The 57,671-nt window shown below is 65.5% G+C and carries 45 protein-coding genes and 4 pseudogenes (2 of these 49 only partly in view); 18 read left to right on the top strand and 31 right to left on the bottom strand.

Annotated elements, in window-relative coordinates; translation table 11 throughout:
- The 17 genes from AL755_RS10060 to AL755_RS09980 form a co-directional block, all read right to left on the bottom strand.
- Positions 1-1,595 carry the 5' portion of an outer membrane protein assembly factor BamB family protein gene (locus tag AL755_RS10060; protein WP_054010886.1) on the bottom strand. The gene continues 436 nt to the left of window position 1, outside the view, so 1,595 of the gene's 2,031 nt are visible here — the first part of the coding sequence; its start codon is at positions 1,593-1,595; its stop codon lies beyond the left edge, outside the window.
- Positions 1,596-1,641: 46 nt separating this feature from the next.
- The gene (locus AL755_RS10055; RefSeq protein WP_054010885.1) at positions 1,642-2,661 is read right to left on the bottom strand and encodes a hydroxyacid dehydrogenase; all 1,020 of its coding nucleotides are present in this window, start codon (positions 2,659-2,661) and stop codon (positions 1,642-1,644) included.
- Positions 2,658-3,584 (bottom strand): carbohydrate ABC transporter permease, encoded by a 927-nt coding sequence (locus tag AL755_RS10050; RefSeq protein WP_054010884.1) that lies wholly within the window; start codon positions 3,582-3,584, stop codon positions 2,658-2,660. Before AL755_RS10050 ends, AL755_RS10055 begins: the two co-directional genes overlap by 4 nt.
- On the bottom strand, positions 3,581-4,510 hold the full coding sequence (locus AL755_RS10045) for a carbohydrate ABC transporter permease (RefSeq protein ID WP_054010883.1): 930 nt from the start codon (positions 4,508-4,510) through the stop codon (positions 3,581-3,583). The genes AL755_RS10050 and AL755_RS10045 overlap by 4 nt, the downstream gene beginning before the upstream one ends.
- 52 nt (positions 4,511-4,562) lie before the next feature.
- Entirely contained in the window at positions 4,563-5,867 is a 1,305-nt protein-coding gene (locus AL755_RS10040) for an ABC transporter substrate-binding protein (protein WP_054010882.1), read from the bottom strand.
- A 139-nt stretch (positions 5,868-6,006) separates the two neighbouring features.
- Positions 6,007-7,098, bottom strand: coding sequence for a substrate-binding domain-containing protein (locus AL755_RS10035; RefSeq protein ID WP_054010881.1), 1,092 nt, complete (start codon positions 7,096-7,098; stop codon positions 6,007-6,009).
- 156 nt (positions 7,099-7,254) lie between these two features.
- Positions 7,255-7,851, bottom strand: coding sequence for a hypothetical protein (locus AL755_RS23490; protein ID WP_054010880.1), 597 nt, complete (start codon positions 7,849-7,851; stop codon positions 7,255-7,257).
- Between the two features lie 36 nt (positions 7,852-7,887).
- Positions 7,888-8,334 carry a hypothetical protein gene (locus tag AL755_RS23710; protein WP_202813553.1) on the bottom strand — a complete coding sequence of 149 codons (447 nt, stop codon included), beginning with the start codon at positions 8,332-8,334 and terminating at the stop codon, positions 7,888-7,890.
- Between the two features lie 51 nt (positions 8,335-8,385).
- Positions 8,386-9,102 carry a class F sortase gene (locus AL755_RS10020; protein WP_054010879.1) on the bottom strand — a complete coding sequence of 239 codons (717 nt, stop codon included), beginning with the start codon at positions 9,100-9,102 and terminating at the stop codon, positions 8,386-8,388.
- Between the two features lie 17 nt (positions 9,103-9,119).
- On the bottom strand, positions 9,120-9,911 hold the full coding sequence (locus AL755_RS10015) for an LPXTG cell wall anchor domain-containing protein (protein WP_054010878.1): 792 nt from the start codon (positions 9,909-9,911) through the stop codon (positions 9,120-9,122).
- Between the two features lie 157 nt (positions 9,912-10,068).
- A complete protein-coding gene (locus tag AL755_RS10010; RefSeq protein WP_082369068.1) occupies positions 10,069-10,647 on the bottom strand; it encodes a dihydrofolate reductase family protein in 579 nt (192 codons plus the stop codon).
- A gap of 207 nt (positions 10,648-10,854) precedes the next feature.
- Positions 10,855-11,352 (bottom strand): SRPBCC family protein, encoded by a 498-nt coding sequence (locus AL755_RS10005; protein WP_054010876.1) that lies wholly within the window; start codon positions 11,350-11,352, stop codon positions 10,855-10,857.
- A complete protein-coding gene (locus AL755_RS10000) occupies positions 11,339-11,683 on the bottom strand; it encodes an ArsR/SmtB family transcription factor (RefSeq protein WP_202813552.1) in 345 nt (114 codons plus the stop codon). Before AL755_RS10000 ends, AL755_RS10005 begins: the two co-directional genes overlap by 14 nt.
- A 76-nt stretch (positions 11,684-11,759) precedes the next feature.
- On the bottom strand, positions 11,760-12,035 hold the full coding sequence (locus tag AL755_RS09995) for a hypothetical protein (RefSeq protein WP_054010875.1): 276 nt from the start codon (positions 12,033-12,035) through the stop codon (positions 11,760-11,762).
- Positions 12,019-12,384 carry a YciI family protein gene (locus AL755_RS09990; RefSeq protein WP_160318884.1) on the bottom strand — a complete coding sequence of 122 codons (366 nt, stop codon included), beginning with the start codon at positions 12,382-12,384 and terminating at the stop codon, positions 12,019-12,021. Before AL755_RS09990 ends, AL755_RS09995 begins: the two co-directional genes overlap by 17 nt.
- 29 nt (positions 12,385-12,413) lie before the next feature.
- Complete coding sequence (locus tag AL755_RS09985; RefSeq protein ID WP_237762654.1) at positions 12,414-13,745, bottom strand: RNA polymerase sigma factor; 1,332 nt, start codon at positions 13,743-13,745, stop codon at positions 12,414-12,416.
- A gap of 12 nt (positions 13,746-13,757) precedes the next feature.
- The gene (locus tag AL755_RS09980) at positions 13,758-14,093 is read right to left on the bottom strand and encodes a YciI family protein (RefSeq protein WP_054010873.1); all 336 of its coding nucleotides are present in this window, start codon (positions 14,091-14,093) and stop codon (positions 13,758-13,760) included.
- A gap of 262 nt (positions 14,094-14,355) precedes the next feature.
- Between AL755_RS09980 and AL755_RS09975 the strand changes: the two genes are divergently transcribed.
- Positions 14,356-17,700, top strand: a complete 3,345-nt coding sequence (locus AL755_RS09975; RefSeq protein WP_054010872.1) for a choice-of-anchor D domain-containing protein — start codon at positions 14,356-14,358, stop codon at positions 17,698-17,700.
- 72 nt (positions 17,701-17,772) lie between these two features.
- Here AL755_RS09975 and AL755_RS09970 read toward each other — a convergent pair whose 3' ends face one another.
- The 4 genes from AL755_RS09970 to AL755_RS09955 form a co-directional block, all read right to left on the bottom strand.
- Positions 17,773-18,255 (bottom strand): nuclear transport factor 2 family protein, encoded by a 483-nt coding sequence (locus AL755_RS09970; protein WP_054010871.1) that lies wholly within the window; start codon positions 18,253-18,255, stop codon positions 17,773-17,775.
- A gap of 179 nt (positions 18,256-18,434) precedes the next feature.
- Positions 18,435-20,828: a phosphoenolpyruvate synthase gene (ppsA, locus tag AL755_RS09965; protein ID WP_054010870.1), complete on the bottom strand. Its 2,394-nt coding sequence runs from the start codon at positions 20,826-20,828 to the stop codon at positions 18,435-18,437.
- 125 nt (positions 20,829-20,953) lie between these two features.
- Positions 20,954-21,769, bottom strand: a complete 816-nt coding sequence (locus AL755_RS09960) for a pyruvate, water dikinase regulatory protein (protein ID WP_054010869.1) — start codon at positions 21,767-21,769, stop codon at positions 20,954-20,956.
- Positions 21,770-21,836: 67 nt separating this feature from the next.
- The gene (locus tag AL755_RS09955) at positions 21,837-22,940 is read right to left on the bottom strand and encodes a LacI family DNA-binding transcriptional regulator (protein WP_237762653.1); all 1,104 of its coding nucleotides are present in this window, start codon (positions 22,938-22,940) and stop codon (positions 21,837-21,839) included.
- A gap of 214 nt (positions 22,941-23,154) precedes the next feature.
- Between AL755_RS09955 and AL755_RS09950 the strand changes: the two genes are divergently transcribed.
- From AL755_RS09950 to AL755_RS09925, 6 genes are all read left to right on the top strand, one after another.
- Positions 23,155-24,507: an extracellular solute-binding protein gene (locus AL755_RS09950; protein WP_054010867.1), complete on the top strand. Its 1,353-nt coding sequence runs from the start codon at positions 23,155-23,157 to the stop codon at positions 24,505-24,507.
- 142 nt (positions 24,508-24,649) lie between these two features.
- Positions 24,650-25,519 (top strand): carbohydrate ABC transporter permease, encoded by an 870-nt coding sequence (locus AL755_RS09945; protein WP_082369065.1) that lies wholly within the window; start codon positions 24,650-24,652, stop codon positions 25,517-25,519.
- The gene (locus AL755_RS09940) at positions 25,516-26,376 is read left to right on the top strand and encodes a carbohydrate ABC transporter permease (RefSeq protein ID WP_054010866.1); all 861 of its coding nucleotides are present in this window, start codon (positions 25,516-25,518) and stop codon (positions 26,374-26,376) included. The genes AL755_RS09945 and AL755_RS09940 overlap by 4 nt, the downstream gene beginning before the upstream one ends.
- An 18-nt stretch (positions 26,377-26,394) precedes the next feature.
- Positions 26,395-27,579 carry a serine hydrolase domain-containing protein gene (locus AL755_RS09935; protein ID WP_054010865.1) on the top strand — a complete coding sequence of 395 codons (1,185 nt, stop codon included), beginning with the start codon at positions 26,395-26,397 and terminating at the stop codon, positions 27,577-27,579.
- Positions 27,576-28,550 carry a glycosyl hydrolase family 32 gene (locus AL755_RS09930; protein ID WP_054010864.1) on the top strand — a complete coding sequence of 325 codons (975 nt, stop codon included), beginning with the start codon at positions 27,576-27,578 and terminating at the stop codon, positions 28,548-28,550. Before AL755_RS09935 ends, AL755_RS09930 begins: the two co-directional genes overlap by 4 nt.
- 147 nt (positions 28,551-28,697) lie before the next feature.
- Entirely contained in the window at positions 28,698-29,345 is a 648-nt protein-coding gene (locus AL755_RS09925; RefSeq protein ID WP_054010863.1) for a LysE family translocator, read from the top strand.
- Here the strand turns inward: AL755_RS09925 and AL755_RS09920 are convergent.
- On the bottom strand, positions 29,342-30,160 hold the full coding sequence (locus AL755_RS09920) for an SDR family NAD(P)-dependent oxidoreductase (protein ID WP_054010862.1): 819 nt from the start codon (positions 30,158-30,160) through the stop codon (positions 29,342-29,344). The two genes, AL755_RS09925 and AL755_RS09920, sit on opposite strands and share 4 nt — an antisense overlap.
- A gap of 99 nt (positions 30,161-30,259) precedes the next feature.
- Between AL755_RS09920 and AL755_RS09915 the strand changes: the two genes are divergently transcribed.
- Positions 30,260-30,895, top strand: a complete 636-nt coding sequence (locus AL755_RS09915) for a TetR/AcrR family transcriptional regulator (RefSeq protein WP_202813551.1) — start codon at positions 30,260-30,262, stop codon at positions 30,893-30,895.
- Between the two features lie 181 nt (positions 30,896-31,076).
- Here AL755_RS09915 and AL755_RS24395 read toward each other — a convergent pair whose 3' ends face one another.
- The 7 genes and pseudogenes from AL755_RS24395 to AL755_RS24560 all read right to left on the bottom strand — a co-directional run bounded on the left by AL755_RS24395 (position 31,077) and on the right by AL755_RS24560 (position 37,539).
- Positions 31,077-31,496: an aldose epimerase family protein gene (locus AL755_RS24395; protein WP_337589584.1), complete on the bottom strand. Its 420-nt coding sequence runs from the start codon at positions 31,494-31,496 to the stop codon at positions 31,077-31,079.
- An 89-nt stretch (positions 31,497-31,585) separates the two neighbouring features.
- Positions 31,586-31,987, bottom strand: a pseudogene (locus tag AL755_RS24390) (aldose epimerase family protein); the annotation flags it as partial.
- Positions 31,988-31,992: 5 nt separating this feature from the next.
- Positions 31,993-32,316: pseudogene (locus tag AL755_RS09905) on the bottom strand (L-arabinose isomerase); the annotation flags it as partial.
- Positions 32,317-32,474: 158 nt separating this feature from the next.
- Positions 32,475-33,278: pseudogene (locus tag AL755_RS09900) on the bottom strand (LacI family DNA-binding transcriptional regulator); the annotation flags it as partial.
- A 655-nt stretch (positions 33,279-33,933) separates the two neighbouring features.
- Entirely contained in the window at positions 33,934-34,962 is a 1,029-nt protein-coding gene (locus AL755_RS09895; protein ID WP_054010860.1) for an NAD-dependent epimerase/dehydratase family protein, read from the bottom strand.
- A 69-nt stretch (positions 34,963-35,031) separates the two neighbouring features.
- The gene (locus AL755_RS09890; protein WP_054010859.1) at positions 35,032-36,237 is read right to left on the bottom strand and encodes an ROK family transcriptional regulator; all 1,206 of its coding nucleotides are present in this window, start codon (positions 36,235-36,237) and stop codon (positions 35,032-35,034) included.
- 27 nt (positions 36,238-36,264) lie between these two features.
- Positions 36,265-37,539 (bottom strand): annotated as a pseudogene (locus AL755_RS24560) (FAD-binding protein).
- 167 nt (positions 37,540-37,706) lie between these two features.
- Between AL755_RS24560 and xylA the strand changes: the two are divergent.
- The 9 genes from xylA (at position 37,707) to AL755_RS09840 (ending at position 54,429) form a co-directional block, all read left to right on the top strand.
- Positions 37,707-38,897 carry a xylose isomerase gene (gene xylA / locus AL755_RS09880; protein ID WP_054010858.1) on the top strand — a complete coding sequence of 397 codons (1,191 nt, stop codon included), beginning with the start codon at positions 37,707-37,709 and terminating at the stop codon, positions 38,895-38,897.
- Between the two features lie 203 nt (positions 38,898-39,100).
- The gene (locus tag AL755_RS09875) at positions 39,101-39,355 is read left to right on the top strand and encodes a hypothetical protein (RefSeq protein WP_150117087.1); all 255 of its coding nucleotides are present in this window, start codon (positions 39,101-39,103) and stop codon (positions 39,353-39,355) included.
- Positions 39,356-39,416: 61 nt separating this feature from the next.
- Entirely contained in the window at positions 39,417-43,781 is a 4,365-nt protein-coding gene (locus AL755_RS24010; protein WP_054010856.1) for a non-ribosomal peptide synthetase, read from the top strand.
- Positions 43,706-49,834 carry an amino acid adenylation domain-containing protein gene (locus tag AL755_RS24005; protein WP_054010855.1) on the top strand — a complete coding sequence of 2,043 codons (6,129 nt, stop codon included), beginning with the start codon at positions 43,706-43,708 and terminating at the stop codon, positions 49,832-49,834. Before AL755_RS24010 ends, AL755_RS24005 begins: the two co-directional genes overlap by 76 nt.
- Positions 49,835-49,929: 95 nt before the next feature.
- Complete coding sequence (locus tag AL755_RS09860; RefSeq protein ID WP_082369063.1) at positions 49,930-50,139, top strand: MbtH family protein; 210 nt, start codon at positions 49,930-49,932, stop codon at positions 50,137-50,139.
- A 136-nt stretch (positions 50,140-50,275) separates the two neighbouring features.
- The gene (locus AL755_RS09855; protein WP_237762652.1) at positions 50,276-51,142 is read left to right on the top strand and encodes an ATP-binding cassette domain-containing protein; all 867 of its coding nucleotides are present in this window, start codon (positions 50,276-50,278) and stop codon (positions 51,140-51,142) included.
- Positions 51,139-51,939, top strand: a complete 801-nt coding sequence (locus tag AL755_RS09850) for an ABC transporter permease (protein ID WP_054010854.1) — start codon at positions 51,139-51,141, stop codon at positions 51,937-51,939. The genes AL755_RS09855 and AL755_RS09850 overlap by 4 nt, the downstream gene beginning before the upstream one ends.
- Positions 51,936-52,679, top strand: coding sequence for a 4'-phosphopantetheinyl transferase family protein (locus AL755_RS09845; RefSeq protein ID WP_054010853.1), 744 nt, complete (start codon positions 51,936-51,938; stop codon positions 52,677-52,679). Before AL755_RS09850 ends, AL755_RS09845 begins: the two co-directional genes overlap by 4 nt.
- Before the next feature lie 223 nt (positions 52,680-52,902).
- A complete protein-coding gene (locus tag AL755_RS09840) occupies positions 52,903-54,429 on the top strand; it encodes a stealth family protein (protein WP_237762709.1) in 1,527 nt (508 codons plus the stop codon).
- Between the two features lie 33 nt (positions 54,430-54,462).
- On the opposite strand, the gene AL755_RS09835 is transcribed toward AL755_RS09840, so the two are convergent.
- Positions 54,463-55,404, bottom strand: a complete 942-nt coding sequence (locus tag AL755_RS09835; RefSeq protein WP_054010852.1) for a phosphodiesterase — start codon at positions 55,402-55,404, stop codon at positions 54,463-54,465.
- A 185-nt stretch (positions 55,405-55,589) separates the two neighbouring features.
- Complete coding sequence (locus AL755_RS09830; RefSeq protein ID WP_054010851.1) at positions 55,590-57,086, bottom strand: MFS transporter; 1,497 nt, start codon at positions 57,084-57,086, stop codon at positions 55,590-55,592.
- 116 nt (positions 57,087-57,202) lie between these two features.
- Between AL755_RS09830 and AL755_RS09825 the strand changes: the two genes are divergently transcribed.
- A protein-coding gene (locus AL755_RS09825) for a TetR/AcrR family transcriptional regulator (RefSeq protein ID WP_054010850.1) crosses the window boundary here: on the top strand, positions 57,203-57,671 show its 5' portion. The gene runs 188 nt beyond the window's last position; 469 of the gene's 657 nt are visible here — the first part of the coding sequence; it begins with the start codon at positions 57,203-57,205; its stop codon lies beyond the right edge, outside the window.

The raw sequence follows: 57,671 nt of genomic DNA, 5'->3' as shown, positions 1-57,671 counted from the left end.
GTGCTCCGGGGTCCCGTGGCGTAGATGTTGTCGCCGCCGAGGTACGCCACACCGTCCCGGCTTGCAACGGCGCGCACCATCTGGACCGAGTCGATCGGGTTGACTGCCGTGGAGGCCTTGCCCGTGGCGGGGTCGTAGAAGGTGATGGATCCACCGCCGGCCGTGTCGTTTTGGGCGGCGACCAGCACCAGCCGGTTCACGGGGTCCCAGCACACGTCGAGCGGACGGTTTTGCCCCGTGGGCAGGGGCGCCAGCTGGTGCGGCGGCTGGCCCGTGGCGGGGTCGTAACCCCAAATGCCGAGGGAGTTGTACTGGCCCGTGTAGAGGACCCCGTCAACGACGACGGCGTCCTTCTGTTCACCCGAGGCGGGCAGGTTGGTCACGGCTCCCGTGGACAGCTGGTGCCGTGCGATGGTCGCCGTGCCGCCGGCATAGACCACGCCGCCGCCGACCGCGATGCCCATGCCCAGCTGGGGTCCGGCCGGTGCCCCGGCCGCGGTCAGGTCGAACATGGTCGATACGTGCGCCACCGGATCGACCTCGGCGACCAGGCCGTTTGCCGAGACCGCCTCCAGCTTGCCGTTGTAGATGTCCAGGCCCCAGATCGATCCCAGGTCCTCGGTCTGCACCTGGGCGATCTTCTTCGTCGTCGTGTTGAACGAGAACACGTTGGGGTCCTTCGTGAAGTAGATCAAATTGCCGCTCTGCCGGAACGAGACGCCGGTCTTGGGGATGAGCGTGTATTTCGAGGGGTCGGCCAGGTTTACCAGGGCGGACTTCCCTGGCCCCTTGACGCCAACGCCGAGCTGGCCGTCAAGGACGGAGAGTGCGGTCACGGACACTGCCGCGGCCAACTCGGTGGGCAGGATCTTTGTCGACGTCTTGGTGGTCCGGTCAAACGCGAACAGCTGTGCCGGGCTTGCCCCGTTGCCGCCGCCGAGCACGCTGCCGGTGCCGAAATAGACGGTGCTGTCGGTGGCGGCCACGGCTTGGGCGATCGTGGCGCCGGGGTCCGGGACGCCCCAGTTGTTGACGGCGCCGGTTGCGGGGTCGTATTCCCAGAGCGACGGCGGGATTGCGGTGTCCCCGCCGCCGGCCACGTACACCCTGCCGTCGGGGGCCACGGCCAGGGCGCGGATGTCCCGGTCCCCCGTTACCGCGACTCCGATGGCGGGCTGGCCGGGGGTGCTCAGGTCCCAGCGGAACAGGTTCGGCTTCCCGTCGATGGTGTCGCGCAGGACGCCGGCATACAGGTACCGACCCGTGGAGTCGGCGGCGAGGGCCTGGATGCTGTAGCCGGAACCAAGGTCGGTGCGTGAGCTGACGGTGCGGGTTGGCAGGTGGAAGCCGATCACGCGCGGCGGGTTCAGGTTGCGGGAGCCGATGTAGACGGTGTCGCCCACCAGCAGTCCGCTCATGAGCGAAAACTGCACGACGGCGGGTCCCAGGTCAACGATCTGCGGCCCGGCGGAATGGTGTGCGTGGGGCGTTGCGGCGTCGGCCTGCGTTGCCGAAAAGGCGGCCAGGGCGAGGGCAAGCCCGCCCGCGCCTCCGGTCTGGAGCAGCTGGCGGCGGTTCATCACAAAGTTGGACATGAAATTCTCCTCATTGAGTATTTGTCTCGATTGTTGCGGTTGGGAACTAGGCGGTGATTTGCAGTTCGTTGGCCCGGAGGGGGAACCGCAACGGCTCCCCGCGGGCCAGCCGGTGGGCCTCCTGGACGGTGCTGGCGGCCATGCGCTCCAGCTCGGTGCCCAGTGAGCCGGCCATGTGTGGGGTCAGCAGCACGTTGGGGTTCGTGTAGAACCCGGATTCCGGGGGCAGCACCCAGGGCGTGGTGACGTCGAGGACAGCGAACAGGTCCCCCTGGTCCAGGCGGCGCAACAGTGCTTCCTGGTCCACGAGTTCGCCCCGGGAGGTGTTGATGAACGTGGCGCCGGGCCGGAAACGGGAAATCAGCCCGGCGTCGATGAGGTTCCTGGTGGATGGCAGCGAGGGGGCGTTCAGCGACACCACGTCGCTGCTTCCCACGAGTTCCTCGAGGGGCACCACGGTGACCCCGAGCTCCGCGGCGTCCGCCGCGTTGAGGTAGGGATCGGATACCACCACCTCGACGTCGTAGGACCGCAGCAAACGGATCACGTGCCGGCCGATCCTGGATGCCCCGACGATGCCCACACGCTTGCGATAATTGCCCATGTCCGGGAAGGCGTCCTCCGCTTCGATGGCTGACCTCGAGGTGTGCAGCATGCGTGCCACCTGCAGGATGCGTTTGTTGGCCAACAAGATCATGGCGACGGTGTATTCGGCCACGGGGATGGCGTTGGCGTCTGCGGCGGTGCTGACCTGGATGCCACGGTCCCAGCAAGCCTCCCCCACGTGGTTTTTCACGCTGCCCGCCGAGTGCAGGATGTACCGCAGCCGGGGTGCGGATGCCAGGACGTCCGCGCCGATCCGTGCGCAGCCCCACCCGGTGATGAGGACGTCCGCCTGCCCAAGTACGGCATGCGCCCGCGTGCTGCCGAATTCGTCAAGCGGTTCGCGGCTGAGCAGCCGGACCTTGGACTCCAGGGTGTCCAGCAGCCGGGGCGGGAACAGCCTGTTTGCCGTTGCCGCGGGCATCGCCAGGGCCACGTTCAGCGCCGATGCGTTCCCGGTCATTTCACGCTCCCCGCCGTCAGCCCGGATTTCCAGAAGCGTTGCAGCATGATGAACGCCGCCAGCAGGGGAAGGATGGAAAGCAGGGAGCCGGTGATGACCATGGGGGCAAAGTCCGGTTGCGGAACGGCGTAGCCCTGCCAGATGGAGATTCCCACGCTGACCGGAAGCAGCTGCTGGTTTTGGAGCATCACCAGAGGCAGCATGAAGTTGTTCCACACCCCGATGAATTGGAACAGCGCGATCGTGACGTAGCCGGGGAGCATCATGGGCAGGCCCAGCGAGAAGAAGGACCTGATGGGTCCGGCACCGTCCATCCGCGCCGCCTCCAGGGTCTCGTTGGGCACATAGGATGCGGCGTAGACGCGTGCAAGGTAGACGCCGAAGGGATTGCACAGGACCGGGATCAGGATGGCCCAGATGGTGTTTGTCATGCCCACCAGCGAGGCCAGCAGGTACATCGGGAGCACGGTTGCGGTGTTGGGGATCAGGACCCCCACCAGCACGAATCCGAAGAGGGAGTCCTTGCCGCGAAACTCGAATTTGTCGAAGGCGTACCCGGCCATCACCGAGATCAGGCCGCCGAGGACCGCCCCGACGCCGGCGTAAAGGACAGAGTTGCCCATCCAGCGGAAGAACACTCCGCCGTCCTGGCCGGCCACGGCCGCAATGTTCTCAAAGAGGGCAAAGTGGCCCAGCGAGTAGGCGCTGGTGCCGTAGAGGTCAGCAGTGTTCTTGGTGGAGGCGAAGAGCAGCCACACCACGGGCACCACCATGTAGGCGGAGCCGATGATCAGCAGCCCGTTGACGGTGAACTTGCCGGCAAGGCTGCCCTGGCGTGCAGTGCGATTTCCGCGCGGCGCGCGCTTCGCCGTCGTTCCTTCATCCGCATGGCTGCGCGGGCGGGTCAGGGTTTGTGTGCTCATGCTTTGTTCATCCTCGAGCTGAATCGGGTGACGACGAGGGACAGGACCGCCGCCAGGGCGGCAATGATGATCGATGCCGCCGCGGCCTGGTTGAGGTTGTGCCTGACGAAGGCGGCGTCATAGGCCCACATGTTGGGCACCCAGGTGCTGGTGATGGATGCGGTGGCCTTGCCGATGATGGAGGGTTCCGTGAAGAGTTGCAGGGTGCCGATGATGGTGAACAGCATGATCACGCTGAGCGCCGGCAGTACCAACGGGAACTTGATGTTCAGCGCCATCCTGATTTCCCCTGCCCCGTCCACGCGGGCCGCCTCCAGGACTTCCCGTGGAACTGCCTGCAACGCCGTGAACAAGATGATGACGTTGTAGCCCGTCCATTCCCAGATGCCGATGTTGACGATCGAGGGCAGCACCATGTGGGCGTCCAGGAAATTGATTTGGATGCCGCCTCCGGCCAGTGCCTGCACCAGCGGGCTGATCCCGGGGGTGTAAAGGTAGGCCCAGATCAGGGCGGCGATGACGCCGGGCACCGCATGGGGCAGGAAAAGGAGCAATTGGAAGAGTTTACGCATCCGGGCGGCGGTGGCATCCAGAAGCAGCGCAAGGACCACGGCTCCACCCACCATGCCGGGAATGTAGATCAGGCAGTACAGGGCGAGCCGGGCGAGTCCGCTGACGAATGACTCGGAGGCAAGGACCTGCAGGTAGTTGTCCAGTCCAACAAAGGCGTTCCTGGCTTCACCGAAACCTAGGCCGGACTTTTGCTGTGCGAAAAGGCTGAGGCCGATCGAGTAGATCACCGGAGCCACCATGGCTACGGCAAAGACTGCAAAGAAGGGGACCAGGAAGAGTGCTGCGCTCTTGCCGCCCGTACCGGAGGCAACGCGCCGGCGGCGGGGAGTTCTTGTGTGGGCCGAGGTGGCCATGGGTGTTCTCCTAACTGTCCCGGCCTGCCCAAGGGCAGGCCGGGACTCCTTGCTACTTGACGGACAAGCCGGTCTGCTTGAGTCCGGACACCGTGGCGCTCTGGGCCGAGTCGACGGCGGCCTGGACGGTGCCGCCGGTGCCGAGGTTGCCGTAGCCGTCCATGAGGGCCGTGTTGCTCAGGCCCCAGTTGGGGCCCCACTGCCAGCCCGGCGTGACGGTTGCGTAGGCCTGGTTGAATACCGCGTAAATGTCGTTTCCGAAGTAGCTGGCGTCGAAGGCCTTCTGCGCCACGGCGGTCAGTCCCGGATAGGCGAGGAATGCGGATCCGGTGTTTCCACGGGCCGTGACGGCTTCCGGGTTGGTGGTGAGGTATTCGATGAACTTGGCTGCGGCGGCAGGGTTTTTGCTGCTCTTGGTGACGTTGAAGCTGGATCCGCCGTAGAAGGCGCCTGCCGGGGTGCCCCAGTTGGGCAGTTGGGCGGCAATCCACTTACCCTTTTGCCCGCTTGCCTCGGTGCGCTTTTGAATTCCGGTGGCGCTCCAGTTGGCGCCAATGACGCCGGCCACGGTGCCCTTGGCCAGGTCGATGCTCCACTCGTCGCTGAAGGCCTGCTGGACCTTGACGATCTTCTCGTCGATCAGCTTTTGCCAATATTGGGCCACCTTCTTGGTGGCGGCGTCGTTGATTCCCACCTGCCAGCTGTCCCCGGAGGTGCCAAACCATTTGGCGCCTGCCTGCCAGGCCAGACCGGCCGTGGCCGTCGCCTGGTTGGGGTTGAAGCTGGCCAGGTACGCGCCCGGATCCACGGCCTTGAGCTTGCGCCCGGCCGCTTCAAAGTCCTGCCAGGTCTTCGGAACCCCGACGCCGGCCTTGGCCAGCAGGTCCTTGCGGTAGTACATGACCATGGGAGCAGCATCGTAGGGCAGGCCGTAGGTCTTGCCGTTGAACTGGACCATGCCCTTGATTTCGGCGGCGAGCTTGTCCACAGTGGTGGCCGGTTCGATCAACCCGTCCAACGGTTGCACCTGGCCGTTGCTGACGAACTGCGGCAGCTGCGGGTATTCGATCGTGGAGACGTCGGGGCCGTTCCCGGCCGTAATTGCGGTGGACAACTTGGCGTAGCCGCCGTTGTCGCCATTGGGAATCGTCTCGAAGTTGACCTTGATCTTGGTCTGGCTGGCGTTGAAAGCCTCGGCCACCTTGTCCATTCCGGCCAGGGACGACCAGAAGGTGATGGTGCCCGCGGGCTCCCCCGTGGGGGCTGCGGCCGGCGTGGCGCCGGTTCCGCAAGCTGCCAGCAGCAGGGCGCCGGCAGCCAGTCCGGCTGTTCCGATGAGTAGTTTGCGACGCTTCATGGTTCTCCCTTGAAATCCACGGTGGTGACGGTGGGATGTGGCCGGTGCCACATGATGTATTTCAAGGAAACACGCTAACTTGAACAAGAACAACGAAATGAACAGAGTTGAACATTCGCGGTGGCCGGCTGTCCGGCGATTAACTGGCGGACGACTCCCGGACCACGAGCGAGGGTGCCAGGCTGACCCGCTGCAAGGCCGTGGGAACGCCCCGGCGGGAACCGATCCGGTCCAGGCACATGCGCAGCGCCTGGTTCCCCACGTCAAATTTCGGCGGGGCCACGGCACTTAGGGGCACCGACCCCAGGGAGGCAATTTCGTCGTCGTACGCCACGATCGCAAGGTCCCCCGGCACGTTCAGTTTCCGCGCCAGGCACGAGTCGGCGAACATGAGGGCGTCCTCGTCGTTGTGGATGATCAGGGCGGTCACATCTGTTCCCGCCAGCCAGTCCAGGATCGTCTCGAGCTGCGCCCGCAGCACCTCCGGATCATTGGGCGCCGACATGATGGCCCGCACCAGGGACGGATCGTGGCCAATGCCTGCCTTGTGCAGGGCGATCCTGTAACCCTCGGCCAAGGGTGTCGCGGTGGGGCTGCTGTCCCGGGCAAACAGCGCGATCCGTTGATGACCCAGGGCGAGCAGGTGGTTGACCGCGATTTCTGCGCCGCGCACGTGGTCGCTGCGCACCGATTCCAAGGCGCCGGGGTCAAGGACGTCCTCGATGGATCGTTCGACGACGACGATCGGCACCTGCGCGGCCGCGAGCAGGTCGAGCGTGGGCGTGCCGGCCAGGGATTCCCGGCTTGGCGTGACCAGGAGTCCGTCGATGCCGCTGGCCAGCAGTCGCCGGATCTGGAGGCCCTCCTCCGGCGCGGAGTATTTCGAGACACCAAGCACAAGCCGAACCCCGAGGTCCTGTGCCGCGGCTTCGGCGCCGCGGATGATGCCGGGGAAATAGTAGGAGGCCGACGGTACCACCATGCCGATCGTGGCCAGCGCGGCACGGCTCGTCCGACCGGAGCGGCCACCGCGTCCCCCACCGGGTTGCGGGCCCACCGGGACGGCGCCGCCGTGGACGCGGTTGAGCAAGCCTTCGTTTTCAAGCGTCGCCAGGTCCCGCCGCACGGTCATGCCGGAGATGCCAAACCTGGCGGCAAACTCCGTGACGGTCAGGGAGTCCTTCAACGCCAGTTCCTTCAGGATCAGGCCGTGTCTTTCCTTGGACAACATGCGTGCAACGCCCCCAGTTATGTTCAATATTGTTCATACGTCTCAACTTGAACTACAACGCACTTGGCTCGGGAAGTCAAGGGGCATCGGCTTTCATGGCGCACATCCCAGGGAGCGACGTGCGTCGCGTTCGGTCCTGAATCCGAAGGTCGGAGGCTAGTGTTCGGACCAGCAGGCCAGGATGGTGGTGGCCATCTGGTAGGCGAAGTCCGCTCTTGACACCTTGTTCTTGCCCACGGTGGGCGTCATCGTGGTGGCGTCCACGTGCAGGGTCATGTTGTCCTTGGCGAAGACAACGGAACCGTCGGCCGACTGGTAGCCGGGAAGTCCAAGGTTGGAGAGTCCCTTGATCGGCGCTGCGTTCAACGATCCGGCGAGCGTTTTGGCTGCTGCCGTAGCCGCGGCGTCACCCGTCGCGACCTTCACCGACATCGTGAAGGGGCCGTCGGCGAGTTTGTAACTGCAAGAGTAGGTGGTGCCATCCCATGACGGTGTTGTTGCCGGGGATGCTGCCAGGCCGAGGATCTTCGTGACGCTGTCCTTGGCCTCGTCGGAACACACCATGGCGGCGGCAGCGGGCGCAACCCCCACGGTCGGGTTGGCGGCGGCCGGCGCGGTCGCCGCACTTGAGGGCGCAGCGGCCTGGCTCGCCGCCGGCTGTGCGGGGATGGGTGTTGCGGCCTCGGCCGAACAGCCGGCCAGCAATACAAGGCCCAGGGCCAGACCCGCGAGGGTCGAGTGTTGCGTTTTCATTGCTTCAACTTCCTGTCCATGACGGTGCGTGTTTCCCTAGCGAACCGTCAACGTGCCATGCATGCCGGCTTTGCCGTCGCTGTGGAACGGATAGTTGCCGGCTGTTCCGGGGGCCTTGAAGGTGACCATCGCCCCGGCCGGCACCTTGACGGCGAAACTGCCGTCGTCGGCCGTGACCGTATAGGCGGCGTCGTCCATGTTCATGACGGTCACCATTGACCCCGCTGCCACGGGGGCGGCGTCCCGGTAGGCGCCGGATTCAATGTGAATCATCCCGGCCATGCCGTCCGCCGCCATCGTCATGGCCGGCATGGGTGTGGCGGCGGCGGGTGTGGAGGCAACCGGCTTGGAGCCCGATGTCGTGGAGGCCCCGCAGCCGGCCAGGCACAGCACGGCTGAGAGTGCGGCGGCCGCAATGAGCGTCCCCAATTTGTTCGTGCCGAACTTGTTGGTGCCAAATTTGGTCGTGCCGGGCTTGTTCATGATGCTTCACTCCAATACATGGGCGTCCGGACGGTCCGGCGGCGCCGGGTCCTAGGACTTGTGGCTGGAGACCAGGTGGCCGTAGACAACCGTATTCTCGGTGTACTCGCCGGAGGCGGGGTCGAAGCCCCCGCAGGTGATGAGCCGGATTTCGGCCCTGTCGGTATTCCCATAGACGGCCAGCGTGGGAAACGTTGCCTTTTTGACCAGTGCCAGTTTGTCGACCACGAAGACGGCAACCGTGCCGTCGGCCCTACCGACCGAGAACTGCTGGCCCGGCTTCATCTCGTGGAGCCGGAAGAACAGCCCCTCGGGTGAGGCGAGGTTGTTGACGTGACCGAGGATCACGGCGGGGCCGAGCTGGCCCGGCGTCGGCGAGTATTTGTACCAGCCACCCGGGTCCCCCGGCTCGCCACCAGGCACATCCATGGTGCCGTCCGCCGCCTGGCCCAACGGAACGAGCGAGGTGTCGATGCCCACCTGGGGGACTTTCAGGCTGACCGGCACGGAGGCGGACAAAATGGGTCCCACCGTGGCAGCCTTGGCGGGCTTGGCCGGTGTGGCGGGTGGTTTGGCCGGAGTCGGGGTTGCCGACGGCGTTGGCGTGGGTGCCGCCGTCGTCGTAAAAGTGGATGCCGATGGCGGTGCCGCCACGGCGGGGACATTGTTCGGGGCGCAGGCCGTGACGCCCAGGGAAAGGCTTGCAAGCAGGACGCCGGCCGCCGCGGAAGCGGCTAGGCGCCCGCGGCGGCTGGTGTACTTTTTCATGTTTACTTAGGCCGCTTTCAGTTCGAGGCGGTCTTCTTGCGGCGCATGACCACCACGGCACCGGCGGCGATCACCAGTGCTCCACCGCCCGCAATGAGTGCCATCTCAGGGGTGGTGCCGGTGGACTGGGCCACCGGCTGGGTCAGGCCCGTGCCGGGGGCTCCGCCGGGCATCGCCGCCATCTGGGAGACGGCGAGGGTGCCACACAGGGCCGGCGACGTGGCGGCAAGCGGCAGGCTGGGAACCAGGTCGCTCTTTTCCTTTTGCGCCGCGGCCGGCAAGGTTGCCGGATCCAGGCCGTGAACGACCACGACGCCGGTGCCGGCCTTGATGGATGCGATGGTTTCAGCGTTCATCGTGAAGGTGCGCTGATAGGTGTAGGAGGCCCCCATGCCGGCTACTTTCAGGTCCAGGGCGGCCTTGTCACTGGTGTCGCCACTGGTTGAAAGGGTGGTGCCGATCTTGCCGTACGACGGTCCACCCTCGGTGGTGCTGATGACTCCGTCCTTGTTGGTGTCGGCGGCGATCGTGGGACACACGCCCTTCGCGTCGATGTGAATGTGCTGCACGTGCGGGTAGGCGGCACCGTTGAAGGTGGCTGCCAGCCCGCTGACGTTTTCGGTGACCGTTGCCTGGTCCCCGGTCAGGGAGATCATGACGGTTCCGGTGGCGTTGCTGCCGTTGAGGGCACCAAGGTTCGCCTGGTAGCTCGTGGTTCCGTTGTCGGCGGCCATGGCTCCCGCTCCGGAAAACGACAGTGCGGCCAACGCCAATGCGGGCGCAATCAGGAAAGCAGATTTCTTATACATAAGAGATTTCTCCTCATCTAGGTGACACCTCTTCTTCGAGGGCGTCAGCTGTGATTCGGAGCACGGATGGCCATGGATTGGAAAGAAGTTAAACTTTCGAAATATTCTTCACCGGATGAAGGCCGGGTCTGCCTTTCCGCCGCCACCGCGGTTCTCGTCACCGGTGGGCGGTTGGCCGGTAGATGAGCTCCTGGATGCTGCCGTCAAGTGTCCGGGCCTCGAGCAATTCAAGATCGAAGTCCTCGGCGCCGTGAAAGATCGGGTTCTCCCCCGTCTGTCCGGTGATCACGGGAAAAAGCGTCACCTGGACGCGGTCCACCAGCCCGGCCGCCATGAGCGCACGGTTCATCGACAGGCTGCCGTGTGAGCGCAGCGGTACGTCGGATTCGGCTTTGAGCCGGGCGACGACGTCGACCGCGTCACCACTCACGAGGGTCGCATCGGGCCAGTCGAGCGGGGCCGTCAGCGTCGTCGACACCACGGTTGCCGGCAGGTTCAACAGCTTGGTCACCCACGGGTCGCCTACGGTGGGCTCCTGGTCAATCATGGCGAGCAACTGGGTGAATGCGCGGTAGGTGTTGGCCCCGAGGACCATCCGCTGCTCGGTGCTGTACGTGGCGAGGCGGCGATCGAGCAGTTCGGGGCCCTGCTTGCCCCAATAGCCGCCCCAGTCGCCACGGGCAGTGCCGAAGCCGTCGAGGCTGGAAAAGACGTCGAAGGTGTAGATGGCGGTCATGGGTTTCTCCTTCGGTACGGGTTGGTCAGCTGTGGCGTTCAATCACGGGACCGGTGACACCTGGCCGGCTCAGCCGTTCCACGAACGCCACTCCCCCATCCGACACCCAAGCCCCGGCTCCTTTCAAGGGGTGGCGGGCGGAAGCCGTGTTTTCGTGAACGGGACTGAACGGGTCATTCGGTCCCGTCGCCGGCTGGGGTTCGCCCGTCAGGCAGCTCGGACCTGGTCCAGAAGTGCCGCCACCTTGTCCAGGGATTGGTGCATTCCCGCGTAGGAGAACACCGACATCAGGCTCCGGGTCCACCCCTTTTCGGTGATGGTGAGTTCCGTCAAACCATTGACATCCCTGAACTCCACGATGGTGTAGACGTTTTGCGAGAACCCTTCCGGCAGGGCCTCCTCCGGCAGCAGCACCCCTTCGGCATCGGTCAGGTTTTGGGTGAACTCAAGGCGTTCCATCGGGGCGATCTTCGCATAGCTGCCGCCCGTGTAGCTCACCAGGCCGCCCTGCTCAGCCGGCGCCTGCATGGCGAACAAGTAGGCGCCTCCTTCGCGAAGGTCGATCCGGGCCGACGGGGAGGTGTAGTCCTCGGGACCCCACCACTGCGTCACGGCAGCCGGGTCGGTCCAGAGGTTCCACAGCGTCTGAACGGGTGCGTTGAGGATCCGCGTAATCGTGATGTCTCGGGTCTCATTGGTGGTCATCGTCCGGTCCTTTGTCGAGTCGTTGAATCAGCGCTTCCATCGCGTCAAGGCGGGAATTCCATCGACGGGTCCGCAGGTGCAGCCACCGTTCGGTTTCATCCATGGCCAGGGTGTTGAGTTGGTAGATGCGCTTCTGTCCCTGCTTCGTGACCGTCACCAGGCCCGCTTCTCGCAGCACTTTCAGGTGCTGCGAGATCGCCGACGCACTGCTGCTGAAAACCCCGCTGATGTCGCTGGCGGATAGCTCGCCCCGCTGGGCGAGCAGGTCCACAATGGTCAACCTGGTTGGGTCGGCAAGTGCGGAAAAGACGATTGCCTGGCTCTTGGTCACTTCTTCAAACTACAGCAACCACTTAATTAAGTAAAGACTAAAATAAGATGAAAACCGACCATCCTCTCCTGCGCGTTCACCGGCCATAAAAGTACATCCGGCAGGCCTCAAGGTCCCGCCGATTCATCTCCTCGCCCTGTTGGCGGCGCCACAGGATGGCGGCGACGGTTCGCTCCCGCCTCAGTTCGACGGCGACATGGCGGCGCGCGGCCCCGGCACTGCCCCAATCCGCCAGCCACGTGCCAACGGCCACTGCGAGGCCGGCAATCCCGGCATCGCCGCCCCGCATCGGCGCCGTGGCCGCAAGAGCGTGGGCCGGGACCTTGTTCCCGGACTCATTCGTGATGCTCATGGGAATCCTCGGGGCCCACCCTGCGGACGTCGATGGGAGAGAACTCCGCCTCGACAAACCGTGCGGCGATGGCAGTTGCCCGGGTCATGCCCTCGCAGTCGAGCATGTAGTAGCCGCCCGCGATCTCCTTGCCCTCGGTGAACGGACCGTCGGTGACCAGGGGGGCGCCGCCCCGTGTGCGGACAACCTTTGAGCCGTCCACACCCAACACATTGGTCTCGATCAATTCCCCTGACGCCGTGAGTTCGGTGATGGCATCGTGGTGCGCCTGTTGGAGCCTGGTCATGTCCTCCTGCGTCAGTGCGTCCCAGGACGGCTGGTTGACGTGGATCAGCAGCATGTATTTCATGGTTGTTCCCTCGTATCGATGTGTCTGCATTATTCGGGTGCGGGACCGGCCGGTTCCGCGGTTGGCGGGTTGGCCGTTTCGGCCAACCTGCGGGCAAGGTACCGCCGTTCGACGTCGGACGGGGCAAGTTCAAGGGCACGGCGGTAGTCATGCGCCGCTTCCGTGCGCCTGCCCAGGCGGCGCAGCAAGTCCGCCCGGGCGGCCGGCAGCAAGTAATACCCGTCCAAAGCGCCGGAACGGTCCAGCACGTCGACGAGCTTGAGTCCGGCGCCGGGCCCTTGCGACATTGCCACGGCAATGGCTCGGTTGAGGTCCACCACTGGTGACGGCGCCACGGCGGCCAGCTCACCGTACAACGCCGCGATCCGGGCGAAATCGGTGTCGCCCACGTTGCTCGCCACCGCATGGCAGGCGGCAATTGAGGCCTGTAACTGATAGCTTCCGGCGTGCGCACCCAGGGCGGCCCGCCGTTGTTCGGCATGACCAAGGATGGTGACGCCTTCGGCGATCGTCGTCCGGTCCCACAGGCTGCGGTCCTGTTCCTCAAGCGTCACAAGGTCGCCCGCGGCATCCGTCCTTGCCATGCTCCTGGCATGTTGGAACTCCATGAGCGCCAGCAGGCTGTGCGCCTCAGGTGCCAGTGGGGTTGCCTCCATCAGGGCTGCCACAAGCCGGGCCAGCCGAATTGCCTCCAAGGCCAGGGGCAGGCGCAGCAGTTGATCGCCGGCGCTGGCCAAATACCCCTCGTTGAAGAGCAGGTACAACACTGCCAGCACTCCCCCGGTGCGCTCGGCCAGCAATTCCGGCGGCGGAACGCGATATGGAATTCCCGCATTGCGAATCTTCGCCCGCGCCCGCACCAGGCGTTTGGCCATGGTCGTTTCCGTCACCAGGTACGCTCGGGCGATTTCCGCCGTCGTCATTCCCGCGACAGTGTGCAGGGTGAGGGCAACCCGGGCCTCCAGGGCAAGTGCCGGGTGGCAGCAGGTGAAAATCAGCCGCAGCCGGTCATCGGGAAACCAGCTTGCGCCGGCGTCGCCCGGTTCGGTTGCTTGTTGACGGTCTACCTCGAGCGCCACATGCCGCAATGTTGCGGCTTCGGTCTTCGCCCGGCGCAGGTGGTCGATGGCGCGATTCTTGGCAACCGTGGTCAACCAGGCGCCGGGGTTCTTGGGGATGCCCTTGCCGGGCCACACGGTGACGGCTTTCGCAAACGCGTCCTGCAGGCAGTCCTCCGCGACCTCCCAATCTCCCGTCATCTTGATCAGGGTGGCACGTATCCGCGCCGATTCCTCGCTGGAGGCCGTCGCGACGGCAGTGCGCACTGCCGCCATCGACCGCTCCACCGGCATCCCGTCCATAGTGTCCGCTTCCTACGGCTCGATCGGCCAAAAGGGACGGATCTCGACCTTCCCAAACCGCGCCATAGGGTGTTTTGACGCCACCTCGATGGCCTCGTCAAGGTCGTCACAGACGATCAGGTCGAATCCGGCAATCCACTCCTTGGTCTCGGCAAAGGGCCCGTCCGAGACAATCACCTCTCCTTTTCGGACCTTGACCGTGGTGGCATCCTCGACGGGTCGAAGGCGATCACCACCCACCCTGACGCCCCGGGCAGCCATCTCGGCCACCCACTCCTCGATATTGTCCTCGGCGGCCACATATTCCGGCGCTTCCGGGTCGGCACAGATGAACAGCATGTAATTCATGACGAAACTCCTTTGATTGGTGCTTACATACATACGACGGGAGGGGCGGCTTCCGGAGGACAGCCCCGAAGAAAAAGTTTCCACGCTTCTTCTTCGTGCAAGTATGCCTGCAGCCCAAGCCACGCTGGCAAGTAGCGCTGACGCTGACCTGATGGGAAGTCGGGTCCACGTCTTACTTTGTTATGTGTTGCTACAGTCGGTTCGCCAGAGCTACTATCCACGCATTGTATTGTTCAACAAGGGTCAGGAACGGGTCTCAACTATGCGTGGTCATCCCCAACCCCAGTTCCGCCGCGTCCGGGCGGCAATGCTGGGCGCACTGCTCGTATTTTCCGGGCTGTCGGCCACCGGTACCGCGGTTGCGGACGAGGGAACGATTGCCCACGATACGTTGCGGACGGGATGGGACAGCAACGAGGCCGCGCTCTCGCCGTCGTCGGTTGCGTCCTCGACCTTCGGCAAACTGTTCTCCGCTACCGTGAACGGCCAGGTGTACGCCCAGCCGCTCGTCGTCGGAGGCACCGTCATCGCCGCGACCGAAAACAACGCCGTCTACGCCTTGAACGGTGAAACGGGCGTGGCGAAGTGGTCACGCAATCTGGGGCCGGCCTGGCCGGCGTCGACCGTGAGCTGCGGTGACCTCACGCCCAATGTCGGAATCACCTCCACTCCGGTCTTCGACCCGGCGACGAACTCCGTCTTCATGCTGGCAAAGACGAACGACGGCGCCAACGCCCAACTCCCGCACTGGTACATGCACTCGCTCGATGTGGTGACCGGGGCCGAGCGGGCCGGGTTTCCCGTCATGATCGGCGGGGCGCCGAGCAACGACCCGACACACCCATTCAACGCCATGACCGCGATGCAGCGGCCCGGGCTGCTGCTCATGGGCGGCGTGGTCTACGCCGGCTTCGCCAGCCACTGCGACTACGTCCCCTTCGTCGGTTACGTCGTCGGCGTTTCCACCAGCGGCAAGCAAACAACCATGTGGGCCACCGAGTCGGGCAACAGCAACGCGGAGGGCGGGATCTGGCAGTCCGGCGGCGGCCTGGTCTCGGACGGCCCGGGCCAGATCATCTTCACCACCGGCAACGGCATTTCCCCCAAGCCGGGCCCGGGCAAAAACCCTCCGGCCACGCTGGCCGAATCCGTGGTCCGGGTGCAAGTCGGCAAAGACGGAAACCTGACCCCCACGGACTTCTTCAGCCCCGCAGCCAACGCCAAGCTTGACCAGGACGATTCCGACCTCGGAGCCGGGGCCCCGGTCGCGATTCCGGACGGCTACGGCACCACACAGCACCCGCACCTGCTGGTCCAGGTCGGAAAGGACGGCCACGTTTACCTGCTGGACCGGGACAACCTGGGCGGCATGGCGCAAGGCCCCGGCGGCACCGACGCCGTCCTGGATGCGGCAGGTCCCTACAACGGGGTTTGGGGGCGGCCTGCGTTCCTGGGAACCACTGCCGGGGGCTACCTCTACGACGTCGAGAACAACGGCTACCTGCGGGCCTTCAAACTCCTCCCCACCAATGCCGGCGGCGTCACGCTCGCCTCGGTTGGCACGTCCACGGGCACGTTCGGATACACCTCCGGATCGCCTGCGGTGACGTCCTCCGGCACTGACGGATCAACCGCCCTCGTCTGGGTGGTCTACGTCTCCGGACCGACAGGTGCCAACGCCCAGCTGCGCGCCTACAGCGCACTTCCGGACAAAACCGGGCACCTCCAACAAGTCTTCAGCGCACCCTTGGGCACGGGAGCCAAGTTCTCCACGGTGGCCACCGACGGCGGTCGCGTCTATGTGGGAACCCGTGACGGACATGTGCTCGGATTCGGTTCCCCGACCACCGCGGCGGTTGGGGCGGCCAACACGGCCCTGGGCCAGGTTGCCGTGGGCGGCTCGCAGACCGGGATGGTGACGATCACCGCCTCCCGGCCCGTCACGATCAACTCGGTGACCGCGGGTGCTCCCTTTGGGATCGGGCCGTCCATCACGCTTCCGAAGAACCTGGCCAAGGGCGGCAGCCTCGCCATCCCGGTGGCGTTCTCGCCAACCACCGCCGGGCAGGCCGACGGCACCCTGACCGTGAAGACGGCCGACGGCGAGACCGACCTCCTCGGCATCCACGGAATCGGCACGCAGGACGGCCTGGACGCGACACCGGCCACGCTCCAGTTCACCGACGTGCCGACCCAGACCCAGAGCCGGCAAACCGTCAGCATCGTCAACACCGGCACGACCGCCGTCACGATCACCGGATTGACCCTGCCAACCGGCGCGGGCCTCAGCGTGGACGCGGGGACGGCCCCGGTCGTGGGGCAACAGATCCAGCCACTCGCCTCAATCCCGGTATCCCTGACCTTCGCTCCCACCACCGATGATCCGGTGAACGACAGCCTTGTCGTGGCCAGCGACCTCGGTTCGGTGACGGTGCCCGTGCAGGCGACAGCCGTCTCCGGAACGGCGCACCTGGACATTCCAAGCTCGCTCGATTTCGGCGACGTGCCCGTGGGGACCTCAGTCACGAGGGACTTCGAGATAACCAATTCGGGCAACATCCCGATGACCATCACCAAGGCGAAGGCGCCACAGGGAGCCTTCTCAACGACCACGCCCGTCGCCGAAGGCCTGGTCATCCCGCCGGGTGACGCCGCATTCCAGAGCGTGACCTTCACCCCGACCGCCGTCGGGCAGGCCGGCACCAAGGACACCTTCTACCTGGTCACCGCCGACGACGGCCAGGGCGCGCTCAAGGTGATGCTCACCGGCAAGGGCACCGACGACCCGATTGCCGTCAAGGCGCAACAAACCCCGATTGCCACCCTGGGGCGTTCTGTGTCCCTGGAGTATCCGGTGGGGGCCGGGAAATGCCAGGACTACGTCCGCGGGGTGGTCTGCTGGTCGGCAAAGACCGGGGCCCACGAGGTCCACGGAACCGTCTACACCCGCTACCGGGCCGCGGGAGGGCCGGCCGGCAGCCTCGGCTTCCCGACCACCGACACCCGGAGCACCGCCGACACAGTGGGCCTGTATACCCATTTCGCCGGTGCGGGGGGTTCGTCGATCTACTGGTCGCCGAAAACCGGGGCCCACGTTGTCCAGGGCGCCATCCGGGCAAAGTGGTCCGCCCTGGGCTGGGAGAACGGCCCCCTGGGCTATCCGGCAACGGACGAGCTGAAGACGCCTGACAAGGTGGGCAGCTACAACCACTTTGCAGGATCCGGCGGGGCATCGATCTACTGGTCACCGAAGACCGGGGCGCACGCAGTCCAGGGCGCGATTAGGACGAAGTGGGCCGCCCTGGGATGGGAAAAAGGCGCCCTGGGATACCCGTTGACGGACGAGATGAGCACCTCCGACAAGGCGGGAAGGTACAACCACTTCGCAGGATCCGGCGGGGCATCGATCTACTGGTCACCGAAGACCGGGGCCCACGCCGTCCAGGGAGCCATCAGGGCACGATGGGCCGCCTTGGGCTGGGAAAAGGGTGCCCTGGGTTATCCGACAACCGACGAATATGGCATTTCCGGGGGGCGGGAATCGGACTTCCGTGGCGGCCGCCTTATTTGGAACTCGAAGACGGGAAAGGTCGGCAGCCACCTGTAGAACGGTCATATCTTAACCACGCCAAACCCCTGTGCTCAGGGTTTTGGCGTGGTTAAGATATGGGCCCGCGCCCTAAGCCGAGCGGGTGGGGAGTACCAGGTCCCGCCCCGGCAGGCCGCCTCCAATGGACGGTTGGGGCCAGGTGATGTCCAGTCGCGTGCGGCTGATGCGCCAGATGCCGCCGTCACAGCGATACTCATCGGCGTAGGTGCCCAGCAAGATCCATCGCTCCTGCTCCCGGCCGGTCTGCAGGTCGACCAGGTAGGCCCTTCCCTCGGCCAGGTCGCGGTCAATGAACTCCACCCAATGGTTGGTGATGACGTGGTGGAACGGGTACTGTCCCGTGCCCGCTTTGTCGTATTCGGCAAAGGCGGCGCCCAGCCCGTCGACGATGGATTGGCGCCCTTCCCACTGTCCCCGGCCGGCGTCGCAAATTGCGTCGGAGGTGAATAGTTGACCAAGTTCGTCGGCGTCGTTGGTGTCGAGGAGATGGGCGTACTTGATGCGGAGGTTTCTGATTTCTTCAATGGCCAGCAGTTTTTCGACGGGTTCCATGGTGTCACTTTCCTGTTGCTCAGCGGGCGTTCGCACACTTCATGACGGTCGGAAATCCACGGCGGTGAAGGCGCCGTCGCCGGCCCGATTGTCCGTCAGGGCTTCAGCCTAATCCTTCACCTATATGTGACGGTCAAGGACCGTTCCACGAATGGCTACCGGCACGCCAACCCCTGGGGTCAGGGGTTGGCGTGCCCGGGTTCCATGGTGGCCAGCCGCAGCCAGGTATCCACCACGGTGTCAGGATTGAGCGAGATGGAATCGATGCCCTCGCCCACCAGCCACTCGGCCAGGTCAAGGTGGTCGCTGGGCCCCTGTCCGCAGATGCCCACATACCTGCCCTTGGCCTTGCACGCTCGGATCGCCATGCTCAGGAGCTTTTTGACGGCGGCGTTCCGTTCATCGAAGCTGGCCGCCACAATGGCAGAATCCCGGTCAAGGCCGAGGGTCAGCTGGGTCAGGTCGTTGGATCCGATGGAGAAGCCGTCAAAGATCTCCAGGAACTCCTCGGCCAGCAGGGCGTTGGACGGCACCTCGCACATCATGACCACCTCCAGGCCGTTTTCACCGCGGCAGAGGCCGTTCTCGGCCAGCAGTTCGATGACGCCTCGGCCTTCCTCCAGGGTCCGGACAAAGGGAATCATGAGTTTGACGTTGCTCAGGCCCATGTCATTGCGCACAAAGGCCAGGGCCTCGCACTCCAGGTCGAAGCAGTCGCGAAAGGATGGTTCAAGGTAGCGCGAGGCGCCCCTGAAGCCGATCATGGGGTTTTCCTCGTGCGGTTCGTAGGCCGGTCCGCCAATGAGGTTTGCGTACTCGTTGGACTTGAAGTCGGACATGCGCACAATCACGGTTTCCGGGGCGAAGGCTGCCGCGATCGTCGCCACACCTTCGGCGAGGCGTTTGACGTAGTAGTCCACGGGGCCGTCGTAGGCGGCGATCCGCTCGTTGATGATGTCCGCAACGTCGTCGGGCTGGTCCGCCAGGTTCAAAAGTGCCTTGGGGTGGATTCCGATTTGCCGGTTGATGATGAACTCCAGCCGGGCCAGCCCGACGCCGTGGTTCGGCAATTGTGCGAAGGTAAAGGCCTGTTCCGGGGTGCCGACGTTCATCATGACCTTGACGGGTGCCTCCGGAAGGCTGTCCAGTTCGGTTTCCTCCACCCGGAAGTCCAGCAGGCCGGCGTAGATGAAGCCCGCCTCCCCTTCGGCGCATGAGACCGTCACCTGGGCACCCTCGGCCAGGGCCACGCTGGCGTCTCCGGTGCCCACCACCGCCGGGATGCCCAGTTCCCGGGCAATGATCGCCGCGTGGCACGTCCGCCCGCCGCGGTTGGTGACGATTGCGGAGGCGCGCTTCATGATCGGTTCCCAGTCCGGATCCGTCATGTCCGCGACCAGCACGTCGCCCGTTGTGAATTCGGCCATCTGATCGATCGAGGCCAGGATGCGGACGGGCCCGGAACCGATCCTCTGGCCAATGGCCCGGCCCTCAGCCAGCACGGGACCGCTCCCCTCCAGCCGGTAACGCGAGAGCGTGCCGGCGGACTTGCGGGACTCCACCGTTTCGGGCCGGGCCTGCAGGATGTAGAGCTCACCGTCCACGCCGTCCTTGCCCCATTCGATGTCCATGGGCCGGCCATAGTGTTCCTCGATTGCCAAGGCATGGCGCGCGAGCTGTTCGACGTCGTCGTCGGTGATGCTGAAGCGGCTCCGCAGCTCCGGCACGGTGGGGATCAGTTCGATGGTGTGGCCGACTTCCTCACTGGCTGTGTAGACCATGGTCAGCGCCTTGTCGCCCAAACCGCGTTTGAGGATCGCCGGCCGGCCGGCTTTGAGCCCGTCCTTGTAGACGTAGAACTCGTCCGGATTCACCGCTCCTTGGACGACGGCCTCGCCCAGGCCGTAGGAGGAGGTGACAAAAACCGCCCCCTGGAAGCCGGATTCGGTGTCCATCGTGAACATGACGCCGGATGCGCCCACGTCCGAGCGGACCATCCGCTGGATTCCCGCGGACAGGGCCACATCCAGGTGTTCGAACCTGTGGTGCACCCGGTACGCGATGGCCCGGTCGTTGTAGAGAGAGGCAAAGACGTCCTTCACTGCCGCCAGGATGTTTTCGATGCCGCGAACGTTGAGGAAGGTTTCCTGTTGCCCGGCGAAGGAAGCGTCCGGTAAGTCTTCTGCGGTTGCGCTGGAGCGCACCGCCCAGGAAAGGTCTCCGGCTCCGCCGTGTTTTGTCACGAGTTCCTCATAGGCGGTGCGCAGCTGGGCTTCCAGATCTGCCGGAAAAGGCGTCTGGACTATGGCGTGACGGATGGCGGACCCGGCCTCGGCAAGCGCCCGGACGTCGTCGATGTCCAGATCCGCCAGGATTCCGGCGATCTTCGCCTCAACGCCGGTCTCACGCAGGAACCGGCGGTAGGCGTCGGCCGTCGTGGCGAATCCGTCCGGAACCCGTACCCCCGCATTTTTCAGGTTCCCCACCATTTCACCGAGGGAAGCGTTCTTGCCGCCAACCCGGTCCAGGTCCTTGAGGCCAAGCTCGGAAAACCAGAGGATGTCTGTCGTCATTGTCAGTGCTCCTTGAAGTCAGGTCATGGCTGGTGCACGCCACCTCAGTACATCGTCGCAGGGCGGTGCTGAACTGGCCATGGGTTTTATCGGATTCCGGAACCCGGGCCGGGGCTCGGCATCGCCTAGTGTCGCAGTCCCATTCGCTCGAGAATCATCGCGGAGATCTCCTCGACGGACATGCTGGCGGAGTTCACGTGCGGGATGTCGTGTGCGGAATACATGCGTTCCGCGCTGCGAAGTTCGATGCCGCATTGGCGCATCGAGGCATACTCCGAGCCGGGCCGCCGTTCGGTCCGCACCTGGCTCAGCCGCATCGGGTTGGAGGTCAGGCCGAAACACTTGGCCGCGTACGGGCGCAGGGGCGCCGGCAGCAAATCGCTTGAGAAATCCTCATTCACCAGCGGGAAGTTGGCCGCATAGACTCCGTGCTGGAGGGCCAGATACATGGTGGTCGGGGTCTTTCCGCAACGCGATGGCGCAATGAGAATCACCTCGGCCTTTTCCAGCGCCCGCAGGCTCTGGCCATCGTCGTGCTCCATTGCGTACTCGACCGCCATCATTCGAGACTGGTACCGCAGAGCATTTCCCAAACCGTGCGCCTGGCCGGGCTGGTGGCTCGCCTTGGACCCCAACGCATCCTCGAGCAGCTGCACGTGCGCGCCAATCAAGTCCACCAGAACGCCATTGCATTTGGCCAGCTCGTTGCGGATTTCTTCATTGACGGCGGTGGAAAAGACCAGTGGCGCTTCCTCGCGTAACGCCACCTGGTCGATCTCGCGGACCACCGATCTGGCCTTGGCAATGGTCGAGATGAACGGCACGGTGGTCCGGGAAAACTGCCGCTGCGGAAACTGGGTCAACAGCGTGCTGCCCAGGGTTTCAGCCGTGATGCCGGTTCCGTCGGACAGAAAATATACGTGGCGAAGGGACTCTTGCACTCTCACGCTCCTTTGCGGCGGCTTGTCGTCACATCCTAGCCTGCCGGCAATTGCCGATCCCGGCAGGCTAGGGATGTGGCGTGCTCGCGGTCTTCACGGAGGCCCGTTCAATCAGCGGCATGGAAATGAATTCCTGCACGGGATCGGAGTCGCCGATGAGCAGATCGACGGCCCGGCGGCCCATTTGTTCGTGCGGGAGCGCAACGGTGGTGAGTCCGGGGCGAAGGTACTCAGCCAGCTCGTCGTTGTCGAAACCAATGATCGACACATCATCCGGCACGCGAAGGCCCGCCTCATTGAGCGCCTGGTATGCGCCGAAAGCGAGCCGGTCGTTCATGCAGAGCAGCGCCCGCGGCCTCGTGCGGCCGCTCAGGAGGCTCCGGGTGAGTGTGTAGCCGTGTTGCGGCTCCCAATCCCATGCCGAAAGTTCCGCCATAAACGTGTGCCCGGCAGCTTCCATGGTTGACCGTATGCCATGGATACGCTGCTCGACCGTTGAGGACCGGAAGTATCCCTGTTCAGTTTCCGCGTTATGGCCAATCAGGGCGATGTCGGATGAAAATCCATGGTCCAGGAGATAACGGGCGGCCGCCCTGCCTCCCGCAAATTCATCCGGGAGCACCGTCTGGAGATGATGGGGGTTGGTTGCGTTGAGCATCACCACCTTCGTGGCGGGAGGAAAAGCCGGCACGAAGAGCTCACGTGCACGCATTGTCGCGAAGATAATGCCGTCGACCTGTCGGTCAAGGACGGCGTCGATGGCTTTCTGTTCGCGCCGCGGATCCCCTCCGGTCTCGATCACCAGCATGACGTTCCCGGCCTCCTCGGACGCCTGCAGCGCTCCCCTGATGAGACCGCTGGCGAAGCGGGTGGTTGCCACAAGATCCGAGATGAACCCAATCGTCTGGGTCTTGTCCGTCCGCAGACCCCGCGCGGCAAGGTTTGGCCGGTAGCCCAGCTCCGCTGCGGCTGCGTGCACCTTGTCGTGAGCCGCCTTTGAAAGCCTCGTGTCCGGCCGGCCGTTGAGGATCATTGAGGCGGCCGTCGATGAAAGTCCGGCCTTCTTGGCGACATCAGCAAGCGTGACGCGGCGTGGTGGCATGGAGACCTCTCTTGGGTCGATCGGATTCGGGCGCTTTGGGATCGATAACTGGGGATCCTGAAGGTACACCCTACTGCCGATCCGGCCAAGGCGGTACTTCGAGGAAATCTCCCACGTTCGCCGTCAACCCGGGCTTGGACCCTCTTGACATCCACCGCGGCAGGCGTCAAAGTAGTGAGTGCTAAAACCATTTAGCAAAGTATTAGCACCACTCAGAAGCGTGGGGGCGGCGGTCTTTTGGAATTGCGGACCACCTCGTTTCCACTGACAAGGAAGTCACCGGATGAATAACATTTCAAACAAACCGCGGCTCACCAGGGCGGCATCCTTCATGGCGGGATCCGTCGCGATTCTCCTCCTTGCCGCCTGCGGAGGCGGCGCCGGCGCGGACGCTGTGAGCAACTCGAACGCCGAGGCCGGGAACGGCTCGGGCCCCATCAAGGTCTGGGCACTGGATGGACAGTCAGCGGAAAACGCTGCCATCCAGAAGATCGTCGACGACTTCACCAAGACCTCGGGAATCACGGTGAAGATGCAGTTCATCCCCGCAGATTCATTCCAGAAGACGGTCGAGACCTCGGCCCCGGAAGATCTTCCGGATGTCCTGGAGGTCGACGGGCCGGTCATCGCGAATTTCGCCTACAACAAACGCATAGCACCGCTGTCCCAGTTCCTTGCAGCGGACACAATCAAGAATCAAACCGAGGCGATCAAGGGCCAGAATACTGTTGGCAAGGACCTGTACGCGGTCGGCATGATGAACTCCGGCTTGGCGATGTGGGGAAACAAGAAGCAGCTCGACGCCGCCGGCGTCACCATGCCAACGAAGGTCCAGGACGCGTGGACCGCGAAGGAATTCGGCGAGGTTTTGGCAAAGCTGGCCAAAACGGACCCCGACGGCAAGCCTTTCGGCATGGGCGAGGCCAACGGGTTGACCTCCGAGTACGGCATCTACGCCTTCGCCCCGATCGTCTGGTCCGCGGGCACGGGGATCCTCAAGGACGGCAAAGCCACCGGTTCGCTGGACTCTCCCCAGGCCGTTGATGCAACGTCCACCTTCGCGTCCTGGCGCAAGTACACGGATCCGGACACCAACGGTACGGCGTTTCAGAGCGGCAAGGTTGCGCTCAACTGGATGGGCAACTGGCTCTACCCGGCCTACAAGAAGGCCCTTGGTGACGACCTGGTCGTGGGCCCGCTCCCCGACTTTGGCCAGGGCGCCAAGACCGGTTCGGGCACCATTGCCTGGAGCATTGGCGGCTATACCAAGAATGGAGCCGCCGCCGGCAAGCTGCTCGACTACCTCATGAGCGACAAGGTTGTGGCCCAGTACACCGCGGCCAACGGAGCTCCGCCGGCAACCAAGTCCGCGCTCAAGGCCTCCGCCCTCTACGGCAAGGGCGGCCCGTTGGCCTTCCTTGCTTCGCAACTGGAATCGGCTTGCCCCACGGAGGACAAGCTGTCCAAGGAATGCGTTGCGGTTTCCCGGCCGATCACCCCGGGATATCCCATCATCACCGCGGAGTTCGGCAAGGCTCTGGGGGCGATCTGGGGCGGCGCTGACGCCTCCACCTCGTTGCAGGGCGCCGCCCGGGCCATCGACCGCAATTTCTCCGACAACGACAACTTCCGCTAAGGAACCACCGCCCTGCAGGATGACGCCGGTCGCGTCATCCCGCAGGGCCTACCCGAGGTCAATCATGCACACTCCTGGACATCCTGCGCCTCCGCTAAGCAGGAAGGCCGGCCGCCTTTCACGCGGCAGTTCCGGCCCGATCATGGCAGCCCCCGCGTTCCTGCTGCTCGGCATCTTCCTGGTTCTTCCGTTTCTCGGGGCGATCATCATGTCGTTCTTCCGTCTTCAACTCAACTCACCGCGAGCGCCGAAATTCGTTGGCCTTGAACAGTATGCGAGGCTCTTCACGGACCCCGATATCAGCAGCACCTTTTTCCATTCATTGGCAAACAACTTCACCTTTGCCGCCGTCGTCGTTCCGGTCCAAACACTGCTTGCACTTGGCCTTGCCATCCTTATCAACCGCAAGCTCAGGGGCATGGCGGTATTCCGTACGGTGTTCTTCATGCCCCTGGTCTTTCCCTTGGCATTGGTCGCGGTCATCTGGCGGCTGATTTTCGCACGGGACGAGAATGGGCTTCTCAACGCGGTGCTGTCCGCGCTCAGCGGCGGAGCCATTGCCTCCCATGACTGGCTCGGTAGCGCGTCAACGGCCATGGCCGCCATCATCATCATGTCCGTCTGGCAGAGTGTCAGTTTTCAAATGATCATCCTGCTCGGCGCCCTCCAAAGTGTGCCGCAGGACCTCTATGAGGCGGCATCGATCGACAGGGCCTCCAAGTTTTCGCAGCTGATCCATGTCACCATTCCCGGCATTCGCAACACACTCATTTTTGTTGCCCTGCTGACCACGATCTTTTCGTTGAGGCTCTTCGACCAGGTCTACCTGCTCGACCAAAGCGGCTCGATCAACATCGAAAGCACCCAAACTGTGATGTACCAGGTGATCACCACCGGATACGACCTCAACAACATCGGACAGGGCTCGGCGATGGCCGTCGTCTTCCTGGCAATCGTGGCAGCAGTCGCCATTGTCCAGCGCCGGCTCATCCGCCAGGACGGAGGATCATGATGCCCCGCACTGCAAGCCTCAAACGTTCCCGGCTCGCGTCGAACATCGGCCAATACTCACTTCTCCTTGTGTTCGGCCTGATCTTCTTCATACCGATCTACTACCTCATCATGGGCAGCTTCAGGCCCCAGGAGAAAGTCCTCAGCGGCTTGGGCGGGTTTCTCCCCACTGATCTCTCCCTCGACAACTATGAGAGTGTCTTTAACCGCTTCTCCAACGACACGACGGGGCACGTCTGGCAGTTCGTCGGCGTTTCGGTGATCGTCACCGTGGTTGTCGTCGTCGGAGGACTGCTCGTCAACTCCCTGGCCGGATACGCCTTGGCACGGCTCAAATGGCGGGGCCGCGGCCTGGCACTGGCGATCGTCACCGTCTTGACCATCATCCCGTTTGAAGCGGTAGCCCTCCCCCTGTACTACATGCTTGCGTCCTCAAGGAACACGATCTATGTCCAGGCCCTACCGTTCGTCGCCAGTGCGTTCTCGATTTTCCTCTTCTACACCTTCTTCCTCGGCATCCCGGGCGAAGTTGAGGAAGCTGCCCGCATCGACGGGGCCGGTCCGTTCCGAATCTTCTTCCAAATTGTCCTGCCCATGAGCAGGCCGGCCTTTGCAACGGTGGCGATCCTGACGTTCCTGGCCCAGTGGGGATCCTATCTCTGGCCCGTCCTCATGGTCTCGGACACCAACGTGCGCCCGCTCCCCCTTGAGCTAAGCGTGTTCCAAAGTTCCCAACCACCCGAATGGGGCAACGTCCTCGCCTTCGGCGTCATCTTCGTCATCCCAGTCCTCCTCGTTTTCCTCTTCTTCCAGCGCTGGTTCATCACCAGCGTTGCCAGCTCAGCCGTAAAAGGCTAAACCGAAAGACAGGTTCCCATGACCACCACCGTCCAGGGCTTCGTAGCGCCCGGATTTGAAGAACTCGCAGATACCTTCGAGCAGACCAACCGCAATTCACCCGGTGGCAGTGCACTGTCCATCCTGATCTCGGGCGAGCCCGTGGTGGATCTGTGGGCCGGCACCGCCAATCCCTATACGTCCGCCGCATGGGAAGCCGACACCGCCACGGTCGTCTTCTCCTGCACCAAGGGGATCATGTCCTTGCTGATCGGCCGGCTTGTCCAGGACGGCCGGCTTGAACTCGATGCTCCCGTCACGACCTACTGGCCCGAATTCGGTGCGAACGGCAAGGAGTCCGTGACCGTCCGGGAACTGCTTGCCCACCGGGCCGGGCTTGCCGCCCCGCAACGGGACATCGACCTGGAGACCGCGCTCGACTGGCAGGCCGTGACCGCTGAACTCGCCGGGCAGAAACCGCTCTGGGAACCCGGAACAAACTACGGATACCACGCACTCACCTTCGGTTGGCTCTCCGGGGAACTGATCCGCCGGGTCACGGGAAAGACCGTGAGCCACTACCTGCACGATGCCGTGACCGGTCCCCTGGGCGCCGACTTCTGGATCGGAGTGCCCGACGACGTTGCACCGCGGGTCGCCCGGCTCATCGCCAGTGACACCCTGGGCCAGGCGGCACCCGGCCCCTCGTTGATCGATCCAGCCGATGCCTACTGGATGGAACGGGCCATGACGCTGGGCGCCGCCTTCCCGGCCGCCCTCGTAAAGCCCGGGGAGGGCTTCGATGACCAACGCGTCCAGAAGGCCGAGATCCCGGGTGCCGGCGGGATCGCCACCGCCACGGCACTGGCCACGATCTGGTCGGCAGCCGTGACCACGACCAACGGAACGCGGCTTCTCGACGACGTCGTCGCCCGGGATATGACGTCGGTGCAAAGCGAAGGCGCACCGGTATGGTGGCTTCCGGGCCCTTACCCCCGCTGGGGCACGGGATTCATGTTGACTTCCGAACGCCGTCGCTTCCTCACCCCCCGCTCCTTCGGCCACGACGGCGCCGGCGGACAGGTCGCTTTCGCCTCCCCTGAACACGAGCTGGGCTTTGCCTACACGACCAACGTCCTCCAGGGGCAAGAAGACAACCGGGGCACGTCCCTGGTGCAAAGCCTGGCCGCCACGCTCGGCGAAAAAGGAGGGCACGCACAGTGACCTTCGCACTGCCCGATCACTGGGTCTGGGACTTTTGGTTCGCCGACGACGGCGAGCGCTTCCACCTCTTCTACCTGCACGCGCCCAAGTCCCTGGGTGACCCGGAACTGCGCCACCGCAATGCACGCATAGGGCACGCAAGCTCGATCGACCTGCACGACTGGGACGACCACGGACCGGTTCTTGGGCCGGGGCACCCGGACGCATTCGACGCAAGCGCAAGCTGGACCGGCAGCGTCGTCCGCGACGACGACGGCCTCTGGCGCATGTTCTTCACGGGGTCACGTTTTCTGCGTCCGGGAGAACAACCCAACATTGAGACGGTGGGCCTCGCCATCTCCAGCGACCTGTATCTGTGGCACAAGAATCCGGCCCCGATCCTGCCTGCCGATAGCACCTGGTACGAAACCCTGGAGGACGGTTCCTGGCACGAGGAGGCGTGGCGCGACCCCTGGGTCTTTAGAATGCCGGACGCCGAGATGTGGCATATGTTGCTTACCGCACGGGGAAAAACCGGGGCGAACACCCGCGACCGGGGAGTCATTGGCCACGCCGTCTCCGCGGATCTCTCCGTCTGGACGGCCCAGCCGCCACTGAGCAAGCCCGGCGCGGGATTCGCCCACCTTGAAGTCCCGCAAATAGCCGAAGTCGACGGCCAGAGGATCCTGCTCTTCTCCTGCGACAGTGCGCACCTGGCGGGCCAACGTGAAGGCTATACGGGCGGCATCTGGTACACGCTCATCGACGCGGAAACCGGGCCCTACGACACTGCCTCCGCCCGGTTGCTCGTCGATGAACGCCTCTACGCGGGCAAACTGGTCACCGACCGGTCCGGCCAGGTCCGGCTCATGGGTTTCCAGACAGGGGCGGAGGAGGGATTCAGCGGGCAGATCAGCGACCCCATTCCCCTTCTCTTCAGGGACGGTGCGATCCAGCTCGCAAGCCAGGCAAGTACCTACCCCCGGAACTGACCCCCGCACCAAGGTGCCGTGCAGTTGGGATCCCGATCTTCCGATTGGGATCCCAACTGCACGGTTTACCCCTATCCTGAACCAAGCGGGCCCTTACGGGTTTCGTCGATTCACCAACTTGCGCCATGTCTTTACGATGGGAGCCCCGTGATTTCACTCACTGCCGCGGCGGCCATGGCTTTGGTCGCATTGGGGATGGTGCTCACGCCGGGCCCGAACATGATCTACCTGGTCTCGCGCAGCATCAGCCAGGGCTGGCGCGCCGGGATGGTCTCGCTCGCGGGTACCGCACTTGGTTTCATCATCTTCATGACCATGGCGAACGTCGGCCTGGCTGCGATCTTCGTCATCGTGCCTTTGCTATACACCGCACTCAAGGTTGCCGGCGCGGGCTATCTTTTGTGGCTGGCCTTCAAGGCCCTTCGCCCCGGCGGCCTCTCCGTCTTTGACGCCCGTGAATTGCCTCGGGACCCCGGCACGAAGCTGTTCCGGATGGGCCTGGTGACGAACCTTTTGAATCCCAAGGCCGCGATCATGTACCTGGCGTTGATCCCACAGTTCGTCGACCAGGCCTCCGGCGGTGTCGTTGCGCAGGGATTCCAGCTCGGAGGGGTGCAAATCGCCGTGAGCCTGACGGTTAACGCCGCGCTCATCCTGGCGTCCGGCTCCATCGCGGTGTTCCTTCAACGGCGTCCGTCGTGGATGCGCTGGCAGCGATGGCTCACCGGCACCCTCCTGGGCGCCGTCGGCATCAAACTGGCCATCGATGCCCCTGCCCCGGCTGTATCCGGCTAGCCGTTCATCACCGGAACCGGCATCAGGTGGACGTCGCCCAGGACCCGGGCACTCGTCCTGGCCAATGCCCGGCGTGAGAGCAGGCGGGTACTCAGGGCCGTAAAGTGGTTGATCCGTCCCGAAACGATGCTCGGGCGCCCGTTCGACTTGTCCAGCTCGCGGAAGGTTGCGTCAATCACCTGCACGGGTGTTTGCTGCCGGCCGACCGAGGCGTCGGACGTGCCGACCACGTCGAAGAACTCCGTTTTGGTCGACCCCGGGCTCACGGCGAGCACCCGGAGCCCCGTGCCGCGGGCCTCCGCCCACAGCGCCTCGGTGAAGCTCAGCACGAATGCCTTGGTCGCACCGTAAACAGCCATGCCGGGCGTCGGCTGGTACGCCGCGGTGCTCGCCACCATGACAAGCGCACCGCGGCCCTGGAGCAACTGGGGCATAAAGGCGCGGGAGAGTTCCACGACGGCACCCATGTTGAGCTGCATCTCGCCGGCCATGCGCTCCGGATCGGCCCGGTCGAACGCGCCATGGCTCCCAAATCCGGCATTGTTGACGAGCGAGGTAATACGGATTTCGCGACGCTCCAGTTCCTCGCGCAGGGCTATCGCAGCACCGGGAACGCCAAGGTCGGCCGGGCGCACCTCGACCTGGACGTTCGCGGAGGCCCGCAGTTCGGCCGCGAGTTGCTCGAGCCGCTCGGCTCGTCGGGCGACGAGTACCAGCTTCGATCCGCGCGCCGCGAACCGTCTGGCAAATTCGACGCCGAGGCCGGAGCTCGCGCCGGTGATGAGTGTGGTTCCCCCACTAAGGTCAAGGGTCATCGTGGATTCCTTCGGTCGATACAGACAATGTTGTCAGTGACATCATTGTTCACTCACCCACTCTTGTTGTCAATGTCAACATCGCGATATGATCGTTGCGTGCCCACTCACCCCTATCACCACGGCGATCTCCGCCGCACCTTGCTCGAAGCCGCTGCGGCCAGCATCGAGGCGAACGGCGTCGAAGCACTGTCCTTGCGGCAGTTGGCCCGCGATGCCGGCGTCAGCCATGCTGCGCCAAGCCGGCACTTCCGCGACAAACAGGCGCTTCTGGATGCCTTGGCGGAGGACGGCTTCAACCGCCTTGCCACGTCTCTCAACGAGGCCAGCCAAGGAGTGGCGGCCACCCCTGCGGCAGCAAGGAGACGTTTCGAGGACCTCGGCCGCGGCTACGTCGCGTTCGCCCTCGCCCAGCCAACCCTTCTCTCGCTCATGTTCGGACTAAAGCACGCGCCGGACGCCCGTGCCGAACTCCTTGCCGCCGGACACGAATCGATGGCGCTGACGATGCGCGTCATCGTTGCGGCGCAGGAGATCGGCGCCATCGGCCCCGGCGACCCGCAGCACATCGCACTCGTCGCCTTCGCAACCTTCCACGGCGTCGCAACGCTGACCTCGGGCGGGCTCCTCGACGGAGTACCGGCGGATGAGCTGGTCGCGACCGCCAGTGAGTTGTTTTGGCGCGGACTCCAACCCCAGATGGCGGTGGCTCCGGACCTCGCGCCGGGCACATAAACTCCCGGGAAAGGGCCAGGATGACGGTGTCCTGCGCAGGAGGCGGCTATCTCGTAGCCGCCCTTACGCATTTCGAACCCCGGCGGCCGCCACACGCTGCGCCCGGCCATAACCTCCCCCGTTGCCGGAGGGGACTCCGGTGGCAGTCATACGTTGGTCGGCGCCACAAGCGCGGCTTGTTTCAAGACCGGCAGGCAACCGAAGCACCTTGCATGCCCCCGAAGATGCGCCACCACGCCGCATGCGTGTCGCCCGGCGCAAGGACAATCACGTCGGTGCCCGAGTTAAAGGCGTCCGGCGGGCACGTCATGGGTTCGGCGGCGAGGCCCAGCCGGCTGGCGGAGCCATCGGCCTTGTCAGCGGTGTGGATTTGCAGCCACGGACAACCGTCGTCCCAGCTCATGCCCACCTGGGTTCCCACCGGGTCGCTGAGGACCAGCCGCGGCACGGGACCCAGGCCCGTAAATGCGTGGTCGATCATCGTGGTCCCGACGGTCCGGGGGGCGCTGAAGTCGAATTCGTCCCCCTCCACGGGAAGCAGCGCATGCGGCAACAACCGATCCGGGGTGACGGCAAGGTAGGAGGTTGCTTGGAAGGACAAAACCCATTCATCCAGGGGCGATCACCGGCGAGGAGGTAAGGATGCGGGCACACTCCGTAAGGCCCGGCAAGGAAACCGGTATTGCTGGCCTCCACCATGCAATGAAGTCCTTCCGGATCCAGCCGGTAGGTGGTCGCCAACTCAAGCGAGGTGGGATAACCATAGGAAGGTGCGACCTGGCACGTCAGCGTAATGGAGTCGGCGTCGACGTTCTCCACCTCCCACAGCTCATCAAAGACGAGGCCGTGAAGCGCGTTCCCCCGCTCCGGTTCGTTCAACGGCAGATGTTGAAGCACGCCGTCGAATCGATAGGCGCCATCGGCGACCCGATTTGGCCAGGGAGCCGCGATGATCCCCCTATAGTCGGGAATGGGGCCGCGCAACTCAAAAGGAACCACCAGGTCCCGTCCAAGGTGCTGAAGTTCGCGCAACGCCGCTCCCCGCTCGGTAATCCGGGCCGTGTAGTCGCCGAACCTGATCAGGTGGTCCATCCCGTTCACAGCCCGGACGCGAACTTGTAGTAGGCCTGGTTCCACCGGATCTCCAGTTTGAAATCGCGCAAGGTGGTGCCCTCGTCGATCGTGAGCAATTCGGTCTGGGCCATTTCGGCGAAGTCCTCGAAGGTTTCCAGCCCAACCTGGGTGGAGAGGACAGTGTGATGCGCGGCGCCGGCTGTCAGCCAGGCCGCAGCGGAGGTTGCGAAGTCCGGTTTGGGGCTCCACAAGCCGCGGGCAACGGGAAAGTTGGGCAGGGGCTGCTCCAGCGGTACGACGTCGACGGCATTGGCCACGAGCCTGAACCGGTCGTGCATGTCGGGGAGCGGGCCGGCATGGTCGCCGCATCCCTAGATGACCGGGGCGCCGGCGGTGGAGCCGCGAACCACCAGCTCAGGAACAACCTCGGGGCCGCACCGCCCTTGGCGCCGCCGTCGAGCTCGGCCAGCAGGGCGTGGATGCACCGTTTGCCCAGTTCCTGGAAGTCCTGGCGAACAGTCGTCAACGGCGGCAGGAAGAACTCCGACTCCGGCCAGTCGTCAAAGCCAACCAGGGAGACGTCGCCGGGGACACTCAGCCCTGCCTCGTCAAAGGCACGCAGGAGGCCAAGCGCCATCTGGTCGTTGCCGGCGAAAATGGCGGTGACATCCGTGAGGCCGGCGATTTCACTGCCCACCCGGAATCCCGAAGCCGCGCTCCAGTCCCCCTCATACAGGGGCCCCTCCGGCAGGCCGGCGTTGGCCAAAGCACTGCGCCAGCCCTCAATCCTCGCCACGGTGTCAACCCACCCGGCAGGCCCGGCCACGTGGCCAATCCGCCTGTGCCCCAGCGAAATGAGGTGCTCCACGGCCCGTCGCGCCCCGGCCACCTGGTCGATGACAACCCCGGTCAGGCCGCTCGTGCCTGCAGCGCCGATGGCAACCACCGGAACGTCGAGATTGAGGTTCACGAGTGTTTCAAAAATGCCGGCATGCGGAACCTGTACCACGACGCCGTCCACACTTTGATCCATGAATCTCAGTAATGCTTCCTCAATGGTTTTGGCACTCACCTCGACCAGGCCGGCGATGCTGACGAAGTAGCCGGCTTCGCGGGCCGCCTGCTGGAGCGCCAGCAGCGTGTTCGACGGTCCGTATTGGGACATCTCGCTGGCGAGGACCCCAATGGTGTTTGAGCGCCTGGTGACAAGGTTGCGGGCGGCGGTATTGCGCCGGTACCCCAGTTCGGCAATTGCACCCTGCACCCGCTTCAGCGTTCGGGCGCTGACATTGGGATTTCTATTGAGCACCCGGGAGACCGTCTAATGCGATACGCCGGCCAGTTTCGCCACGTCCTCCATGACGGGAGCGCGGCGCTGACCTTCGGATATCGGCGTCATGGGGACCCTTTCAACGAACGAATGACTGATCTTGACCCACTGAACTGAGTGAGCGCCACCAAAAAGATGGATCAACGTCACCACGGGACGTGCGAAAGGCCCCGCCGATCAGGTGAACGACGACGGGTTCATCGTTCCCGCCGACCGCCGGCGCGCATGGGACTTCAGTCGGGACGGCATTCTCCGCTCCATCGAGGCGAGCCTTGGCCGCCTCGGAACGGACTACCTGGATATCGCCTAGCTGCACGATCCCGACAACCACTGGGAGCCCGCATCATCCACGGGGGTCGACACCCTGATTGAACTTCGGGAACAAAGCGTGGTCCGCGCCATCGGGGCCGTCATGAACCATTCCACCATGCTTGCCGATCTTGTCAGGAACGCGGCGTTGGAATTATAGCCGCACCGGACTACAACTCCGGCATGCGGGTGGAAGCCCATGTCCAGAGCACCGTGGACCGCTACCATGCCCAAATCCCCGACTCGCTGTGGGCAGAGCTGCACGAAAGCGGACTCGCCCCCGACCCCGCACGCGTCGCCTGACGCAATGCGTCAAGCGACGCGCTTATAGGGACACCAGGCCCTTCCGCACCATGGATTCCGCGGCTGAGGCGATCGCCTCGGCTGGATCACGCGGCGTCCAGCCAAGGATGTGCCGCGCCTTGTCGTTGGAGGTCTGCTTGGCGTAGCCGAGGTCAGGCAGAATCTCGCGGAACTGCGGGTTGGTCTCCGCGGCGGCACGCACGACTTCGTCCGGAACGGTTCCGGTGGGGACTTTGGCCGCGTCCGCACCCAGCCGCTCTCGAATCGTCGCGGCGATGTCCTTCAGCTCGAGCGCCGGGCCATTCGAGAGCAGGAACCGCTGGCCGGCGGCCTCGGGGCTCGTCATCGCCAGGATGTGAGCCCGGGAAACGTCACGAACATCGACGATCGGGATGAACAGGCGCGGCGTGGCAGGCATGGCGCCATTGAGCATTCCCTGGATCAGGTGGTTCGCCCCGGAGACGTCCTTGCCCATGACCGGCCCCATCACGGCCACCGGCAAGATCGTGGCCAGCTCGGTGGAGTTGCCGGCCATGAAATCCCATGCAGCCTGCTCGGCGAGGGTCTTGCTTTTAGCGTAGGCGTCGACGCCGGGTCCGTCGAGCACAGTCCAATCGGCCTCCGTGAACACATGCCCGTCGTGGGGATGCCCCCAGCTGACCGCGTGGAACGCCGAGGTGAGCACTACACGTTTGACGTCGGCGTCGCGGGCTGCCCGCAGTACTCTCAGTGCTCCCTCGCGGGCCGGGACGATGAGTTCGTCCTCGTCGTCGATATGGCCCGGCTGCACCGGGGAGGCCACATGCAACACGAAGTCGATATCTGCGACCGCCTCGGACCACCCGTCGTCGCGGGTCAGGTCGGCCGCGACAAAACCCAGCCGGACACCGTCGGCCAGGCCCGCGTCGGCAAGGACCGCGCGCACCGACGCCTCCTTGGCCAGGGAGCGCACCGTGGTGCGGACCTCATAGCCCGCATCGAGCAACTGCAGGATGCAGTGGCCCGCGATAAAGCCGGAGCCTCCGGTCACGACAACGCGCTTGCTGGGCATTTGCCTGCCTCCGAATCGTCGGTGATGTCAGCGGGGTCAACCGCTGAACCTGGGTCACACGAGCTAATACTAGGAAACGCCAGCCTCTCCGGGGAACCCCGCAGGGTCCGCCAATAGTGCGGCAAACGCCAGTTCCGCGGCGCCCACCATCATCAAATCCGCGCCCAGGGCCGCCGGGTGGATGGTGACCTCGGAGCCCGGTTCCCGCATGGACTGCGCGGTGACCGCCGCCAGCAGTTGCTCCGGAGCGGCGGCGTAAAGAGCAGCCAGGAATCCATCCAGCACCACGGCTTCCGGGTTGAAAATGTTCACGGCATTGCGCAGTGCGGTGGCGAGGTGGGCCACCTGCCGGTGCACCTCAGCCGTCACAGCGGGATCCGCCGAACCACCCAGGGCACGTACCAGCTCGGCAGGCTCACCGGCGTCGAGCGCCAGGGCCTCCAACAGGGGCGCCCGGCGCACCTCGGTCTCCAGGCAGCCAAAAGCACCACAATGGCAGCTGGTGCCGTCGCTGCGCACCAGGGTGTGCCCGATCTCCCCGGCATAGCCGGAAACTCCCTTGAGCAGCCTGCCGTCGGCGATGATGCCGCCGCCAATGCCGCTGGCGCCGCCGTTGAGGTAGACGAGATTGGCGATTCCTGCGCCCGCCCCGAACATCATCTCGGCCTCCGCCGCCAGGGACGCATCATTGGCCGCACGGACCCGGTACCCCGTGGCCGCTGCCAGCATGGCGGCCACCGGTTCGTTGCGCCAATCAAGGTGGGGGGCGTGCCGGACCACACCGTCGACGGCGGTGACCAGCCCGGGCACGGCGACTCCCACCCCCACCACGCGGTACTTCGCGTCGAGTTCCCCGCGCATGCCGGCAATCACGGCCGCGGCGATGTTGACTGCTTCGGCCGCCGTGGGAATCCGCTCCGTGGGGTAACGGACCTTCGTCAGGACCCGACCTCCCAGCCCCACCAGACCGATCGTGACGGCGTCGATCTCGGGATTGACGGCCAGGGCCGCGATGGCGGGATTCGGGTGAACTTGCGGACTGGGCCGGCCCACCTGAGCCTCGCCTTCCGGCGCGGCCTCATAGACAAGCCCCTGGGCCGTCAGCGCGGCAATCAACACACTCACGGTTGATCTGTTCAGCCCCGTCAGCCTGGTCAATTGGGCGCGGCTGAGTGAACCGTGGTGGTGGACAAGCGTCAGGATCCTGGCCGGACTGTTGGATCGGGACACGTCGGTGCCCAGGTCAGCGGCATGGAGCTTGCTTGTAGCGGGCATGCCCTTACCTTCTCTCATGAGCACCCCTCACTGGCCGAACACTGTTCGGTCCAGAAAGTCATTGCGAAATTTTCCACTCGGGTCAAGGGTTGTTGCCATGGCCTTGAAGTCGGCGAATCGGGGATAGAGCGGTGCCAGCAATGCCGCATCGGCATGGAAGACCTTCCCCAATGCGGCCGGGCCCCAAAGGGCGCCAGCGCCGCCTCGATGAGCGGGAGCACAGCCTCCACGCCATCCTGGTCGGGCCGCCACGTAAAGTGCAGGCCCATGCCGTCGCGACCGTAGTTGGGGCTCAACCACAGGTCATCGGCGGCAATGGTGCGGATCTCCGACACCAACAGCAGCGGTGAGATGATGGCGGATAGCCGGCGCATGGCCGTGATGGCCGCGACCGCGTGCTCACGGGGCAGCAGATATTCGCTTTGGATTTCGTCGCCGCTGCTGGGCAGGAAGTCCATGCGGAAGTGTGGGAGCCGGTCCGAGGCGGGACCCGCAGCCCCCAATTGCGGGGTGCAGTTCACTGCGGAGAGCCCCGGGAGCGGGTGCATGTCCCTGCTTGCCGCCGCACCGCCAAACAACGACGCCGGATAGTCCCTGCCCCGGCCATCGTCCAGGCGCTGCTTGAACCAGGCCTGCCCACGGCGTCACCGCTCCAGTCCGTGAACAGGCTGACGGAGTAAGCTCGAGAGGTTACGGCCTCAAAATCCGCCAGGACGGCGTCCCAGGGCAGCCCCGTGTACGCGTGCTGGGCCACCATGAAATCGGCTTCGATTCGCATCGTCACCGCGGTGACGATGCCCAGCGCACCGAGTCCCACCACGTAGCCAGGAAAATCGGGAGTACCCTCCCGGGTGACGGTGCGGACCTCCCCTGCGGCGTCAATGAATTCCAGCCCGACCACCGCGGTCGCCAAATTTCCATTGGTGTCCCCGAGCCATGGGTCGCCGTGGCGACGGCACCGGCAATGGAGATATGCGGCAGTGAGGCCAGGTTATGCACCGCCTTTCCGTGACGCTTGAGCTCGGCGGCGAGCATCCCATACGTTATCCCCGCATTGACGGTTGCGGTGCTGCGTGCGGCGTCGATCGATAGTGTCGGTTCCAACCCGGCCAGGCTCACCAGGATTCCGTCGGAGTCGGCCAGCGAATTAAAGGAGTGCCGCGAGCCGAGCGCGCGCACTTTGGCAGCTCCGGCCACCAGTGCGCGGAGCTGATCAACCGTGGCCGGACGGTGGATTTCGGCGGCCCCGTAGCTGTAGTTGCCGGCCCAATTCCATTCGGCGGTGTCCTGTTGCACTGCCATGGGTCGCTCCTTCGATTCACCGAACAATAATTTGACGTGGAACACAACATAACAGCCTGACGGGGCGCCAGGTCGCTTCCAAGGGGGTTGACATGGCCGGAGAAACTAATATGTTTGATTACAGAACTTATTATACGTGACGGCCACCACTTCATTGGAGATCTGACATGGCACTGGAACCCACCCGTGAGGACAAATTTTCCTTCGGCCTCTGGACTGTGGGATGGCAGGCGCAGGACCCGTTTGGTTCATCCACCCGCCCACCACTGGATACCGTGGTCGCGGTGAACAAGCTCAGCGAACTGGGCGCCTATGGGCTGACGTTCCACGACAACGATTTGTTCCCCTTCGACGCCACTGCCGTGCAACGCCGGCAGGAGATCGACCGGCTCAAGGGCGCCCTCGACGCCACGGGCATGGTCGTGCCCATGATCACGACCAATCTGTTCACCCACCCCGTCTTCAAGGACGGCGGCTTCACGAGCAATGACCGGGGCGTGCGCCGCTTCGCCCTGCGCAAAGTCATCGACAACCTCGATCTGGCTGCCGAGCTCGGTGCCGAAACCTTTGTCATGTGGGGCGGCCGGGAAGGCGCCGAATACGACGCCGCCAAAGACATCCGCGGAGCGCTGGAACGCTACCGCGAAGCAGTGAACCTGCTCACCGACTACGTCACCGACAAGGGTTACGCCCTCCGCTTCGCGATCGAACCGAAACCGAACGAACCGCGCGGGGACATCCTGCTGCCCACACTTGGCCACGCCCTTGCGTTTATCGAGACCCTGGACCGTCCCGAGATGGTGGGCATCAACCCGGAGACCGGCCACGAGCAGATGTCGGGGCTGAACTTCACCCACGGCATCGCCCAAGCCCTGTACCAGGGGAAGCTTTTCCACATGGACCTCAACGGCCAGCGCGGCATTAAGTTCGACCAGGACCTGGTATTTGGCCACGGCGACCTGCAGAACGCCTTCTCCCTGGTGGACCTACTGGAAAACGGCGGCCCCAACGGAGGCCCCACCTACACCGGCCCCCGCCACTTCGACTACAAGCCCTCACGCACCGAGGACATCAACGGAGTGTGGGACTCGGCGGCGGCCAACATGCGCACCTACCTGCTGCTGAAGGAGCGCGCCCAGGCCTTCCGTGCCGATCCCGAGGTGCAGGCTGCGCTGGCCGCCTCCCGCGTTGCTGAGATCAACGTCCCCACCCTGAGTCCGGGCGAAGGCTGGGAATCACTGCGCACCGACAAATCCGCTTACGAGGACTTCGACGCCGACGCCTACTTTGGCGGCAAGGGCTTCGGCTTCGTGAAGCTCCAGCAACTCTTCATCGAACACCTTCTGGGCGCCCGCTAGGAAACCCCGGCGGCATGTGCCGGTACCCACCGCTGTGAGCGTGACCGGCGGGTTCCGGCCCGCACCGGTGGAAAAGCGCAAGTGACCCCTCCCATCCAAAACCGCGCCGGCTCCGAATGTCCTCATGACGCTGCCCTGCCGCTTAACGCCCGCAGCGAAGGAAACATGACGACAACACCAGGAGATTAACGATGCACAAGTCAATGAAAAACTTCGGAACCCTCACCATGGCCGCCGGCGTGGTCCTCGGCGCACTCGCCTTCGGAGCAGCGCCTGCGAGCGCAGCAACCACCACCGGCTCCGCAGCCCCAACAACCCAGGCGGCAGGCCCGTCCTTCCTCAATGGCTCCTTCCTCAACGGCTCCCTCATCTCGGGTCCGGTCCTTGGCTCACCCCTGATCAACGGCCCGTTGGTATCGATCCCGTTCGGCCCCTTCCAGTTGGGCCAATTCCAGTAACGGCACCCTCCCGCAGCATTCCCCGGCGCATCGCCGGACCACCGCCATCGTGAGAAGGACCATGCCCCAGCACACTCATCCACTGTCTTCGTCCGCCACCGGCACCCACCGTGCCCTGACCACCGCACAGCGTGGCATTTGGTACGCCCAAAAGCTGGACCCGGGCAACCCGATGTACCAGATTGCGCAATTCGTGGACATTGCCGGCGCTGTTGACGCCGTGCTGCTGGGGCAGGCCGTCCGGAAGGCCATTGCGGAAACGGATGTCCTGAATGTGCGCTTTGCCGAAGACGACGACGGCCCCCACCAGGTGACCGCGCCGTCGGCGGTGGAATTGATCGTGACTGACATGCGCGGATTTCAGGGCGAATCCGGTGCCGCCGAGGCACATGTGCGGGGAGTCATGGATCGGGATCTCGCCACGGCGCGCGACGTAGCCGCGGAGCCACTCTTGCGGGTGGAATTGTTCCAGCTCGATGGCCACCGGCACTTCTTCTACCAACGCGTCCATCACCTGATGCTGGACGGCTACTCCGCAGTCCTGGTGCTCAAGCGGGTTGCCACGCTGTACAACGAGATGTTGGCCCCCTCCTCCGACACAGAGGCCCGCACGGGGGCCTGCACGCCTTTTCCGTCGCTGGATGCGCTGTTGGAAGAGGAGGCCGAATATTTGGGCTCCACGCATGCCGAGGCCGACAAAGCCTATTGGGAGCGAACTTCGGAAGAAACGCATGCCGGCCTGGCCGGGCGCCCCACCCGCAATGCCTCGGCACTGCTGCGCGTCTCTGCCGCACTCCCCCCGGAGGTTGTGGACGGGCTGGCCGACGGCGCGGCCAGCGCCCCGGCCGTCGTCGTCGCCGCCGCAGCCCTCTACCTGCACAAGATGACGGTCGAGCGGCACATCACCCTCGCCCTGCCCGTCACGGCCCGCCGGGGCGCCCTGGCGAAGTCCGTCCCGTCCATGCTGTCCAATGTGGTCCCGATCCGCCTTGACCTCACACCCGAGGACACGCTCTCAGATACTGCCATGAACGCCGGCGGGGCACTGCGCAACGCCTTGATCCACCAGCGGTTCCGCCAGGAGGACCTTGCCGCACGCCCGGGCTACATGGGACCCTCCGTAAACATCCTGCCCATTGTTGACGGCCTTAACTTTGGCGCATCCCCCGGGACCATGAACGTGCTCTCCACCGGCCCGATCGACGATCTCTCGATCGTCGTCCACGGCTTGGCGCAGGGCCGGACCACCCGGGACGCAAACCCCGTGACCATCCAGTTCGAGGCCAACGCAGCCCTGTACGGCAGCAACGCCGTCCGGGACCACCTGCACCGCTTCACCCGGTTACTGGGACAAATCACCACCGCCGGGGAAACCACCGTCGCGGCACTTACCGTCACCACGCCGGAAGAGGAACAGTCATTACTGGCCATGGGCGGAGCGGAACCCCTGACCCTGCCGTGCCATACGGTCGCCGAAGAATTCGAGGCACATGCTGCCGCAACACCCCACGCCCGCGCCGTCGTGGCAGGGGACGGCCACCTCAGCTTCGCCGAACTTGACCACCAGTCCAACCAACTGGCGCACTACCTGCGCGCCCGCGGCGCCCGGGCCGGCACCACCGTGGCCGTCCGCCTGGGACGGAGCACCCTGCTGGCCGTGGCCATCCTTGGCATCTTGAAATCGGGGGCCGCCTACGTCCCCATCGACCCGGACTACCCCGAGGGGCGGGTACGGGGCATGCTCGAAGACGCCGAACCCCTGTTCCTGCTGACCTCGGCCGAATTCAGCGACCCGCAGTCCCCCCAACACCTGGCCAGTCCGTCACCGGAGCTGGTCCTCGACGCGGACCAGCTGGCGGCAACGCTGGCCGCTCTCCCCCAGCACCGGCCGGACACCGTGGCGGCCGGCCAGCACGACCTCGCGTACATCATCTTCACCTCGGGCTCAACGGGCCGGCCCAAGGCTGTCGGGGTGGAACACCGCGCCCTGTTGAACCTGTATGCCTCCCATCGCGAGGACATCTTCCGCCCGGCCGAAGCCAGGTTGGGGCGTATCCTGCGGGTCGCCCATACAGCCGGGCTCTCTTTCGACGCGTCCTGGGACCCGATCCTGTGGCTCATTGCCGGTCATGAGCTCCACCTGGTCGACGACCTCACCCGGCGGGACCCGCACGCGCTGGCCGCGTACCTGGTTGAGGAACGGATCGACAGCATCGAGACCACACCGTCCTTTGCCAAGGTCCTCCTGGCCGAGGGATTGTTCGACGCCGCGACCCACCCGTCGGTGGTGGCGCTGGGAGGCGAGGCCGTCGACCCGGCCTTGTGGGGACAGCTGGCCCAGGCCCGGGGCGTCACGGCCTACAACTTTTACGGCCCCACCGAGACCACCGTTGACAGCATGACGGCGATCATGGAGCCCGGTTCCACACCGCACCTGGGTTCCTCGGTGGCCAACAGCCGTCACTACATCCTGGACTCCGGCCTGAATCCCGTGCCGGGCAACGCCATCGGCGAACTCTACGTGGCAGGGCACAACGTGGCCCGGGGCTATCTCGACCAACCCGAACTCAGCTCCGAACGATTCATCGCCGACCCCTTCGCCTCCGACGGCTCCCGCATGTACCGCACCGGAGACGTCGTGCGGCGTCTGGCCTCCACCGGCGTGGAATTTCTCGGCCGGATCGACCAGCAGGTCAAGATCCGCGGATTCCGGATCGAACCGGCCGAGATCGAAGCAGTCCTGTGCGCCACCGACGGCGTCGAGCACGCCGTCGTGGTCGTGACCAAGAACCGTGCCGGCTATGACCAGTTGCTGGCCTACATCACCGGACCCGACGGGCTGGACACTGCCGTGCTCCGCGCGAGCCTGCGCCACCGCCTGCCGGACTACATGGTCCCCTCCACCATCGTGCACCTCCCCCGGATCCCACTGACGCCCAACGGCAAGCTCGATACCAAGGCGCTTCCGGAACCGGAGACCGCCGGCGCCACGACGGCACCGCACAACGACGCCGACCGCGCCGTGGCGGACGCGTTCGCGGAAGTGCTGGGACTGGACGGCGTGGGCCGTGACGACGACTTCTTTGAACTGGGTGGCCATTCCCTGCTGGCAACCCGTTTGGTGGCAGTACTCAGGGCAAAGCTCGGATCCGCTCCCACCCTGCGCACCGTGTTTGAATCGCCCACGGTGGCCGGCATCGCCGCGACTCTCGACACGCCGGCACCGCACTCCCGTCCCCTGACCCGCCAGGGCCGGCCCAGCCCGCTGCCGCTTTCCCATGCCCAGCGCCGCCTTTGGTTCCTGAACCGCTTCGATCCCTCCTCCGGCGCCTACAACATCCCGGTTGCGCTCACCCTCACCGGCCCGCTGGACGTGGACGCCCTGGGGCGGGCCATCAATGACGTCGTGGCACGCCACGAAAGCCTGCGCACCGTCTTCGCATTCAACGACGGCGAACCCGAACAACGCATCCTGGCTCCGGCCGGCGCCGCAGTGCCGCTCGCCGCCGTCCAGACAACCCGCGAACACCTGGACCACGCGGTGCGGACCGCATCGTCCCGCGGCTTCGACCTCACCACCGAGCTCCCCCTGCGTGCCGCGCTGTTCCAACTGGAGCCCCGGGACCATGTGCTGTTGCTGACCCTGCACCACATCGCCGCCGACGGCTGGTCGCTGGCCCCGCTGGCCCGGGATTTGTCCACGGCCTACTCCGCCCGGGCCGGCAACACCCACCCGGATTTCACCCCCCTGCCGGTGCAGTACGCCGACTACTCGCTCTGGCAGCGTGCGGAACTCGGCAGTGAGGACGACCCCCAAAGCCCCATCGCCCGCCAGCTGGCCTTCTGGAAGGCCGAGCTGGACGGCTCACCCGAAGAACTCGCCCTGCCATTCGACCACGCCCGCGGAACCCGGACGGGCCAATGGGCCAGTGCCGCCGTCCCCGTGAGGATCGACGGCGCCACCCATGAGCGGCTCACGGCCCTGGCCCGCGACCACAATGCCAGCCTTTTCATGGTGTTCCAGGCCGCCTTTGCGGCGCTGCTGACCAAATTGGGGGCCGGCACCGACATTCCCGTGGGCACCCCGGTGGCCGGGCGGCCGGATACCGCACTGGACGAACTGGTCGGATTCTTCGTCAACACCGTGGTGCTGCGCACCAACACCTCGAACAACCCCACCGCTGCGGAACTCCTGGACGCCGTCAGGTTCACCAACCTGCGCGCGTACGCCAACCAGGACGCACCGTTCGAACGGGTCGTGGAGGAACTCAACCCCACCCGCTCCCAACAGCGCCACCCCCTCTTCCAGGTCATGCTCACCCTCGCCACCGCTGCCCCGAACAGCTCTCCATGGCCGGCCTGGATGCTGTTGCCGACCGGACCGCCGAACCCGGAGGGGCCAAGTTCGACCTCCTCCTGGACCTGACCGAGGAAGGACCCGGTTCCGGGATCACCGGCTCGCTCGGATTCGACCCGGCCCTCTTTGAACCGGCAACGGCGGCCCTGATCGCCGCCAGGTTCGGCCACCTGGTCGAACAGATCGCCGCCAACCCCCACACACCTTTGTCGCGGCTGCGGGTGACCACCCCACAGGAGTCGACGCAAACCCGCGAGCTCGGCAGCGGCCCCGTGGCGGAGAACGGCCCGGCCACGGTGCCGGCCGAATTCGCGGCCACCGCGACACGCCACCCGGGCCGCACCGCGGTGAGCGACGGAACCGCCACGTTGACCTTTGCCGAATTGGCCACCGACGTCGAACTTTTGGCCGCGGGCCTGGCAGCCTCCGGGATTGGACGCGGCGACCATGTCGCCGTCGCACTCCCCCGCGGCAACGACGTGGTGTGCGCTGCCCTGGCCGTGCTGCGCGCCGGCGCCGTCTATATCCCCGTGGACCTCAGCTACCCGTCCGAACGGATTGGCCTGATCCTGGACGACAGCGCCCCGCGGCTGATCATTGCCGCCGAGAACCTGGCCGAACTGCGGGCAGCCGGGGCACAAGGTCCTGCCCTGGCGGAACTGGCCGGCATCACCCCCGAGGACCCGGCCTACGTGATCTACACCTCCGGCTCCACCGGCACTCCCAAGGGGGTGGCCGTCACCCATGGCGCCCTGGCCAACTTGTTCCTGCACCATCGATCCACCATCGTCGCCGAGACGTTCGGGCACGGGGACGGGGCGGAGACGGCGGTGGCGCACGTCACGGGGCTGGGATTCGACGCCGCCTGGGACCCGATGCTGTGGCTTGTGGCCGGCGCCACCTTGCACATGGTTGCCGATGACATCCGCACGGACGCCCAGGCCCTCGTGGAGTTTTGCACAAGCAACGCCATCTCGGTACTGGAAACCACGCCGTCCTACATCGCCGTCCTGCTCCAGACGGGCCTGTTGGACGACCCCCGGACCACGCCGCTGGTGCTGGCCCTGGGCGGTGAAAGCGTGCCGTCCGGGCTGTGGCGGGAACTGGCCGGCAGTGACAAGGTCACCGCCTACAACTTCTATGGACCCACCGAATTCACCGTGGACTCGGTGCTCACCCGCATCAGCGGCACCGTTCCCACCATCGGCCGCGCCGTGCGCAATGTCGAAAGCTACGTCCTGGACGACTTCCTGGCCCCGGCACCGCACGGTGTCACCGGGGAGCTGTACCTTGCCGGGGCCGGGATGGCCACCGGCTATGTCAACCGTGCCGCCGAAACGGCCGGCCGCTTCGTTGCCAACCCCTACCGGGAAGGCGCCAGGATGTACCGCACCGGCGACCTGGTCCGGCGGCTGACCGGCGGCGAGCTGCAATTTGTTTCCCGTGCCGACGACCAGCTCAAGATCCGTGGCTTCCGGGTGGAACCCGGCGAGATTGAGAGCGTCCTGACCCGCCACGACCAGGTCAGCCACGCCGCAGTCATCGTGGAGGACGGCCCCGCGGGGCGCATCATCGGCTACTTCGTCGGCACGGCGGACCCCGAGGAACTGCTCGGCTTTGCTGCCGGGCACCTGCCCGACTACATGATGCCCAAGGCCCTTGTCGTTTTGGCCGGAATCCCGCTGACCTCGCACGGAAAACTGGACAGGCGCGCACTGCCCGCCGCGGCCGCCACCAGCCCGGGATCCCGGGCTCCGGCCACGGTCCGGGAAGAAAAGATGTGCGCCGCCTTCGGCACCGTACTCGGCGTCGACAACGTGGGGCTGGACGACAACTTCTTCGACCTGGGAGGCCACTCCCTGCTGGCCGTCGCCCTTCTCGCCGCCGTCCGCGAGGCTCTCGGCATTGACCTGCAGCTGCGCACCATCTTCGAGTTCCCCACGCCGTCGGCGCTGCTGGCGAGCCTGACCACCGGCCCCGACAGTGACGCCGGCGGAACCGGCCCGACGCCCGGGCCGTCCGTGGACGCCTGGCTGAAAGCCACCCAGGCAACCCGCCCCGACACGATCCCGCTCTCCTACGCCCAGTCGCGGCTATGGTTCCTGAACCAGCTGGACCCGGGCTCCGCCGACTACAACATCGCCCTTGCCGTCCGCCTTACCGGGGACCTGAACACGGAAGCACTCGCCCAGGCCCTCGATGACCTGGTGGCGCGCCATGAAGTCCTGCGCACCAGCTACCCCGCCACCGACGGAACCCCCGAACAGCTGGTCCACCCGGCAACCACTGCCACCGGACTGCTTGAGTTCAAGGAAATCGGCAACCAGGGTGAAGTGCACGGCCTGCTCACCGAAGGGGCCACCCGCGGCTTTGACGTGGCGCATGACCTCCCGTTAAGGGCCACCCTGATTGGGATCGACGACGACGAATGGGTGCTGCAGCTGGTCATCCACCACATTGCCAGTGACGGCGCCTCCCTGGCACCCCTGGCCCGGGACATTTCTACCGCCTACTCGGCGCGTTGTTGCGGGGCCAGCCCCCTTCAGCGACCCTTGGGCCTGCAATATGCCGACTTCGCCCTGTGGCAGCGACACGTGCTGGAAGGCCCGCCGATAGCCGGCGGACACGTTTCCAGTGACCCCGCAGCCGCGGTCGAACCGGCCCTGGACGCCAAGTTGCGCAGCTGGAAGGATGCACTGGCCGGGGCGCCCCCCGAGCTGGCGTTGCCCGATGCCGGTCCCCGCGCGGCGGGCGCACGCCAGCCCGGCGGCCACCAGGTCTTCACCCTTGGCGCGGAGACGACCTCAGCCCTCGCCGGCCTGGCCGGGGCACAAAGCGCCAGCCTCTTTATGGCGTTGCACGCCGCACTGGGCGGCTTCCTCTCCCGGATGGGGGCCGGAAACGACCTGGTGATCGGCTCCCCGACGGCCGGTCGGAGCGACCCGGCCCTGACGGAGCTGATCGGGTTCTTCGTCAACACCGTACCCATCCGCCTGGACGCCTCCGGCAACCCGACTTTCCGGGAGCTGATCGGCACGGCACGGCGCAGCGTCCTTGACGCCTTCGACAACGACGACGTGCCCTTTGAACGGCTCGTGGAGGCCCTGAACCCGCCCCGCGAATTGGGCCGGCACCCGCTCTTCCAGACCATGCTGGCCGTGGAAACCGCGGTGCGCGCCGCCGTCGAACTTCCCGGCGTGCAAGCCCTGCCCGAACCGGAGACACCCACCGGCGAGGCGAAGTTCGATTTGTCCTTCACCTTCCGCGAACTGGGATCCGGCCAGGGCCTGGCAGGCACCTTGGCATACAACGCCGCCATGTTCAGCGGCGAGGCGATCACCACCCTCGTCGAGCGCTTCGAGACGTTCGTCCGCCTGGCCGTGCAGTCTCCCGACAGCCCCCTCGCCCGCCTGGCAATCCTTTCGCCCGGCGAAATCGAGTCCCTGAGCGCCGCCACGGCCGGTGCCGACCACCCCGCGGCCAAGGGAGTTCTGGACGTCTTTGCCGAGACCGTCGCCAAGGCTCCGGAGAACACCGCCGTGGTCTGCGGCGGGCAATCGTTGACCTTCGCGGCCCTCGACGCCGCCGCCACCCATTTGGCCGGCGCACTCCGCGACCGGGGCATCGCGGCCGGTGACCTCGTCTCGGTGTACCTGCCGCGGTCCGTTGACACTGTCGTGGCAGCCCTGGGCGTGCTCCGGGCCGGTGCCATCTACAACCCCATTGACGCCGACTACCCAGCAGAGCGGGTGACGGCCATCCTGGAAGACGCCCGCCCCGGTGCCATCGTCACCACGGCCGCCCTGGAATCGGCCCTCAACGCCAGCCTGGCCGCGGCCGGACTTGCCGGCGCCGAACGGCTCCTTACCGAGGCCCTTCCCGCCGCCGCACCCGCGGTCCTCGCTGAACCGGCGGCTTCGCAGCTGGCCTACGTCATGTTCACCTCCGGTTCCACGGGCCGGCCCAAGGGCGTGGAAATCAGCCACGGTGCCCTGGCCAATTTGCTGGCCTCGCACCGGGACACCCTGTTTCCCGACGCCGCCGAGCGGACCGCCCGGGGGCCGGTGCGGGTGGCTCACACGACAGGCGTCGGCTTTGACGCCTCCTGGGACCCGATGTTGTGGATGGTGGACGGCCATGAACTCCACCTCATCACCGACGAGGTCCGATTGGATCCCCAACGGCTCGCACTGTACTTCGCCGAGCACGGCATCGGGGCCTGGGAGACCACGCCCGGGTATGTGCGCCAGCTGCTGGCAGAACCGGCGTTTTCGACGATGCTAAGGGAACGGGACGCGTCCGAAGGTCCCGCCCTTCGCCTGGCCTTGGGCGGGGAGGCGTTCGACGCCGCCCTGTGGGAAGAGCTGTCCGCACTCGACTCGGTCCGGGCCTGGAACCTTTACGGCCCCACGGAAGCCACGGTCGATTCGCTGCTTGCGCCCGTGGCCGGCACCGGATACCCGGTCCTCGGCTCCCCCACCCGCAATTCACACGCCTACGTCCTGGACGCTTCCCTGCAGCACGTGCCGGCCGGGGTCCGGGGCGAACTCTACCTGGCCGGGGCCCAGCTGGCCCGGGGCTACCGGGGCCGGACCGGGCTGACGAGCGAACGATTCGTCGCGGACCCGTTCGGCGCGCCCGGCCGGCGCATGTACCGCACCGGCGACCTCGCCACCAGGAGTGCCGCCGGCGAGTTGCTTTTCCACGGCCGCAATGACCAGCAGGTGAAGATCCGCGGTTTTCGGGTGGAGCTCGGCGAAGTGGAACGCGCGCTGCGTGCCGTGCCCGGCGTTGCCGCCGCCGTCGCCCTGGTCCGTAACACTGCCATGAACTCGGCCGTTCCGGGCACCGCCCGCCTGCTGGCCTATGTGGTGCCGGAGCCGACCCCCGGCACTTCGCCGGCGGATGCCACGGACCTCCCGGAGCAGGCCCGCGCCGCACTGCGCCGGGTGCTGCCCGGCTACATGGTCCCGGCCGTCGTCGTGGTGGTGGACCGCATCCCCCTGACCCGCAACGGCAAGGTCGATGGTGCGGCACTCCCCGATCCGGCCGGTCAGCCCCACCGGGCCGGCCTCGCGCCCAGGACTCCGCGGGAGGAGACCGTTGCGGCGATCTTTGCGCAGGTGCTGGATCTGCCCCGGGTCGGCGTTGACGAGTCGTTCTTCGAACTCGGCGGACATTCCTTCCTGGCCCAACCCCTGGTCGGCCAGATCAACGATGCGCTGGGCACCGAGCTGCCCGTCCAGGCGCTGTTCCGCTCCCCGAGCGTGGAGCAACTGCTGGCCGAGGCGTCCAAGGGGGCCGCGGAAAACGTGGCCGACAGCCTGCGGCAGCTGCTGCCGCTGCGCAGTACGGGAAGCAAGGCCCCGCTCTTTGCGGTCCACCCCGCCACCGGCGTCAGTTGGGGCTTCGCGGCCCTGTTGCGGCACCTGGACAAGGAGCGGCCGCTGATCGGCCTGCAGATGCCGGGCATGCTTCCGGGCCGTGATGGCGGGCTCCGTTCCCACACACTCACGGAGCTTGCCGACGACTACATCGCCCAAGTGCGCCAGGTACAGCCGGAGGGCCCCTACCACCTGATCGGCTGGTCCTTTGGCGGCAATCTGGTGCAACGCCTCGCCACACGGCTCCAGGAATTGGGCCACGAGGTCGCATTCCTGGGCATCCTGGATGCCTTCCCGACGCGGCAGGAATCCAATGCCGACATTGGCACGGGTCCTGCGTTGTGGCGGAACTACCTGCACGCGGCCGGCTTCCCCGTGCCGGAGGGCGAGGAGGAAGGCCTGGACGGCACCCGGGTCCTGGCGGTGCTCCGGGAGAACCACAACGCCCTGGGCAGTATTCCGGTGGCATCCCTCAACGCCATGGTGGAGAATTTCTCCGCCCTGGCCCGCATGATCCGGGAGGCCACGGTGCAACGGTTCGACGGCGATCTGCACGTTTTCCGGGCCACCGAGGACGTCCCCGACGGGGCGCCGGGATCCGCGTCCTGGAAGCCTTTCGTGAGTGGCCGGATCCACGACACGCCCGTGCCGGCCCGGCATTCGGACATGCTCGGCGAACGTGCCTTGGCCCACATCCTGCCTGTCCTGGCAATCCGGTTGGGCCAGGGCACCGAATAGCTACTAGCGGTGGGGACCCGGCACGGTTGTTTCGATCCCGTCCCGGCTCCCTCCGTTGGCAGAAGCAATCCAGCAAGGAATCTGAGGGAATTTACGTGACGAACCCATTTGATGACATGAACGCAACCTTCCGCGTATTGGTCAATGACCTGCAGCAACATTCGCTGTGGCCCACCTTCGCCGATGTTCCAAACGGCTGGATGGTCATGTACGGCCCGGCCGGCCGGCAGGAGTGCCTGGACTTTGTCTCGCGCAGCTGGACGGACATGACCCCGCGCACGGTGGCCGAACTTGCGGCCTCCTAGTGATCAGTGTCCGTGGACTGTGCAAGAACTTTGGCGAATTCCGCGCGCTCGATGAGCTGAGCCTGGAGGTGGCTCCCGGGCAGGTGCTGGGGCTCCTGGGCCCCAACGGGCCGGCAAGACCACCACCGTCAGGGTCTTGACGACCCTGCTGGCCCCGGACGCCGGCGAGGTGAGCGTGGCCGGCCACAATGTCCGCACGGACCCCGAGAGTGTGCGGCGCTCCATTGGCCTGTCAGGCCAGTATGCCGCCGTGGATGAAAAGCTCACGGGGTTCGAAAACCTGGTCATGGTGGCCCGGCTCTATGGCATGAACCGCAGGGCTTCGGCGGCACGGGCCATGGAACTGCTGGATGAGTTCCGGCTCTCCGACGTTGCCGGCAAGCGGGCCGGCGCCTATTCCGGCGGCATGAGACGCCGCCTGGACCTGGCCGGGGCCATCGTGGCCCGGCCCGGGGTGGTGGTGCTCGATGAGCCCACCACCGGGCTGGATCCCCGGGGACGGCTGGACACCTGGGCTGTCATCTCCTCCCTGGTTGGCAACGGCACCACGGTGCTGCTGACCACCCAGTACCTGGAGGAGGCCGACCAGCTGGCCGACAATATCGCGGTGATCGATGCCGGGCGCGTCATTGCCGAGGGCACCGCCAACGAACTCAAGTCCCGCGTCGGCTCGGAACGGATCGACGTCGTCGTGGCCCTGCCGGAAAGCGTTGACCGTGCCGCGGCCATCCTGGCCCGGATCACCTCGGCAGTGCCGGAAATCGACCGGCAGACACGCAAGATCAGTGTTGCCGCCCCGGACGGCCACCACATGCTGGTCAGGGCCCTGGGCGATCTTGAGTTGTCCGGATTGCGGGTGGTTGAGGCAGCCCTGCGCCGCCCCACCCTCGACGATGTGTTCTTGCAGTTGACCGGGCAGCGGGCCAGGGACGCAACCACCCCCGCCGCCGTCGACTCTCCTGCCGTCGGCGCGAACCAGGACCACGAGGTACTGAAAACATGAGCACCCTCACCGCGGCCCTCCGCGACAGTTCGGTCGTTGCCGGGCGCAACCTGCGCAACGTCATCCGCACCCCCGGCGCCATGGTGACCAGCGTGGCCCAACCCATCATGTTTGTCCTGCTGCTGGCGTTCGTCTTTGGCGGCACCCTGGGCGGAGCCTCCTACCGCACTTTCCTGATCGGCGGCATCCTGGCCCAGACCCTGACGTTCAACGCCTCATTTACGGCCGTCTACCTGGCCAAGGACCTGCAGCTGGGGTTGATCGACAGGTTCCGCTCCCTGCCCATGTCACGGGGTGCCGTCATCCTGGGACGGTCATCGGCCGACCTGGTGACGAGCCTGCTCTCCATCGCCGTGACGCTCCTGTGTGGTCTGGCGATTGGCTGGCGCATCACCAACGGCCCCGGCCCGGCCCTGGTGGCGATGGGGTTGCTGCTCCTGTTCACCTTTGCGGTCTCCTGGGTTGGCGCCGTGATCGCCCTGACGGCACGCAGTGTGGAGGTGGCGCAAAGCCTGGGCCTGATCTGGTTGTTCCCGGTGACGTTTATTTCCGGTGCCTTTGTCTCGGTCCAGTCCATGCCCGGGCCCCTGCGGGCTTTTGCCCAGTGGAATCCCGTGACGGCGGTCGCCACGGCCGTGCGCAAGTTGTTCGGCAATGCCGCGCCCGAGGGCTTCGCCGCACCCGGCGGCTGGCCGGCCGACAACGCACTGCTCTACGCCGTGTTGTGCTGTGTGGCCATCATCGCGATCTTTGCCCCCTTGGCAATCTCGCAGTATGTGCGGATCAGCAAGCGTTGACCGGTGGCGGCCAGACCTCCGGCATCGACTTTGTCATCGCCAAAGCGCAGGATGTCCTTGACCGGGCCGCAGCCCGGGGCGGCGCCGGCGCACTGCTCTCCCGCACGGAGCTCGACGCCGCCGACCGATTCAGGAACCCTGCCGACGGTCGCAGATACGCCGGAGCCCATGTCTTGTTCCGCCTCATGGCCGCACGGGCCCTGGGTATCGACCCGGCAAAGGCTGCCGGATTGGCCGTGCACCGCGAGTGCCGCAGCTGTGGCGGACCACATGGGAAACCCATGATTGACGGGACCAGCCTGAGCCTTTCCAAAGCCGGCGGCACCGTCATGGTTGCCGCCGGCTTGCCGGGGCACCCCCTCGGGGCCGACCTCGAGGCCGTGCCCCGGGAACTGCATGCCGGCTTTGATGGGTATGCCCTGTCCCCCGGGGAACGGCGGACGCTGGAAAATTCCGACGTAGAATCCCGGATTCGGCTGTGGGTGGCCAAGGAGGCCGCCCTGAAAGTCAACGGACACGGCCTGGCCGTGGACCCGTGGACCCTCCATCTGCTGCCGGCGCCGCTCGACCCGTGGGCGCCGGCCGGTTGGGCCACCACCGTCGAGTCACCCGGCCGGGGCGGGCTGCACGGGCTGGACATCGCCTGGGTTCCGGCACCCCCGGGCTTCGCCGCCGCCATCGCCTCGGCCACCCAGCCGGTCATCCATCGACTGGATGTGTCGGATCCGTCTTTGACCTAGCCTCCGGAGTGCCGCCTGGGCGGACACCGACCGTTTCCCCGCCCAACCGGCACAGGGCGACATGTTGGTCCGCCGCCCAACACCCGAGCACTACTATTCAAGAAGACGCCCCCTTCCCGGTTCGGCATTCTTCTTACACAGCATTGGAGCCCCCATTACAGACGTGACCGCCGCGCATGATGTCTTCTTTGGCAACCCCGCATCCGACGATGACCTTGATTTCGTGGAGGAAACCCCGCCGTCCGCCGTCGCCCGCTTCAAGGATCGGCCCGACGTGGTCCGTCACCGCGGCCGGTACGTCCTTCTCAACCGTGACCGCACCCCGAACGAGGCCATGGTGGAGGACTTGCTGTTCATCCGCGGCGCCCTCGAGGCTGCAAGGTTGGATTACCTATTGGTGCGCGGCAATGACGAGCGCCCGGTGATTTCCGTCGATTGGAAGGACAGGGCCGTGCTGCGCAAGGCCCTGGTGGAGGCATGCGCCAACGAACCGTTCTATGCGATGACCGTCGACGCACGCAAGAAGTCGGCGTTGCTGGTGGCTGACGGGACACTGGCCAAGAACCGCAAATCCCGGATCCTGCGGCTGTACCGGCCGCGGTGGGAGCCCGACGGCGGCCTGGGCTACGGCGCGTCACTGGGAGTGCAGATAGAGCTGTGGAGCTTTGAGGGCGATCAGTTGATCCTGCCGGTGGAAAACTCACTGACCCGGCGCACACTGTTGGCCCAGGATGCGGTGCGTGGAACGGTGGAACGGTACGGGCACGTTTGGCCGACCATCGAGAACATGTTCGCCGACCATGCCTCCGACATCGGTTTCGACATCGATCTGGTCTTCTCCTGGGTTGACGGCAGCTCCCCCGAATACATTGCCGCCCGGCGCGCCCGGATGGAGGGCGTGGTGGTGGGCGAGGGTGACGACAACGAGGCCCGGTTCCGGCAGATCGACGAGCTCAAGTATGCGCTGCGCTCCATCTACACTTTTGCGCCGTGGATTCGGCGCATCTTCATCGCCACCGACTCCGCCACCCCGTCATGGCTGGCCGACCACCCGTCGGTGACGGTGGTGCGCAGCGAGGAGTTCTTCGCCGACCCGTCGGTGCTGCCCACCCACAATTCACAAGCCGTGGAGTGCCAGCTGCACCACATCGACGGATTGAGCGAACACTTCCTGTACTCCAATGACGACATGTTCTTTGGCCGCCCCGTCAGCCCGGACATGTTCTTCACGCCGGGCGGCATCACGAAGTTCATCGAAGCCGAGACCAGGATCGGCCTGGGCGAGAACGACGCCGAACGCAGCGGCTTCGAAAACGCCGCCCGGGTGAACCGGAAACTGTTGTGGGAACGGTTCGGGCGCATCACCACCCGCCACTTGGAACATGCCGCCGCTCCGCTGCGACGCAGTGTCATGGCGGCGATGGAACAAGAATTCCCTGCGGAATTCCGTGCGACTGCGGCCAGCACCTTCCGTGCGGCGGAGAATATTTCCGTCACCAACTCGCTGTACCACTACTATGGCCTACTCACGGGCCGGGCCGCCGTTCAGACCGCGGCCAAGGTACGGTACGTCGACACAACTGCGCGGTCGGGCTTGAACTACCTGCCCAAATTGCTCGCCAAGCGCAACGTGGACTTCTTCTGCCTCAACGACGGGAGCTTCCCCGAGGTACCCGCCGCCGAGCGAGCCGAGCTGGTGACCGATTTCCTGCAGAAGTATTTTCCGATCAAGGCGCCCTGGGAAAAATAGCCCCGCGCGGGCCGGCCCGCGCCTCAGCCAAGGTTAGCGCGGAGCCAGCCCGCGCCGTCGTGCCTGGACCGGAATGCCCGTAGTGCGCGGCGCGTGGTCCGGGATGCGGATCCCGGCCACGGCAAGGCGGGTCTGTGTCTCCCCGGCGCTGACAAACTCGCCAACGGTGAGGCCGGCGCCCAGCGGCACTGTCGAATGGACCACGGTGTGCTCGTAGACGTGGACCAGGTTGAAGGACTGCCCGCCGTCACGGCCGCGGGTGCCGCCAACCGGGACATTCAAGTCCTGGGTGTAGCACGTGGCCGAGGCGACTGACACCGGGATCCCGGCAAACATGGCGGTGGTCGAGTAGTGCAGGTGGCCCGCCAGGATGGCGCGCACGTCCGAGCCGCGCAACACGGCCGCCAGCTCGGATTGTCCACGCAGCTCAACCAGCACGGCAAGGTTCAGCACGCTGGGCACCGGCGGATGGTGAAGGGCAAGGATGGTTCCGCCCGGGGCGGGTGTGGCAAGTTCGGCGGCCAACCACTCCAGCTGCTCCGCGCCAAGTTCCCCGTGGTGGAATCCCGGCACGGAGGTGTCCACGGTGATGACCCGCAGCCCGTTCAGGAAGTAGGTGTGGTCTATGGGGGAACTGTCCGCGGGCTCCCCCAACAGGCCTGTCCGGAAGTTTCCGCGATGATCATGGTTTCCCATGGCCCAGATGACCTCCGCACCCATGGCGTGGCACGCGGGCTCCACAATCCTGCGCAGTTTGGCGTAGGCCTCGGGCTCGCCCTTGTCGGCAAGGTCGCCGGTGAAGATGACCGCTTCCGGCCGGGCACCCGAGGCAGCGATCTCGGCGAAGACTTGGCGGAGACGCGCCTCGCTGTCCACGGCACCGTAGAGCGGACCGGGACCGCCCAGCAGGTGGGTGTCGCTGAGGTGAAGCAGGAAGTGCCGCGGCCGGGGGTGTTCGGCCTCGATGAAGTCCATGACTGCCTTAATGGTCGGGTGGATACGGCAGCTGCCGTGTCCCTCTCATATACCCCCATCCAACCACCGCCGCGGTGAACCGCGCGCCAACACACCCTGTATTTTGAAACAACGTCCATGGATCCGTGCCCGGCTCCCGCTACCGGGGCGGCTGCCAAGCCCCGGTGGGGGGCTTGGCGGCTCGACTACATCGCCGTCTTGGACTCGTCGAGGTTGCCAACGCCCGCTTTGGCGGCCTCGCGGCGGCTTTGGCGCACGGAGGGTGCAATCAGCGCGGCAATGATCGCGAGAACGCCGACGCCGGCGGATGCCCAGAAGCCGATCGTGAAGGCGGCGTCCGTGGGGGCACCCTGCACCGTGACATTGGAGGAGATGAGTGCGGCGATGACCGCGGTGCCGATGCTGCTGCCGACGGTGCGGATGACGGTGTTTGCACTGATCGCTTCACCGGTCTGTGCGGCGGGCACGCTCTCGACGATCGCGTTGGAGGTGGCCGCCAGGGCCATGCCGATGCCGAGGCCGGTGAGTACCCCGGACAGGAGGATTTGCCATTCCGCACCATGGCCAAGGGCCGGGATGAGGAACGCGAAGGTGACGGCAAGTCCACCAATGACCATGGGGATCTTCGGGCCGATCCTGCGGATCAGGGCACCGGCAACCACGCCGGAGATCACCATTGCGACGACGGTCGGCAGCAGGTAGACCCCGGCCTGGCTGACGCTCTTGCCAAAGCCGTAACCGAGGACGGTGGGCAGCTGCAACAGGGTGGGGACAAGGATGAACGTGCCGAACATGGCGAAGCCAAAGGCCAGCGCCACGATGTGCGCGGTCCAGACCCCACGGTGCCGGAACAGGCGGACGTCGATCAACGGTTCGGCCACCCGCAGTTCCACGAAGACGAACACCACGAGGGCCGCGGCCCCCAGGATGAGCAGGCCGATCGTCTTGGCGTCACCCCAGCCCCAGTTCTGTCCCTCGCTAATGGCCAGCAGCAGTGAAACAAGGCCGATCGTGAGGATGCCGGTACCCACCAGGTCAAGACGTCCCGGCGTACGAACGGGAGACTCGGGCATGCCAAAGATTGCACCAAGCAGCGCAATGGCTACCAGCACGGCGGGGAGCCAGAACAGCCAGTGCCAGGACAATGCTTCAACGATGGGCCCGGCCGCGACAATGCCGACGCCGGCACCGATACCGAAGATTGCCGAGAGCAGACCGATGGTCACGCTCACGCGTTCCTTCGGCAGCTCGTCACGGACAATCCCGATGGACAACGGCATCACCGCACCCGCGGCGCCCTGCAGGACGCGGGCAACCACCAGCACGCCCAGGTTCGGCGCGAGTGCAGCCAGCAGAGTGCCGGCAAGAAGCAGGGAAAGGACAACGATCAGAATCTTGCGCTTGCCCACCATGTCACCCAGCCGGCCCAGGATCGGGGTCAGCACGGATGCCGACAGGAGGTAGGCGGTGAGTACCCAGCTGGCGGCGCTCGTCGCGACTCCCAGGTCCTTGCCGATGGTGCCAAGCGCCGGCGCCACGAGCGATTGGAGCACGGCAAACGACAATCCACCGAGTGAGAGATAAAGGATGATCGCGGTTCCCCGGGATCGCGGCGCCTTCGCAGGCAGTCCCGCAGGAAGTGGCCCCGACCCTCTGACGGGACTCTGGGTGGTGGCGGACATGACTCTCCTCGAGATGTAAACAAACGCTGACTTACCTAGCTTACTGCGAAACCGCAGCAAGTCAACACACGTTTACTTTGCCTGCCAGGCGATAGTATGGCCAAGGGAAGTGAGAAATGAACAAGAAGATTCAGGAACAGCCAGAGGCACCCGCCGATACGGGCTCCGGCACCGACGACGAGTTGATCCGGCCCGGGCGGGACGCGGCCGCGACGCGGCGTGCCCTGGTGCGCGCCGCACGACGACGCTTCGCGACCGACGGGTATCGGGCGACCACCGTGCGCCACATTGCCGCGGACGTAGGCGTCAACGTTGCGCTGATCAACAGGTATTTTGAATCCAAGGAAGGCCTCTTCGAGGCGTGCATGCTACGCACGTCCGACGAATTGGACTCCCGCACGCCGGAGCACATCACCGACGTTGAGGACATGGTCGAGCGACTGATAACCCACGTGGTGAATGCACCCGACGGCGACGACCCCCTGCAACTCTTGTTGCTGCTGCGCTCCTCGGGCGACGAAAATGCCGACCGGATCAGGCGGACAACCCTTGAGGGCTTTGCCCAAAAGATCGCGGCAAACGCGG

It is taken from the genome of Arthrobacter sp. ERGS1:01, assembly GCF_001281315.1.
Lineage (GTDB): Bacteria > Actinomycetota > Actinomycetes > Actinomycetales > Micrococcaceae > Specibacter.
The sequence above is the reverse complement of the archived record's forward strand: the minus strand, read 5'-3'. Positions and strand labels throughout refer to the sequence as shown.

Coding starts and splice junctions, on each gene's coding strand:
- AL755_RS10055 (WP_054010885.1), bottom strand. CDS start 2,661: ATGACCGGGAACGCATCGGCGCTGAACGTGGCCCTGGCGATGCCCGCG.
- AL755_RS10050 (WP_054010884.1), bottom strand. CDS start 3,584: ATGAGCACACAAACCCTGACCCGCCCGCGCAGCCATGCGGATGAAGGA.
- AL755_RS10045 (WP_054010883.1), bottom strand. CDS start 4,510: ATGGCCACCTCGGCCCACACAAGAACTCCCCGCCGCCGGCGCGTTGCC.
- AL755_RS10040 (WP_054010882.1), bottom strand. CDS start 5,867: ATGAAGCGTCGCAAACTACTCATCGGAACAGCCGGACTGGCTGCCGGC.
- AL755_RS10035 (WP_054010881.1), bottom strand. CDS start 7,098: ATGTTGTCCAAGGAAAGACACGGCCTGATCCTGAAGGAACTGGCGTTG.
- AL755_RS23490 (WP_054010880.1), bottom strand. CDS start 7,851: ATGAAAACGCAACACTCGACCCTCGCGGGTCTGGCCCTGGGCCTTGTA.
- AL755_RS23710 (WP_202813553.1), bottom strand. CDS start 8,334: ATGAACAAGCCCGGCACGACCAAATTTGGCACCAACAAGTTCGGCACG.
- AL755_RS10020 (WP_054010879.1), bottom strand. CDS start 9,102: ATGAAAAAGTACACCAGCCGCCGCGGGCGCCTAGCCGCTTCCGCGGCG.
- AL755_RS10015 (WP_054010878.1), bottom strand. CDS start 9,911: ATGTATAAGAAATCTGCTTTCCTGATTGCGCCCGCATTGGCGTTGGCC.
- AL755_RS10010 (WP_082369068.1), bottom strand. CDS start 10,647: ATGACCGCCATCTACACCTTCGACGTCTTTTCCAGCCTCGACGGCTTC.
- AL755_RS10005 (WP_054010876.1), bottom strand. CDS start 11,352: ATGACCACCAATGAGACCCGAGACATCACGATTACGCGGATCCTCAAC.
- AL755_RS09995 (WP_054010875.1), bottom strand. CDS start 12,035: ATGAGCATCACGAATGAGTCCGGGAACAAGGTCCCGGCCCACGCTCTT.
- AL755_RS09990 (WP_160318884.1), bottom strand. CDS start 12,384: ATGAAATACATGCTGCTGATCCACGTCAACCAGCCGTCCTGGGACGCA.
- AL755_RS09985 (WP_237762654.1), bottom strand. CDS start 13,745: ATGGACGGGATGCCGGTGGAGCGGTCGATGGCGGCAGTGCGCACTGCC.
- AL755_RS09980 (WP_054010873.1), bottom strand. CDS start 14,093: ATGAATTACATGCTGTTCATCTGTGCCGACCCGGAAGCGCCGGAATAT.
- AL755_RS09975 (WP_054010872.1), top strand. CDS start 14,356: ATGCGTGGTCATCCCCAACCCCAGTTCCGCCGCGTCCGGGCGGCAATG.
- AL755_RS09970 (WP_054010871.1), bottom strand. CDS start 18,255: ATGGAACCCGTCGAAAAACTGCTGGCCATTGAAGAAATCAGAAACCTC.
- ppsA (WP_054010870.1), bottom strand. CDS start 20,828: ATGACGACAGACATCCTCTGGTTTTCCGAGCTTGGCCTCAAGGACCTG.
- AL755_RS09950 (WP_054010867.1), top strand. CDS start 23,155: ATGAATAACATTTCAAACAAACCGCGGCTCACCAGGGCGGCATCCTTC.
- AL755_RS09945 (WP_082369065.1), top strand. CDS start 24,650: ATGGCAGCCCCCGCGTTCCTGCTGCTCGGCATCTTCCTGGTTCTTCCG.
- AL755_RS09940 (WP_054010866.1), top strand. CDS start 25,516: ATGATGCCCCGCACTGCAAGCCTCAAACGTTCCCGGCTCGCGTCGAAC.
- AL755_RS09935 (WP_054010865.1), top strand. CDS start 26,395: ATGACCACCACCGTCCAGGGCTTCGTAGCGCCCGGATTTGAAGAACTC.
- AL755_RS09920 (WP_054010862.1), bottom strand. CDS start 30,160: ATGACCCTTGACCTTAGTGGGGGAACCACACTCATCACCGGCGCGAGC.
- AL755_RS09895 (WP_054010860.1), bottom strand. CDS start 34,962: ATGCCCAGCAAGCGCGTTGTCGTGACCGGAGGCTCCGGCTTTATCGCG.
- AL755_RS09890 (WP_054010859.1), bottom strand. CDS start 36,237: ATGCCCGCTACAAGCAAGCTCCATGCCGCTGACCTGGGCACCGACGTG.
- xylA (WP_054010858.1), top strand. CDS start 37,707: ATGGCACTGGAACCCACCCGTGAGGACAAATTTTCCTTCGGCCTCTGG.
- AL755_RS09875 (WP_150117087.1), top strand. CDS start 39,101: ATGAAAAACTTCGGAACCCTCACCATGGCCGCCGGCGTGGTCCTCGGC.
- AL755_RS24010 (WP_054010856.1), top strand. CDS start 39,417: ATGCCCCAGCACACTCATCCACTGTCTTCGTCCGCCACCGGCACCCAC.
- AL755_RS24005 (WP_054010855.1), top strand. CDS start 43,706: ATGGCCGGCCTGGATGCTGTTGCCGACCGGACCGCCGAACCCGGAGGG.
- AL755_RS09850 (WP_054010854.1), top strand. CDS start 51,139: ATGAGCACCCTCACCGCGGCCCTCCGCGACAGTTCGGTCGTTGCCGGG.
- AL755_RS09835 (WP_054010852.1), bottom strand. CDS start 55,404: ATGGACTTCATCGAGGCCGAACACCCCCGGCCGCGGCACTTCCTGCTT.
- AL755_RS09830 (WP_054010851.1), bottom strand. CDS start 57,086: ATGTCCGCCACCACCCAGAGTCCCGTCAGAGGGTCGGGGCCACTTCCT.